The sequence below is a fragment of the Bartonella sp. A1379B genome, from assembly GCF_002022485.1.
In the GTDB taxonomy this organism is placed as follows: domain Bacteria; phylum Pseudomonadota; class Alphaproteobacteria; order Rhizobiales; family Rhizobiaceae; genus Bartonella; species Bartonella rochalimae.
This window is the reverse complement of record NZ_CP019780.1, coordinates 1,347,400-1,405,070: the sequence shown is the minus strand read 5'-3', so window position 1 is coordinate 1,405,070 and position 57,671 is coordinate 1,347,400. Positions and strand designations below refer to the sequence as shown.

Below are 57,671 nucleotides of genomic sequence, written 5' to 3'. Positions count from 1 at the left end.
AATAGTCAAAAATAATAGCAATATGGGTTGGAACAACACCAATAGCGGTATTACGGGCGTCACAGAGTAATTTCCATAGCATGTTACAAAAACCAGCTACGGCTCCTACAGGAAGTCCATCCTTTTTGCGTTTTAAAGGTGGTAGAGCGTGATAAGCACGAAAAATATAGCCTGATCCATCAACCAAAAAAAGATGATCATTTTCTTTCATAACGATTTTATTTCTCCCTTTTCATAAAAAGAAAATACACTTTTATATTTTTATTGATCCTATTTTAAAATCTGTTGGTTTTGCCTCTAAAAAGCCATTTTTTATTGTCATAGGTTTGGAATATCGTTGCATTTTGTGTTCAGTACCTAAAGCTTTTCTTTGCTGTTACGGGATATAATAGCTTTATTTTGTTCCTCCTATGATAGCTGGGGTGCAATGTAGCGATAAGGTCGTTGTGGTGTTCCCCTCCCCACAACGACCGTATTTTTTTAAGAGTTGATAAAAACCCAGAACAATTTTTATTTTAAATAATCTTGAAGTGATTCCATAAAGCTTTGTCACCTATCTTTTTGATTAAATCGGCATGCATATCTTTTTCCTGTTTACTTAATCTTTGAGGCAAAGCTTGGGAGCGTGTTTTTATCGTATAGAAAGCATTTTTGTTATCTTGAACATTCATAACATCACAACTTTCATAATTATCAAAACTAAATATTCCCTGTTTTCCACCAATTAACTCAATATACACATCAGCGAGAATCTCTGCATCAAGTAGAGCCCCGTGAAGAACACGATGACTGTTATCAATTCCAAAGCGTTTACATAAAACATCAAGAGAGTTAGGCCCCATAGGAAATCTGCGCCGTGCTATAGATAATGTATCGATGACATTATCACTATTAATAAGAGGCTTATTAACTCGCTCTAATTCCGCATTAAGAAAACCGATATCAAAATTTGCATTATGAGCAACAATTGTTGCGTCATCAATAAAATCTAAAAGCGCATCGACAATATCATCAAATTTTTTTTCATCTTTTAAGCGTTCATTCGTCAATCCATGAATAGCAACAACTTCATCAGGAATAATAACATCTTGTGGATTTAAATAAACATGAAATCGACGTCCTGTAAGATAACGGTTGATCATTTCTATACAACCGATCTCAATTATGCGGTCACTTTCTTTATTTAATCCCGTTGTTTCAGTATCAAAAATAATTTCACGCATTGTCCTAACTCTTTTAAGAACCATCTTTTAATAGATTTTTTATCACCCGTAAAACTTGTTGACGTGTATTTTCCAAATCTTTTCCCGTATCAATAACAAAATCAGCGTATTTTCGTTTTTGTTTATCGGATAATTGTTTAGCATTAATGATTGAAAATTTTTCTTCGCTCATATTCGGCCGACTCATTGCACGTGCCTTTTGTATTTCTGGTGGAGAAGACACAACAACTATATTATTAACACGACTCTCACTTTTTGTTTCAAAAAGAAGAGGAATATCAAGAACAACTAATTTTTTTTTCTGCTGACGTGCTATGTTAATAAATTCCCTTTCTTTTTCTCGTACCAAAGGATGAATTATTTTTTCTAAAATCTTTAATTTTTTACTGTTATTGACTAAAATTTCAGAAAGTTTTAGACGATTGACTTGACCATTTTTAGTAACACCAGGAAAAGCACGTTCTATAAGAGACACTGTTGGTTCACTGCTATAAAGTTGGTGTACAACCTCATCTGCACTAAAAACAGGAATACCAGCTTGTTTAAAAAAATAAGCAGTTGTTGATTTTCCCATTGCTATTGATCCAGTCAATCCTATAATCTTCATAATTTATCTTCACCTGTGCCTTCTAAGATTGCTTTTCGCAATTGTTTTGTTACCAATGATTTCACTGCAAATCATTGTTCAAAACTAGGAACAACTTAGTATAAAGACATCCTGTCCATCGATTATTTTTATTTGCTTGCTGTAATAGAAATGTCATTAATAGAATATAAAGAGTATTTTTCACAAATGTTATTCGCTTAATTTTATAAAAATCGCAAAAAATTTTTGTTTTAATTTTCATAAATGCTAATGCTTGCCATATTTATAAAATTTCCGAAGTACTCAGCTAAATTTTCTGCATGTTGTTTTATACTATTAAGTAAAAAATTCATTCAAATTTATGTTTTTGAAAGCATACAAAAGAATATTTGCAATCACTATCTGTAAAAATGAACACTGTTTCCGCAAGTCGTCTATGATAAAAGCCGTCAAATTAGCATAAAAACTATAATTACCATGATTTATAACGTAATCTTTTTCTTAAATCATAGTATATTAACAATACCAACAATTGTAATCATCTGATCTTTATAGATTACTAAATGGAAAATATTTTTCTTATATAATAAAGCATTACTTTCACAAAAATTTCTCATTTTTGCAAATAGCAAATATAAGCAAATTTTTTAATTTTCCAAATGTTACTTTTTTTGCAAGAAAATTATAGTAAGCTTATTGTTTGAGCTAAAAATCGTGGATTTTTGGCGATTTTGAATGATAAATCGAATAACTAACAATAAAAATGCACAAACATATTTTCTTTTTACCGTTTTTTATCAAATTAGCTATCAATAATTCCTAAATGACGTAATTTGATTAATAAAGGTAATAAAGGTAAACCAATAATAGTAAAGAAATCCCCTTCGATTTTTTCAAAAAGATGGATTCCTTCTCCTTCAATCTGATAGATTCCTGCGCTTCTTAAAACATCTTTTTTTACACACTTTAAATAATTTTCGATAAATTTTAGTGAGAGAGGACGCACTGTCATATGAGCGCTAAAAACCTCAGACCAAATTTTTTTACCATTTTGAACTAAAGCAATGGCACTATGAAGAGAATGTTTTTTTCCTGATAACATATGTAAACGTTGACGTGCTTCCTCATCATTTTTTACCTTATGAAAAATTTGACCTTCAAAATCGAAAACTTGATCACAACCAATAACGAATGCATCGGGAAAACGACCAGAAACATTTTTTGCCTTCATATTAGCAAGAAAACAACAGAGTTCTTGAGGAGTTTTTATTTTTGCTGTTTTTTCTATTTCTCTCTCATCAAAAGAAGCTCCTTCAACAGAAAAACTTAAACCAGCTCTCTTTAACAACTGAGCGCGATAAGGACTAAGAGATGCTAATATTAATATTTTTTTCATCATATTTTCTTCTCCTTTCCTTCACGAAATTGCGATAAAAGCTCAAAAACTGCTGCAGCTGTTTCTTCAATAGAACGTCTTGTAACATCAATAATAGGCCAACCAAAACGTTCACAAATACGTTTTGTGTAAATAAGTTCTTCAGCTATGCTAATGCGATCAGTGTAGCTTTCAAAAGAAAAACCATCTCCCAAATCTCTATTTTCACGAATATGTGAAATTCTTTCAGCTGAAGCAATAAAACCAACAATTAAGGCGTTCTTTGCTTCAAAAATAGTTTGAGGTAAATTAATTCCCTGAACAAGAGGAACATTAGCAGTTTTAATTCCACGATTTGCTAAGTAAATACTGGTTGGTGTTTTAGAGGTCCTTGAAATACCTATAAGAATTACATCCGCATCTAATAAACTATCTGGAGATTGCCCATCATCATGTTCTATTGTAAAATCTAAAGCTTTAATACGACGAAAATAATCTGCATTAAGTTCATGTTGTGCACTTACACGTAAATTTTTAGGTTTTCCAATATAAGATTGAAAGACATTTAAAATAGGGTCTAATATATCAACACAAGGGACAGATATTTTTGCGCAGGCTTCATCAATCAATTGTTTAATTTCTTTATCAATAATCGTGTAAAGAACAATTCCTGGTTCTTTTTCTATCTCATTAATGACTCGCTGCAACTGCATTTTACTGCGAATCATTGGATAAACATGTTCTATAACTTTTCTTATTTTATACTGCGATGCTACAGCTCTTCCAGCAGAAATTAATGTTTCTCCCGTCGCATCAGAAATCATATACAAATGAAATTTTTTTTCACCCACAGAAAATTTAATCCTTTGTTAATCAGTGTGTATAAAATTTTATAAATTTTAAAAAGCTAAAATTTAGAAATTTATTATTATTATTATGCACAAATTTAAAAACAATAATAAATAAATTTATCTTATTGAAAAAAACAAGGATAATATCTTTAAACAGTTATTTATTATTGTTTTTTTTTCTTTTTCCTTGTTGATAAAATTGAGGATAAATGAAGGATAAATAATAATCCACATTAAACACAGGTTTTAATAAGAATAATCCCTTCAAAATTTTAACTTTATTAAATTATATCTCAAAAAAAATTTAATATATTCCAAGTGATATCTAAGTGATTAGATATATCAGCTCTTAAACCCTAACGAACTTAAATAAAATTCCATATTCATTTTATAAAAAAATAAAACAATATAATTTTCCTAAAATAGCTTATGAAAAAATACCTTCTTACAGAACAAATTTGTTTTTTCTTTAATATTCGTGATTGAGTAATGCTTGCAGTTTAAAAGAGTTGAGTATATAACGTCCTTATCTAGAGGAATATTCTTTATCCTTTTAAAAACTCTAGAAACAGTTCCCCCATTAATCAAAGAGCATATTTTATGCAGGAAATGAAATTACAAGAGCTAAAAAGTAAAAATCCAGTTGAACTTGTTTCTTTTGCTGAAACATTGGAAGTTGAAAATGCTTCTTTAATGCGCAAACAGGAATTAATGTTTGCTATTTTAAAAAAACTTACTTTACAAAATGTAGAAATTATAGGCGAAGGTGTTGTTGAAGTTTTACAAGACGGATTTGGATTTCTTCGATCTGCTGATGCTAATTATCTTCCAGGACCAGATGATATTTACCTTTCACCAACACAGATACAAAATTTTTCATTAAAAACAGGAGATACCGTCGAGGGACCAATACGAGGACCAAAGGAAGGAGAAAGATATTTTGCCCTCCTTAAAGTTAATAAAATTAATTTTGAAGATCCTGAAAAAATTCGTTACAAAATTCATTTTGATAATCTTACTCCTCTTTATTCAAATGAGCGTTTTCAAATGGAAGTGCAAAATCCTACGGATAAAGATATGTCATCACGAGTAATTGATTTGATATCTCCTCTAGGAAAAGGGCAAAGGGGATTGATTGTTGCACCACCACGAACAGGAAAAACAGTTTTATTACAGAATATTGCTCATTCTATTACAACAAATCATCCTGAATGTTATCTTATTGTTTTATTAATAGATGAACGTCCAGAAGAAGTTACTGATATGCAACGTTCTGTAAAAGGGGAAGTTGTTTCTTCTACTTTTGATGAACCAGCAATACGTCACGTACAAGTCGCTGAAATGGTTATTGAGAAAGCTAAAAGATTAGTTGAATATGGACGTGATGTTGTTATTCTTCTTGATTCAATTACACGTCTTGGACGCGCATATAATACTGTTGTTCCTTCATCAGGAAAGGTTTTAACAGGTGGTGTGGATGCAAATGCCTTACAACGTCCTAAGCGTTTTTTTGGTGCAGCTCGTAATATTGAAGAAGGAGGATCTTTAACTATTATAGCAACAGCTTTAATAGATACGGGAAGTCGCATGGATGAAGTTATTTTTGAAGAGTTTAAGGGGACTGGTAACTCAGAAATTGTTCTTGACCGTAAAGTTGCTGATAAGCGTACTTTTCCAGCTATGGATATTATTAAATCAGGAACACGTAAAGAAGATCTTTTAGTAGCTCGTCAAGATTTACATAAGATTTTTGTTCTTCGTCGTATATTAGCACCTATGAGTGTAACAGATGCTCTTGAATTTTTAATTGATAAATTAAAACAAACAAAAAATAATAGCGAATTTTTTGATTCAATGAACACGTAATTTTTTTTGGATTAGGATTAATCCTGTGGATACAATCTTTGCTATTTCAAGTGGATTGTTGCCTTCAGGGGTTGCAATTGTTCGCCTTTCTGGCCCTCGTGTGAAATATATTGTAAAAACACTTTGTGGTTGTTTACCTAAAGCGCGCTTAATGCATTATGGTAACCTTACTGCTCGTGACGGAAGTTTTTTAGATTCTGCCTTAACTGTTTTTTTTCCTGCTCCTCATAGTTTTACAGGAGAGGATTGTGCCGAGTTTCATTTACATGGAAGTAAAGCAGTTGTTAATCGCTTTCTTGATGAATTAACTACATTTGAAGAATGTCGTCTTGCAGAGGCAGGAGAATTTTCGCGTCGAGCATTTATTGAGGGTAAATTAGATTTAATTCAAGCAGAAAGCCTTGCTGATTTAATTCAAGCAGAAACAGAAAGTCAGCGACGTTTAGCTGTTATGGGTACGAGTGGTACTTTAACAAAACTTTATCGTGATTGGCGCCACATACTTATAACAGCACGTGCTTTAATAGAAGCAGAACTCGACTTTTCTGATGAGAATGATATTCCTAATTCAGTATCTGATAAAGTTTGGAAAGATATAAAAAAACTTTATCATTCGTTGTGTGAACATATTTCTGCAGGAGAACGTGCAAGTATTTTGCGTGATGGAATTAAAATTGTTATAGTAGGTGCTCCAAATTCTGGAAAATCGAGTATTCTTAATCGTCTTTCTGGGAGATCTGTTGCTATTGTATCAGAAGAAGAAGGAACAACACGTGATGCTTTAGAAGTTAGATTGGTATTGAGTGGTTTACTTGTTCTTTTTACAGATACGGCTGGTTTAAGGAAAACAGAAAATACGATTGAACTTTTGGGAATTGAAAAAGCAAAACAGCATATTGTGGAAGCTGACTTAGTTATTTTTGTTTATGATATGAATAATCCTCAAGAGATTAATTTACCAAAAACATCAGCTGAAATTTGGCATGTAGGTAATAAACTTGATCTTTGTGAAGGAAATAAAGCACGTTGGCCAATACAATTTTCGACATTAAGTGGTTTAAATTTTGATTATTTTATAAAAGAGATAGAATTATTTTGTTTACGTCGTGCTACTGAAATTGGAGATGCTATTCCAGCAAGAAAAAGGCAGCTTCAATTATTGAAGGAAGCTGCTGAAGAAATTAATGCATCTATGAATTCTACTTCTCTTGATTTAAGTTTATGTGCAGAACATCTTCGTCGTGCAAGTCATATACTTGGGCGAATTGTAGGTGATATTGATGTTGAAGATTTACTTGACGTTATTTTTTCAGAATTTTGTGTTGGTAAATGATGATTCACGTGAAACATTCCAGTTCTTCTGTAATTATTTTATAGACAGATTAACAAGATTATGTATTTTATAAGTTTTGTTTATATAAAATTTAAAATCAATTCTGTATGGAATGAATTAAATGCAATCATATGATGTCATTGTTATAGGAGGTGGACACGCTGGTTGTGAAGCAGCTTCGGCTTCAGCGCGTGTTGGAGCTCAAACAGCACTTATTACATATCAAATATCAACAATTGGAACAATGTCATGCAATCCCGCTATTGGCGGACTTGGAAAAGGGCATTTGGTTCGTGAAATAGATGCTTTAGACGGTTTAATGGGGCAAGCAGCAGATGCTGCTGGAATTCAATTTAGACTTCTTAATAGAAAAAAAGGACCAGCAGTAAGAGGTCCACGGACACAAGCAGATAGACAATTATATAAAAATAAAATTCAACAACTTTTGCAGGAACAAGATAATTTAATTCTTATTGAAGATGAAGTTATTGATCTAATTGTTAAAGATAATCGCGTATCAGGTGTTGTTTTAAAAAAACAAGGAAGTATTTTTTCGAATGCCGTTGTTTTAACAACAGGTACATTTTTGCGTGGATTAGTCCATATTGGCAATAAAACATGGCCTGCTGGTCGTATGGGCGAAAAATCAAGTATACAACTCGCCGAACGCTTAAAGAATTATAGTATAAATCTTGGACGATTAAAAACAGGAACACCTGCTCGGCTTAATAAAAAAACAATTTTTTGGAATAAACTTTCTAAACAACAGGCTGATGAAGACCCTGTTCCATTTTCTTTTTTGACAGAAAAAATTGAACAACCTCAAATTGAATGCGCCATAACACGAACAAATGAAAAAACACATCAAATTATTCGTGAAAATATTCATAAATCAGCTTTATATTCTGGAGCCATTGAAGGATTAGGACCGCGATATTGTCCTTCAATTGAAGATAAAATTATCAAATTTGGTGATCGTGATGGACATCAAATTTTTCTAGAGCCAGAAGGATTAGAGAATAATACGATTTATCCAAATGGTCTTTCCACATCTCTTCCTGAAGAGATACAACTCTCTTTTTTGAGAACAATTGAAGGTTTGGAAAATGTTGAGATTTTACAACCTGGTTACGCAATCGAATATGATTTTGTTGATCCTAGACAACTGTTCAAAACTTTAGAATTACGATCTTTGCCAGGTTTATTCTTAGCAGGACAGATAAATGGTACAACAGGCTATGAAGAAGCTGCAGCTCAAGGTCTTTTAGCTGGATTAAATGCCGCTCGTAAGGTTGGTGGTTTGGAAGAAATTATTTTAAGTCGTTCTACAGCTTATATTGGTGTTATGGTAGATGATTTAATTTTACGTGGGGTTTGTGAACCTTATCGAATGTTTACATCGCGAGCTGAATTTCGCTTATCACTTCGAGCTGATAATGCAGATACCCGCTTAACACCTTTAGCACAAGAATGGGGTATTGTGAGTCAGACTCGTTGGAGTTGCTATCAACAAAAACAACACCATCTTGATCAAGCACGTTTAATGTGTCAAAAACTTTTTTTAACGCCTAATGAAGCATTTGTTCATGGCTTGCAAATAAATCGTGATGGAGTTAGACGTTCTGCTTATGATCTTTTAGCTTACCCTCATATGAATGTAGCACGTCTTGCACATTTTTGGCCACAATTGCATTCAATCGATGCCAAAATAGTTGAAGCTTTGGAAATTGAAGCTCAGTATGCGGTCTATTTAAAAAGACAAACACAAGATATTATAGCTCTTCAACGCGATGAGCATTTAGAAATACCTTCTTCTCTTAATTTTCAAGAAATTTCTGGTCTTTCGAATGAGTTAAAAACAAAAATTCAACAAATATCGCCGCGTTCAATTGCTGATGCACAAAAAATTGATGGTATGACACCAGCAGCATTATCTCTAATCCTTACATATATTCAACGTCAACGACGTGAAAAAGCGAAATTAGCTTAATGGTTATTTCTACAGAACAAAAATATCAAGATATTTTAGAAATAATACCCTCTGTTTCACGTGAAACGATGAAGCATTTAATAGAATTTGAATCTCTCGTAATTCAATGGAATATACATATTAATTTGATTTCTGCCACAACAATACCAGTTTTATGGAAACGTCATATTTTAGATTCTGCACAAATTTATCCTTTGAAAAGTCAATTTCTACACTGGTGTGATCTTGGATCAGGAGGAGGTTTTCCCGCCATTGTTCTTGCTATTTTTCTCAAAGAGAAAAAAGGTGGGCATATTGATTTAGTAGAAAGCAATGGGAAAAAAGCAGCTTTTTTACAAAATGTTATAGCAAAACTTAATCTTCCAGCAACAGTTCATCATTGTAGAATCGAAGATGTCTATAAAAAAATAAAAACACCAGATATTTTAACAGCAAGAGGTTTAGCTTCATTAGACACTCTTTTACATTTTATGTCACCTTGGTTAACACAAAAAACAGTTGCTCTTTTGCAAAAAGGTAGGGATTACGTTAAAGAAATAAAAAATGCTACTGCCAATTGGCGCTTTGATCTGCTAAAACATGAAAGTAAAATTGATAAAAATTCTGTTATCTTAGAAATTTCTCATGTTCGATCATGTAAAAAGGGTAAAGCAAAATGAGCGAAACACGAATTATCGCTATTGCAAACCAAAAAGGTGGGGTAGGTAAAACAACAACGACAATTAATCTTGCAACAGCTTTGGCTGCTATTGGTAAAAACATTCTTATTATGGATATTGATCCACAAGGAAATGCAAGTACAGGATTGGGAATTGATCGGAATAGTCGTCCTTTATCATCTTATGATGTTTTGGTTTCTGGAATCTCAGTTGCAGATGCTGCTTTAGAAACAGCGGTGCCTAATCTCCACATTGTTCCATCTACACTTGATTTATTAGGCATTGAAATGGAAATTGCTTCTTCACAAGATCGTATTCAAAGATTGCGTAAGGCTCTTTGTCATGATTCCAAAATAGCCAAAAAATTTAATTATATTTTAATTGATTGTCCTCCTTCTCTCAATCTTTTGACATTAAATGCTATGGGGGCTGCAAACTCTGTTCTCGTTCCAATGCAGTGTGAATTTTTAGCTCTTGAAGGCTTAAGCCAATTACTTGAAACTGTGAAACAAGTAAGGTCTATTTTAAACACATCTTTAGAAATTCAGGGTATTGTTTTAACAATGTATGATGGGCGAAATAATCTTTCAAATCAAGTTGTCGAGGATGTTCGCTCTTTTATGGGAGAAAAAGTTTATCGTACTGTTATTCCTCGTAATGTACGTGTTTCTGAAGCTCCTTCTTTTGGAAAACCAGTACTGCTTTATGACCTCAAATGTGCTGGTAGCCAAGCCTATCTGCGGTTGGCGTCGGAAGTTATTCAACGTGAAAAACAAGCGCAAGCTGCAGCTTAGAAAGTGTAAAGAAATAATTGTAAAAAATTTAAAGAGAAAAATTATGAGTGATGATCAATCAAAAAAAAGACTGGGACGCGGGCTAGCAGCATTGATTGGGGAGATCAACTTAAACGGTAATCCTGCGTATTCGGCGAGTTTTGATAAGTTCACGTCGAAACCGAGTGTTGCTCCTATAGCTTCTGAAAAGTTTGTTCCTATTGAATTTATTTCCCGTAATCCAAATAATCCAAGACGTCAGTTTACTGATTCGGAACTTGATGACTTAGTACAATCAATTCGTCAACATGGTATTGTTCAACCTATTATTGTTAGACCTTCACGTACTCATCCTAATCAATTTCAATTAATTGCTGGTGAACGGAGATGGCGAGCTGCACAACGAGCCAATTTAAATCAAGTACCAGTTATTATTCGCGATGTAGATGATAAGACTGCTTTGGAATTAGCAATTATCGAAAATGTTCAACGAACTGACCTTAATCCTATTGAAGAAGGGATAGGATATGAGCTTTTATTAAATGAACACGGATATACTCAAGCAGATTTAGCAGAAATCATTGGAAAAAGTCGTAGCCATGTCACAAACACTCTTCGCTTGTTGAAACTCCCACAAAAAGTGCAACAATTTTTGATAGATGGTCATATTTCAGCGGGTCATGCACGTTGCCTTATTACAGTTGAAAATCCACAAGAGTTAGCAGAAAAGATTATCCATGAAGGACTCTCTGTACGCCAAACAGAAATACTTGCACAAGAATATGGAAATTCTAAGATTAAAAAACAGACTTTAGTAAGAAAAGATATGGAAACACAATCTTTAGAAAAATTGCTTACTGATGTGATTGGAATGAAAGTCATCATTAGACATGGTAAAAAAGGTGGTAATTTGAAGATTCATTACTCATCATTAGAACAATTAGATGATATTTGTCGGCGTTTACAAAACTAATTTAAAGATATAAATCCAATTGATATATTTAAAATTGAATCTCGAATTTTTCTATTTTAAAAAAGGACATTATCGTAAATAAAGTTAAAAATGATCTTTTCTTTTACGGATTTCAGCAAAAACTTCTTCATCTGTTGCTTTTTCCATTGCGAGGTTTTTTCGTAAAATAGGATCATCCCAACGAAGAAAAGGATTTGTTTCTTTTTCTTTTCCTAAAGTTGTTGGCAAGGTCATAGCATTTTGGGCACGTAACGAAAAAACTTCTTCTGCTCTTTGATGAAGTTTTCTATTTTGTGGATCAATCGTCAATGCAAAAAGAGCATTTTTTTCGGTATATTCATGTCCACAATAAAGGATTGTTTCATCAGGAAGTTGACGGAGTTTTTTTAAAGATGTTAACATTTTTAAAGGAGTTCCTTCAAAAAGACGTCCACAACCGAGTGAAAAAAGTGTATCTCCAGCAAAGAGTAATTTAGCTTGAGGAAAATAATAGGATAATGCTCCTAATGTATGGCCAGGTGTTGAGAGGGCCATAAAAGTTTGTGTACCAAAACAAAATGTTTCATCAGGTTGTAGTGTATGATCAAGAGGAGTAATTTTTTTGCTTTCTGCTGCTGGTCCAATAATCATAGCATTATAAGCTTGTTTTAATTCTGCCAGTGCTTCTACATGATCATAATGATGATGAGTGACAAAAATAAATTGAAGTGTCCAGTTACGCTTCTTCAACATATTATAAATTGCTTTGCCTTCAGGCGCATCGATTGCAGCAGTACACCCACTTTTTTCATCGTGAATGAGAATGCCAAAATTATCTTCTCGACAGATAAATTGTTCAATTAACATCTATCTTCTCTACGGTATAATGTTAAATTTATGAAGCAATTCATAGTGATAAATTCTCGATGCGCGATGTAAGAATAGGATTATTAATCTTCTTTTGTTAAATTTTTTGAATGTTTTATGATAAGAGGCATTTGTGTCAGCATAAAGAGAAATGTTAGAGGCATAACGCCAAAGACTTTAAAATTGGTCCAAAAATTATCGCTAAAATTTCGCCAGATGATTTCATTTAGAACAGCAAGAAAAATAAAAAAATATGCCCAATTATAGGTGAGTTTGTTCCATCCAGACTCGTCAATTTTCAGACCAGAATCAAAAACATAACGCAAAAGGGGTTTTTTAAAGAATAAACCACCAAATAAAATAAAAGAAAATAGGCCATTAATGATTGTAGGTTTCATCTTAATAAAAGTGTCATCGTGAAGCCAAAGAGTTAGAAAACCAAAAACAAGGATGAATATTCCTGAAATAAGTGGGATTACAGGAATTACACGTGTAAGAAACCACGATAAGCTTAAGGCAAGAGTAATTGCTATCATAAAAAGAGCTGTTGCGGGAAAGATAGGTTTATCAAAGTCTTTAAAAAGCGCGATATTCTTTATCAACCACTCACCTTTATAATTAGCAAGGAAAAAAACAACTAACGGACCCATTTCTAAAAGAAATTTAAGAATTGGCAAAGACGGTTTTTTTTGCATATTATTGTTTTTTTTCAAATTAGAGTCATTATCTGCATTTGGTTTGAAAAGAGAAAATTTCATGTGTATTTTCCTATAATAGCTTCAGCAAAATCAGAGGCAGAAAAAGGTTCAAGATCTTCAACATTTTCGCCTACACCAATAAAATGAACGGGAATTTTATGTTTAGATGCAATGGCAACAAGAATTCCTCCGCGCGCAGTACCATCAAGTTTTGTCATAACTAAACCATTTACACCAGCTATATCACGAAAAACATTCACTTGGTTGAGAGCATTTTGCCCAGTGCTCGCGTCAAGTGTTTGAAGAACAGTATGAGGTGCTTGAGGATTATGTTTACCCAAAACACGAATAATTTTTGCTAATTCATCCATTAATTCAATTTTATTTTGTAAACGTCCCGCTGTGTCAATAAGCAAAACATCATAGTTTTCTTTTTTAGCTTTTTCATAAGCATCAAAAGCTAAGCTTGCAGCATCAGCACCAAGTTTTGTTGAAAAAACAGGAGCTTTAGCACGTTCCCCCCAAATATGTAATTGTTCAACAGCTGCAGCGCGAAACGTGTCTCCAGCAACAAGCATAACTTTTAGACCTCCCATAGTTAGTTTAGCCGCTAATTTTCCAATGGTTGTGGTTTTTCCGGTTCCATTTACACCGACGAGTAAGATAACATGGGGTTTGTGATTAAGATCAATTTCTAATGGAAATGCAATTGGCTCAAGTACCTTTTTAATTTCGTTAGTTACAATAGTATAAATATCTTTTGGTGACAAATTTTTTTCATAATAACGCGTTGATAAGATATCAATAATGCGTGTGGTTGTTTCTATACCGAGATCTGCTTGAATGAGAATATCTTCTAATTCTTGTAATGTGTTTTCATCGAGTTTTTTCTTGACAAAAAGCGTACCAATTGAATCACTTAATTGTTGTGAAGAACGAGATAATCCTTTTTTTAGGCGCTCAAACCATGCTGCTTTTTTTTGTTCAACGGTTAAGGCGGATAAAGGCTTTTCATTTTTTTCTATAATTGTATCAGTAACAATCACTTTACGAGAAGATTTTTCAGGAAGAGCAATTTTTTCACTAGATTCGATAAGTGTTGTCTTTTGTATTTTCTTTTGCTCGCATTCTTCTTTTTGTGCATCTATGGAAGAATATTTGCTGTTTATCTTTTCACTTTTATATTCATTTTGCTCTTCTTCACTGATTTCATGGGAGATAAGAGGCTGCTCTTTTTTTATTATTTTTTCTTTAGATGTATTAAAAGAGAGTATTTTTTTGATAAAAGACTTTTTCATGAGGGCTTTCCTGCTTAGGCTGCATTCGATTCAGGAAGTGTGGCAATTAATTTATTTCCATCGTGATCAACAATGAGAGCTTTAACGATTGCTCCAGCTTTAACATCTTTAATTTGTGTAAGTGTATAATCTTCTGTTCGTCCAATTCCATCTCTTTCGACAAGAATTGTTTGTTGGCTATTTTTTAAATAAATAAGATGTTTTTGGTAAGCTTTTTCCCCTTCTTTACGTAATTTTTCAGCGCGAATTTTAATTATTTCACGACTAATTTGTGGCATACGCGCAGCTGGTGTTCCTTCTCTTGGGCTGAAGGGAAAAACATGGAGATGTGTCAAACCACACTCATGAATTAAAGCCAGACTATTTTGAAACATTTCTTCTGTTTCCGTAGGAAAGCCAGCAATTAGATCAGCACCATAAACTATTGTAGGGCGTTTAGCTCGTAAATCTTGGCAAAACTGAATTGCATTTTCACGCAAGTGTCGTCGTTTCATCCTTTTTAAAATCATATTATCACCTGCTTGTAAGGATAAATGCAAGTGTGGCATGATTCTTTTTTCATATGCTAAAAGATTAATCAACTCTTGATCTGCTTCGATAGAATCAATGGATGAAAGACGCAATCGTGGCAAATCAGGAACATGGTGTAAAATAGTTGAAACTAATTTTCCTAAAGTGATTTTTCCAGGTAAGTCAGGACCATAACTTGTGAGATCAACACCTGTTAAAACAATCTCTTGAATACCATTGCCTACAAGTTGTTTAATTTGTTCAATAATGATGCCCATAGGGACTGAACGTGATCGTCCGCGGCTATAAGGAATGATGCAAAATGTACAACGATGATCGCATCCATTTTGTACTTGGACAAAAGCACGTGTGCGTCCTTCTAATGCATTAATCATATGTGGTGCAATTTTATGAACTTCCATAATATCATTAACACGCAGTTTTTCATCATGATTAATGCCGAAATCAGGAAGTTGACGGTAGGAATGAGCATGGAGTTTTTCTTCATTGCCTAAAATGAGGTCGACTTCTTTCATCAGAGAAAAATTTTTTGCTTCTGTTTGTGCTGCACATCCCGTGACGATAATACACGCATGAGGATTTTTGCGCTTCGCTTTTCGAATTGCTTGTTTTGCTTGTCGTACAGCTTCAGCGGTGACGGCACAGGTATTAAAAATAATAGCACCACCTTTAAGTTCATTAAGACCAGCAGAAGTACTTTCTTTGCGTATGATTTCTGATTCATAACTATTGAGTCGACAACCAAAAGTCACAATTTCTATTGTCATTAAAAAGAATCCTTTTTGTAGTCTCCTGTTAAAGGGTTTAAAAGACCGCTAAATTCATATTCTACAGGACCGGTCATAATGACGTGATCATCTTCTTGGTAAAGAATAGAAAGATTTCCTCCCAGTAAATTAACATCAATACAACGTTCTGTTAATCCGCGGCGGTAAGCTGTTACTGCACTGGCGCAAGCTGCACTGCCACAGGCTTTTGTTAAACCTGCTCCACGTTCCCATGTTCGTAAAATTAAACTGTTTCGTGATGTTACAGAAGCAATGGAGATATTACACCGTTCCGGAAAAAGTGGGTCATTTTCAAGTTTTGGTCCATATTTTTCTAAAGGAATATGCTCAATATTATTTTCAACAAAAAAAATAGCATGAAGATTTCCAATAGAAACAAGAGAAGCATCTTTTAAAGGTCCGGCTGTTATTTCTACGTGATTGGTATCAGCGACTTCACGAGCAATAGGCATATTTTTTGCATCAAAATTTGGGCGTCCCATATTAACAGAGATTAGACCATTAGCTTGACGTTTCCCTTCAACAATACCAGCAGGTGTTTCTAATTGAAAGCTTTCACCAAGATTATGTTTCGTCAGCCATTCGATAACGCAACGCGTACCATTACCACAAGCTTGTGCTTTTGAACCATCCGAATTCCATATCTCAATGCGAAAATTAATTTCATTTTTAATTGAGGGGTGAATCGTCATAAGTTGATCAAAATATGTTTGTGGATTTTTAGCTAGAGCAAGAATTGCTTGCTGTGTAATATTATGTGTGCTTTCACGCATATCAGCAACAATAATTTTGTTTCCAAGACCGTTCATTTTGCTGAATGGTGTTTCCATAAGATTTCTCTATTTTTTGTGCAATAGTAAGTCTAGCAAAGAATATAATGACTGAAAATTTTACAAATTACCAGCATTGACAGAAATAAAATGAAAGGACGTGAATGTTTTTCTTCAAAATGAATAATTTTTGTTATGATCACATGTTTTTTATTAGGTTTTTCTTATTTATTAATTTATTTTTGTAAAATAGCGTATTTTCATAAAATACGCTCGCTTGTTTTTTAAGTAAGTTTATTATTGTCATGAGAAAGAGTGAAGATATGACATTCCCAAAAATCTCATTTTTCATTGTACTATTTATTATAGCGATCTTAAGTGGTTGTGCAAGTTCGCAGTTTGGTAACAGTGATGGAAACAACATAGCAGAAGTTTTTTATCCTGTTCAGCAACTGTTAGAGCCTGAAACATCTGATACATTAAATTCTGAAGTGTTAACTTCCTCAAATTATGAAAAGGAATATGCTCAAGATGACACACAGTTAACTCGCTTTGAAGTACCAGACAATGCAGTTGATTTGTTTCCTACAAATATTGTTGGCGTATGGAATCTCTCTATTGGTAATAAGTCTTGTCGAATTGCAACTCCACAAACAAAGTTTGGTTCAGGATATCGAGCTGGTCCTTTAAATTGTCCAAGAATATTTGCTAAAGTGAATTCGTGGGCTGTTAAAGAAAAGAAATTATATTTTTATGATCGATCTGGAAGTGTTGTCGCGGTTCTTTATTCTTTTGGGAAAGATTATTTGGAAGGACGGACGTTGGATAATCAACCCGTTGTTTTAGACCGTTAAATCATTTTAAACTCCTTATAAAAAGGCAAATATTACGTGCACGAATTTGCATTATTTAATCACAAAATGATGCAAAAAAGCATTTATGTCTATGAAATTTACATTTGTTCAGAATGATTTGAAAAAAGGATTTTGGGATGGTTTTAGTTTCAGCGCGCTATGAAGAGCTTGTTTCCAAAGGAGACATTAGTTTCGATTCAGCTCAACGGGATTTAACAAAACATTTTGATTATTTATTACAAGAAATTTCAGCACAAAAGATTTCTCGACCTTGGACGTTTTGGCGTTTTTTTAAGAAACAAACGCATTCTCATGCTTCAAACCGATGTGGTACTGATAATTTCGTTCAGGGATTGTACATTTATGGCGAGGTTGGGCGTGGCAAGACTATGCTCATGGATTTGTTTTTCTCTTGTTTGCCAGAAGGGAATAAAAAACGTGCTCATTTTAACGATTTTATGGCTGATGTACATGAGCATATTGATGCACATCGGCAAGCGTTTAAACATGCAAAATCCAAACAAAATGATCCTATTTTAGCAGTTGCAGAAGATTTGGCACGAGAAGCACATGTGCTTTGTTTTGATGAATTTACGGTGACAGATATTGCGGATGCAATGGTTCTTGGTCGTCTTATTACTGCATTATTTAATCAAGGCGTTATTTTTGTTGCTACGTCAAATGTCGCTCCTGATAATCTTTATTACAATGGTTTGAATCGAGAGCTTTTTATGCCTTTTATTCAAATTTTAAAAAAACATGTATGTGTTATTAATCTCGATGCAAAGACGGATTATCGTCTTGAAAAATCAAATCCACAACATGTGTATATCACCCCATTGGGACAAGCAGCAGATGAAAATATGGATCAAGCATGGACATTCGTTTTACGAGGTCAAAAGGAAACATCAGATGATTTATCTGTAAAGGGACGTTCTATTCATATTCCACGTTTTAGAGATGGATGTGCACGCTTTGATTATCGAGATCTTTGCATAAAGCCTTTAGCTGCAGCAGATTATTTGGCGTTAGCAGAGCATTTTCATACGATTTTTATTGATCATGTTCCTGTTATGGATGATGCACATCGCAATGAAGCTAAACGATTTATTTTGCTTATTGATGTTCTTTATGAACGTAACATAAGACTCTTTATGTCGGCAGAAGCAGAGCTTGGGCAATTATATAAAGGACGGGCGCAGACAATAGAAACATTTGAGTTTCAAAGAACACAGTCGCGCCTTTTTGAAATGCAAAGCCAAGATTATCTCAATATTTGGGCAGAACAATTGTTAAAGAAATAAGCGAATCTTTACTTTACCTTTACGTAAACTGCTTCAATAATAACTTATTGAATTGACAAATGTTGTAATAATTCTGTTGTATTTTTTTTAAATTCATTTTATCGATACAATTGTAATTGATTGCTTTAATATTTTAGGAAGCAGTTTTTAGTCGTAAAAAGAAAGTTTGATGAATTTTGATCATCTTATGTCTAAGTGGTCTTGTTAAAAAGAGGATTAGATTAAGGGAAAATATTTAATCTGTTAGCGCGGGGGATTTTGCGCTTAGTAAAAGGAAATAAAAATGGCACGAAAGAAGATAGCTTTAATCGGTTCAGGTATGATTGGTGGTACTTTAGCGCATTTAATAGGACTTAAGGAACTTGGAAATGTTGTTTTGTTTGATATTGCAGAGGGAATACCGCAGGGTAAGGCTTTGGATATTGCAGAATCATCACCAGTTGAAAACTTTGATGTCAATTTAGCAGGAACGAATACTTATGAAGCTATTGCAGATGCTGATGTTGTTATCGTAACGGCAGGTATTGCACGTAAACCTGGTATGAGTCGTGATGATCTTTTAGCTACTAATTTAAAAGTTATGGAACAAGTTGGCACGGGAATTAAGAAATATGCGCCTTCAGCATTTGTAATTTGTGTTACCAATCCTCTCGATGTAATGGTGTGGGCATTGCAAAAGTTTTCTGGTCTTCCGACGCAAAAAGTCATTGGTATGGCTGGTGTTCTTGATTCAGCACGTTTTCGTTATTTCTTATCTGAGGAATTTAAAGTTTCTGTTAAAGATGTAACAGCATTTGTTTTGGGAGGTCATGGTGATTCGATGGTCCCCCTGATCCGTTATTCCACTGTTGCTGGTATTTCTTTGCCTGATCTTGTGAAGATGGGCTGGACAACGCAAGAGAAACTTGATCAAATTATCCAACGTACAAGGAATGGAGGGGCAGAAGTTGTGAATTTGTTAAAAACAGGCTCTGCTTTTTATGCGCCGGCCTCTTCTGCTGTTGCAATGGCCGAGACTTATTTAAAAGATACTAAGCGCGTTCTTCCTGTTGCTGCTTATCTTTCAGGTGAATATGGAGTTAGGGATACGTATGTTGGTGTTCCTGTTGTTATTGGTGCTGGTGGTGTTGAACGAGTCATTGAAATTGATTTGAATGACACTGAAAAATCTGCTTTTGAAAAATCAGTAAATGCAGTGCACGAGCTTTGTAAAACATGTGCTGCTATCGCACCTAATCTCGGATGATTCAAAATAGTTTTGTTAGGTAAAGTAAGGTACCTTAAGTGTTTTAAGAATCAATTTAGTGTTTCATAGAAGAAAAGGACAAATATATGAATATCCATGAATATCAGGCCAAACGTCTGCTTCATGAATATGGTGCGCCAATAGCGAATGGTGTTGCTATTTATTCTGTAGAACAAGCTGAAAAATGGGTGAAAAAATTACCAGGACCGCTTTATGTGGTTAAAAGTCAAATTCATGCTGGAGGACGTGGAAAAGGGAAGTTTAAAGAACTTAGCTCTGATTCAAAAGGTGGTGTTCGACTTGCAAAATCAGTTGAAGAAGTTATTACGAATGTAAAAGAAATGCTTGGTAAAACTTTGATAACTAAGCAAACGGGTCCGGAAGGTAAACAGGTTAATCGTCTTTATATTGAAGATGGAGCTGATATTGAGCGGGAGCTGTATCTTTCACTTTTAGTTGATCGTACAATTGGTCAAGTTTCTTTCGTTGTGTCGACGGAAGGAGGAATGGACATTGAAATGGTTGCTGAAGAGACACCAGAAAAAATATTTACTCTTCCTATTGATCCTACAAAGGGCGTTACTCCTTCTGATTGCATGAAACTTTGTGACTCGTTAAAATTATGCGATAGTGCACGTGAAGATGGTGAAAGGTTGTTTCCAATACTCTATAAGGCTTTTTGTGAAAAAGATATGAGCCTTCTTGAAATCAATCCGCTGATTGTAATGGATAATGGCCGTTTACGTGTTCTTGATGCAAAAGTTTCTTTCGATAATAATGCGTTATATCGTCATCCAGATATTTTGGAATTACGCGATCTTTCAGAAGAAGATTCAAAAGAAATTGAAGCATCAAAGCATGATCTTGCTTATGTTGCTCTTGATGGGACGATTGGTTGTATGGTGAATGGCGCTGGTCTTGCTATGGCAACAATGGATATCATCAAACTCTATGGGGCTGAACCAGCAAATTTTCTTGATGTTGGTGGTGGTGCTTCAAAAGAAAAAGTAACTGCTGCTTTTAAAATTATTACAGCTGATCCGAATGTCAAAGGCATTTTAGTCAATATTTTTGGTGGGATTATGCGTTGCGATGTTATCGCTGAAGGTGTGATTGCTGCTGTTAAGGAAGTTGGTTTAAAAGTTCCTTTAGTTGTTCGTCTTGAAGGTACTAATGTTGAACAGGGTAAGGCAATTATCAGTGAAAGTGGTTTAAATGTTATTTCTGCTGATGACTTAGATGATGCTGCTCAAAAAATTGTTGCAGCAGTGAAGGGAGCTTAAACCATGTCAATTCTTATTAATAAGGATACAAAAGTTCTTGTTCAAGGGCTTACGGGGAAAACGGGGACATTTCATACAGAACAAGCACTTGCTTACCATGGTACGCAAATGGTTGGCGGTATTAATCCCAAAAAAGGCGGAGAAACATGGAAGGGATCAAAGGGTGAAACTCTTCCTATTTTTGCCAGTGTTGTGGAAGGTAAAGAAAAGACTGGAGCTGATGCTTCTGTTATTTATGTTCCTCCTGCGGGGGCTGCTGATGCTATTATAGAAGCTATTGAAGCTGAAATCGGTTTAATTGTCTGTATTACAGAAGGTATACCGGTTATGGATATGGTCAAGGTTAAGGCTAAATTAGAGCAATCAAAGTCGCGTTTAATTGGTCCTAATTGTCCGGGTATTCTCACTCCTGATGAATGTAAAATTGGTATTATGCCAGGTTCTATTTTCAGAAAAGGTTCTGTTGGAGTTGTGTCAAGATCGGGAACTCTAACGTATGAAGCAGTTTTTCAAACGAGTCATGAAGGACTTGGGCAGACAACAGCTATTGGTATTGGGGGAGATCCCGTTAAGGGGACTGAATTTATTGATGTGTTGGAAATGTTTTTAGCTGATAATGAAACCGAATCTATTGTTATGATTGGTGAAATTGGTGGTTCTGCTGAAGAAGAAGCAGCACAATTTCTAAAGGATGAAGCAAAAAAAGGTCGTAAAAAACCAATGGTTGGTTTTATTGCTGGTCGTACAGCTCCTCCGGGACGGACAATGGGACATGCTGGTGCAGTGATTTCTGGTGGTAAAGGTGGGGCAGAAGATAAAATTGCGGCAATGGAAGCAGCTGGAATTCGAGTTTCTCCTTCACCATCACAAATAGGCAAGACTTTAGTTGAAGTGTTGAAGGGTTAAAAGAAGAATTTATCTGAGTGGATGTCATCCATTCAGATAAAATATGGATATAAAAATAAAAACTTTTTTACAATTTTCCGATTCTTATTTTAAAAAGAAAAGCGGGTACATTAAGGAGACGGAACGAGTGTTCCGGAAAAGTATATGGCAAGGCAGGATGAGAAGAATGATCTTTTTACACAAACATCATTTTTATATGGTGGAAATGCCGATTATATAAATCAACTTTATGCCGAATATAAAAAGAATCCTACCAATGTTGATCGACAATGGTGTGATTTTTTTGAAACTTTTCAAGAGAGTAAAGAAGATGTGCTCAAGAATGCTGAAGGAGCGACATGGCAACGGGATCATTGGCCATTAAAAGAAAGTGGAGAGCTAGTTTCTGCTTTAGATAGTGATTGGTCTGCACTTGAGAAGCATTTTGGAGATAAATTAAAAGAGAAAGCAGCTGTTAATCCTGTACAAAATGGAAAAATGTCTCGTGAAGAATATATTATTCAAGCAACACGTGATTCTGTTCATGCGCTTATGATGATTCGTGCTTTCCGAGCTCGGGGGCATCTTCATGCACAACTTGATCCACTTAAACTGGCTGGAAATCGGGAAGACTATAAAGAGTTATCACCAGAAGCTTATGGTTTTAGTCCTGCTGATTACGAACGTCCGATTTTTATTGATAATGTTTTGGGATTAGAGTACGCAACCATCCCGCAGATGCTTGAAATTCTTAATCGTACGTATTGTTCGACGATTGGTGTAGAATATATGCATATTTCAGATCCTGCTCAAAAAGCTTGGATTCAGGAACGTATTGAGGGGCCAGATAAACAAATTGCCTTCACACAAAAGGGTAAAAAAGCTATTCTTAATAAGCTTATAGAAGCTGAAGGTTTTGAGCAGTTTTTGGATGTAAAATATAAGGGCACAAAACGTTTTGGTCTTGATGGGAGTGAAGCGCTTATTCCAGCTCTTGAGCAGATTATTAAGCGCAGTGGTGCTTTGGGGGTACAAGAAATAGTTTTTGGGATGGCTCACCGGGGTCGTTTAAATGTTCTTTCTCAAGTTCTTGAAAAACCGCATCGAGCTATTTTTCATGAGTTTAAAGGTGGTTCTTATAAACCTGATGATGTTGAGGGATCAGGTGATGTAAAATATCATTTGGGGACTTCTGCTGATCGTGAATTTGATGGTAAAAAAGTTCATTTATCACTTTTGCCTAATCCATCTCATCTTGAGATTGTTGATCCAGTTGTGATTGGAAAGGCACGTGCTAAGCAAGATCAACTTATTGGTTATAATCGCACGGAGGTTGTACCGTTAAGTGAACGCTCAAAAGTTTTGCCGCTTCTTATTCACGGTGATGCAGCTTTTTCAGGGCAAGGTGTTATTCAGGAAACGTTTGGTCTTTCAGATTTGAGGGGTTACCGTGTTGCTGGTTCGATTCATGTGATTATCAATAATCAAATTGGATTCACAACTAATCCACGCTTTTCACGTTCGTCACCTTATCCATCAGATGTTGCGAAAATGATCGATGCACCAATTTTTCATGTAAATGGAGACGATCCAGAAGCTGTTGTTTTTGTAGCAAAAGTAGCAACGGAATTCCGTCAAATCTTCCATAAACCGGTGGTCATCGATATGTTTTGTTATCGCCGTTACGGACACAATGAAGGTGATGAACCTTCCTTTACACAGCCCCTTATGTATAAAGCGATTCGTAATCATAAAACGACAGTTCAACTTTATAGTAATCAACTAATAGCTGAAGGAGTCATTGATCCTCAAGAAGTTGAACAAAAGAAACAAATGTGGCGCGATAAGCTTGAAAGTGAATTTGAAGCGAGTGCTTCTTATAAACCTGATAAGGCTGATTGGCTTGATGGGAGTTGGACAGGTATTAAAGCTGCTAGTAGTAGTGATGAACAGCGCTATGGAATGACAGGTGTTGAATTAAAAACCTTAAAGGAGATTGGACGAAAACTTGTCGAAGTTCCATCAGATTTTCATATACATAAAACGATTCAGCGTTTTTTAAATAATCGTGTTCAAATGTTTGAATCTGGTGAGGGTATTGATTGGGCAACAGCTGAAGCTTTAGCTTTTGGTTCTTTGTGTTTAGAAGGATCACCGGTTCGCCTTTCTGGTGAAGATGTTGAACGTGGAACTTTTTCGCAACGTCATGCAGTTCTTTATGATCAAGAAAATGAAGCCCGTTATATTCCTTTAAATAATTTACAACAGGGACAAGCTATTTATGAGGTTGTAAATTCTATGCTTTCTGAAGAAGCTGTTCTTGGTTTTGAATATGGATATTCACTTGCTGAGCCACGTGGTTTAACACTTTGGGAAGCACAATTTGGTGACTTTTCTAATGGTGCTCAGGTTATTTTCGATCAGTTTATTTCATCCGCTGAGCGTAAATGGCTTCGTATGTCTGGTCTTGTGTGTTTATTACCTCATGGTTTTGAAGGACAAGGGCCAGAGCATTCTTCAGCCCGTTTAGAGCGTTTTCTGCAATTGTGTGCAGAGGATAATATGCAGGTTGCAAATTGTACAACTCCTGCAAATTATTTTCATATTTTGCGTCGCCAAATTAGACGTGATTTTCGTAAACCATTGATTTTGATGACACCAAAATCACTTCTGCGTCATAAACGAGCGGTTTCTTTTTTAAGTGAAATGGGGCCTGGAACAAATTTTCATCGCTTGTTACTTGATGATGCAGAATGCCTTAAAAGTTCTGTGATTAAATTACAAAAAGACAGCAAGATTCGCCGTGTTGTTCTTTGTACAGGTAAAGCTTATTATGACCTTTATGAAGAACGTGAAAAGAGGGGAATTGATAATGTTTATTTGTTACGTGTTGAACAGCTTTATCCTTTCCCGGCAAAGGCTCTGGTGGACGTATTGTCGCGCTTTCTAAAGGCAGAAATTGTTTGGTGTCAAGAAGAACCCAAAAATATGGGAGCTTGGTCATTTATTGAGCCTTATTTAGAATGGGTTCTGACTCATATTCGTGCACGTTATTCGCGTGCACGTTATGCTGGGCGTTCTGCAAGTGCATCGCCTGCGACTGGCTTAATGTCGAAACATCTTGAACAGCTTGCCGCGTTTCTTGAAGACGCGTTAGGTTCTTAATTTATTACTACTCTGACGTATGGAAAAATATTATGGCTACTGAAATCCGTGTTCCTACTTTGGGCGAATCAGTTACTGAGGCAACAATTGGCAAATGGTTTAAAAAAATTGGTGAAGCCGTAGCTATGGATGAGCCTTTGGTCGAGTTAGAAACTGATAAGGTAACTGTTGAAGTTCCTTCTCCTGTTGCTGGAAAGTTATCTGAAATCATTGCAAAAGAAGGTGATACAGTTGAAGTGAATGCTCTTTTAGGAATGGTTGAAGCAGGAGCTGATGGTGTTTCTGTATCATCCGCACCACCTGCATCACCTTCTGTGATATCTACGCCGACATCTTCTCCTATGGCAGCGTCTGTATCGACTTCCTCTTTAGGAGGAACGATGCCTCCTGCTCCTTCAGCAGCAAAATTAATGGCTGAAAATAACATAGAGAAAAGTGATCTTTCAGGTTCTGGAAAGCGTGGACAGATTCTCAAGGGAGATGTTCTTAATGTTTTAGCGCAGGGGACAAAAACATCAGCTTCTGTTTCTTCTGCTATATTTGTGGATACAGTGCACGAAGAGCGTGTTCGTATGACAAAGTTGCGTCAGACAATTGCACGCCGTCTTAAAGATGCGCAAAATACAGCAGCAATGTTAACCACATTTAATGAAGTTGATATGTCTACTGTTATGGATTTGCGTAAACGTTACAAAGATCTTTTTGAAAAAAAGCATGGTGTTAAGCTTGGCTTTATGGGCTTTTTTACCAAAGCTGTTTGTCATGCATTAAAAGAACTTCCTGCTGTTAATGCGGAAATTGATGGAACAGATATTGTTTATAAAAACTATGTTAATGCTGGGATTGCTGTTGGAACGGATAAAGGACTTGTGGTTCCGGTTGTTCGCAATGCAGATCAAATGTCAATTGCAGAAATTGAAAAAGAAATTGGTCGTTTAGGGCGCCTTGCTCGCGATGGAAAATTGGCGGTCGCGGATATGTTGGGTGGAACATTCACTATTACTAATGGCGGCGTTTATGGGTCATTAATGTCAACACCGATTTTGAATGCACCACAATCTGGTATTTTGGGAATGCATGCAATTAAAGAACGTGCAATGGTGGTCGGAGGACAAATTGTCATTCGTCCAATGATGTACTTAGCGCTTTCTTATGATCACCGTATTGTAGATGGGCAAGAAGCTGTTACTTTCCTTGTGCGTGTTAAAGAAAGTTTGGAAGATCCGGAACGTCTTGTTCTTGATTTATAAAAACACAGTTTTTGAGGATGAAAGGGGAGACAGATGTCTTATGATGTTGTTGTAATTGGAGCTGGTCCAGGTGGTTATGTGGCATCAATAAAAGCTACTCAATTGGGTCTCAAAACTGCGATTATCGAAAAACGTGCAACATTAGGTGGTACGTGTCTTAATATTGGCTGTATACCTTCTAAAGCATTGTTACATGCTTCGGAATTATTTGCTGAAGCGCAACATGGTTTTGAAACGCTAGGTATTTCTATTTCTCAGGCTAAGCTTGATCTTGATAAGATGATGGCGCATAAAAAGGCTGTTGTAACAGCTAATACAAGTGGCATTTCTTTTTTGATGAAAAAAAATAAAATTGATACTTTTCATGGCACTGCAAAAATTTTAAGTGCAGGTCAGATTGAAGTTCTTACCAAAGATGGCAATCAACACAAGATTGAAACAAAGAATATTATTATTGCTACAGGTTCAGATGTATCAGGTATTCCAGGTGTGAATGTGGAAATCGATGAAAAAGTGATTGTGTCTTCGACAGGAGCACTTGCACTTGAAAAAGTTCCTGCACGCATGGTAGTTATTGGTGCGGGTGTTATTGGCTCAGAGCTTGGTTCCGTGTGGAGTCGTTTGGGTGCTAAAGTTACTATTGTAGAGTTTCTTGATAAAGTTTTAGGATCGATGGACGGTGAAGTTTCACGACAATTTCAGAAGTTAATGGAAAAACAAGGGATTGAATATAAGCTTGGTGCGAAGGTAACAGCTGTGACTCAATCTAATTCAGTTGCTAAGGTAACTTTTGAAGCTGTTCGAGGTGGTGTTGAAGAGACTTTAGAAGCTGATGTTGTTTTGATTGCTACAGGACGCTCTCCTTATACAGAGGGGCTGGGTTTGGCTGAAGCAGGTGTTCAGATGGATGAACGCGGTTTTATTAAGATAGATGCACAGTGGCAAACTAATGTTCCAGGAATTTATGCGATTGGTGATGTTGTTAAAGGTCCAATGTTGGCCCATAAAGCTGAAGAAGAAGGTGTTGCCGTGGCTGAAATTTTAGCTGGTCAAAAAGGCCATGTTAATTTTGATGTTATTCCCAGTGTTGTTTACACACAACCAGAAATCGCTAGTGTAGGTAAAACAGAAGAAGAGCTTAAAGCGGCAGGTATTAGTTATAACATTGGAAAATTTCCTTTTATGGCAAATGGGCGTGCACGTGCAATGCAAAAGAATGATGGATTTGTTAAAATTCTTGCTGATAAAAAGACAGATCAAGTTTTGGGTGGGCATATTCTTGGATTTGGTGCAGGTGAAATGATCCATGAAATTGCAGTTCTGATGGAATTTGGTGGTTCATCAGAGGATTTAGGGCGTTGTTGTCATGCACATCCTACTTTATCGGAAGCTGTGCGAGAAGCAGCTTTAGCGACATTTTCTAAACCTCTTCATACCTAAAGTTACTTTCTAACAAGATTCCATAGTTCTTTTTGAAAGCAGAATGGGAGAGTTTTTTCCCTTAATATCTTTATGTTTTGATAAAACCGCTTTTTTAAAGGCGGTTTTATTGTATTTTCATTCCGTAAATAAATTAAAATTGTAATTTCTTATCGTCTTGTTGTTCTCTTACATAAGTTGGCAGTCCCATATGATCAAGATATTTTAGAAAAGGATGTGGCGGTAGTTCTTCTATATTCACCATAGTTTTAACATCCCATTCACCGGTAGCGATAAGCATAGCTGTTGCTGCTGCAGGAACTCCAGCTGTATAAGAAATTCCTTGTGCACCAGTTTCATTAAAAGCTTGTTTGTGATCAGCTATATTATAGATGAATACTTCTCTTGGATTTCCATTTTTTGTGCCTTTAACAAGGTCTCCAATACAAGTTTTTCCTGTATAATTTGGTGCTAAAGAGGCAGGATCAGGTAAAACAGCTTTCACAACTTTTAAAGGAACAACCTCTTGACCTTCTGCTGTTTTGATAGGTTGTTCGGATAAGAGTCCAAGATTTTTAAGAACGGTAAAGACAGTAATATAACGTTCGCTGAAACCCATCCAAAAACGAATATTGGGAACATCAAGATTTTTAGATAATGAATGGATTTCGTCGTGTCCTGTCATATAAGCCGTTTGTTTTCCAACAACGGGTAAATCCCATTCATGACGGATTTCAAACATTTGATTAGAAGTCCATTTTTTATTTTGCCATGACCATACTTGTCCTGTAAATTCCCGAAAGTTAATTTCTGGGTCAAAATTTGTAGCAAACCAACGTCCATGGTTTCCGGCATTGATATCAATAATATCAATATCGGTAATTGTATCGAAATAGCTATCGCGTGCTAATGCTGCATAAGCATTTACAACACCAGGATCAAAACCTGCGCCTAAAATAGCAGTGATACCTGCTTTTTCGCATTCTTGACGTCTGGGCCATTCATAATTGCCATACCAAGGGGGTGTTTCACAAATTTTTAAAGGATCTTCATGAATCGCTGTATCGATATAAGCGCATTTTGTTTCAATACAAGCTGAAAGAACAGACATATTAAGAAAAGAGGAGCCAACATTGATAACGATTTCGCATTTTGTCTTTTGAATAAGTTTGACAGTTTCTTCAACATCCATTGCGTTGAGTGTATGACTTTTGATAATGTCTTCTACTTTTGTGGCTTTTTTTTCTTGAATGGAAGCAATGATTGCGTCACATTTTTTTTGTGTTCGTGAAGCGATATGAATTTCACCGAGAAGATCATTGTTTTGGGCACATTTATGAGCAACAACTTGTGCAACACCGCCAGCACCAATAATAAGAACGTTTTTTTTCATTGTGGGTTCATCTCCTTTTAATACTGCTGCATGATGATTTTTATTTGTTGTGTTTGTTATGAAAGGCTATTTTTATAATCATTATAGCTAAATTGACGTTGAAGTGTTAAGGTCCCATTACATTCTTTAATGACAATAGCCGGCATTGCAACGCCATTAAACCAATTTTTTTTAACCATTGTGTATCCTGCAGCGTCTTGAAAGGATAATTTGTCACCTATCTTCAGGGGTTCAGGAAATTGAAATGTTCCAAAAATATCTCCAGCAAGACAAGATTTGCCGCAAACCATAATCTCATAAGGACCATGATTTGGTTCTAATTTGGCATTTTCACGGTAGATTAAAAGATCAAGCATATGCGCTTCAATTGAACTGTCAACAATGGCAAGATTTTTTTTATTATATAATGTGTCAAGAACGCTAACTTCTAAGGTAGTACTTTTGGTAATGGCGGCTTCTCCTGGTTCCAGAAAAACAGTTACACCATAGGTTTGAGAAAAATGTTTTAAGCGTTTTGCTAAATCTTCTAAAGGATAATTTTCAGCGGTAAAGTGAATTCCTCCACCGAGACTGATCCAATCAATTGCAACAAAGAGTTCTTTAAATTTTTCTTCAATGTGGTTAAGCATTCGATTAAAAAGATTAAAATCACTATTTTCGCAATTGTTATGGATCATTAAACCGTTAATGAGAGGTAAGACTTCTTTAATAGCATCCTGATTCGTTTCTCCTAAACGGCTAAAAGGACGGGAGGGATTTGCAAGATCAAAATTTGATGCACTGATGCCTGGGTTTAATCTTAAGCCTCGTTGAATTGTTTTTGTTGTGTTAGCAAAGCGTTTCAATTGTTGAATTGAGTTAAAAATGATTTTATCTGCATAACCACAGGCTTCGTCAATTTCATTATCGGCCCATGCAACTGAATAAGCATGGGTTTCTTTTCCAAATTTTTCTTTTCCTAAGCGGAGTTCATAAAGGGATGATGATGTGGTGCCATCCATATACTGGGACATAACATCAAAGAGACTCCATGTCGCAAAACATTTTAAAGCAAGTAAAACTTTTACTCTTGATATTGCTCGTAAGTGAGCAATAGTCTTCATATTTTTTATGAGTTTAGATTTATCGATAAGATAATAAGGAGTCCCAATCATTGGCTATTCGTTCTCGTTTGAAGGATCTTATTGTTCATATTAGCGTTTAGTACATATAGCAACAGAATGTCTCAAGGAAAAAATAGCAGTGAGAAAATCTATTTTCATTTGGTGGCAGTAAGAAGACTTTCTGTAATTTGGTTTTTATTCAATTGTTTTGAGATGTATGTTATGTTCATTATTAAAAACTTATATTCCATTTTGTCTATTGTAACGATTGCCAGTATTTTTATTATAACAACCAATATTTCTAATATGGTGCATAAGAGTGGTGTTAAGGCAAAAGCAGTTGATCAGCTTTCTGTTCAAAATGATTCAGCTTTTTTGAAAGTTACTGGGCGTAAGGAACTGAATGGTTTTAAAGGTTATCGTCATTATCGGCATGGTTATCGTAAATATAATGACGGTTGGTGGTATCCTGAAAAAGCATTTGTTGCGTATACATCTTCAGATGTGAAAAATATGCCTCGAAAGATTATACCAGCCCAAAACGACAAATCGACGACTTCTTTTGTTCTAGAGGAAAAGAAGCTATGGAATATGAAGCAACATATTGCGTATTGTAAAGCTCATTATCGTTCTTATACTCAAAGTGATAATAGTTATCAACCTTTCCATGGACCTCGTAAGCAATGTTTTTCCAGTTTTTTCAAAGGGTAAAGGATATAAGAGGTAAAAAACTTTGAAATATTTTATGTAGATTTTGTGTATGAAGTGATCATTTTGTGAGAATTCTTTACATTTTTAAGTTTTATTTAAATCTATTGTTATAAGTGTGAAAGGAAGAATGATTTTACATTTTTTATTTTGCCAATGATAGAATATTAAAAATAAAATGGAGTTCAGCTAATGACAACACGGGAAGCAATGTTAATATTGCTTGTTTTGCTTCCTTTTAGTGGTAGTTTTATCATTGGTTTTTTTCGTTCAACTGCTAGAAATAATGAAGCTTGGTTTGCTGGAGCTATTGCACTTTTTAGCCTTCTTTTGACAATTATGCTGTATCCAGCGGTTTGTAGAAACGGTGTCGTACGTTTAGATCTTTCTTGGCTTCCAGAATGGGGGGTTAATCTAACCCTCCGCATAGATGGTTTATCATGGCTTTTTTGCCTTTTAATTACAGGGATAGGGTTTCTTGTTGTTGTTTATGCACGTTATTATATGAATCCAGCAGATCCAGTTCCACGATTTTTTTCCTTTTTTCTAGCCTTTATGGGGTCAATGACGGGAATAATTTTATCAGGAAATCTCGTATTTTTGGTGATTTTTTGGGAACTTACTAGTATTTTTTCTTTTTTATTGATTGGTTATTGGCACCATAATACCAGTGCGCGTGATGGTGCGCGTATAGCTTTAACAGTTACTGGTTTAGGCGGTTTTGCACTGCTGATCGGAGTTTTATTGATTGGCCATATTGTTGGTAGTTTTGATCTGGATAAGGTCCTAGAATCTGGAAATCTCATTCGGTCCAGTTCTCTTTATATTCCGATTCTTATTTGTATTTTATTAGGAGCATTAACAAAAAGTGCACAGTTTCCATTTCATTTTTGGTTACCCAACGCAATGGCTGCTCCAACACCTGCATCGTCTTATTTACATTCGGCAACAATGGTAAAAGCAGGTTTATTTTTGCTTGTTCGACTGTGGCCTGTTTTATCTGGAACAGACGTTTGGTTTTGGCTTATTGGTATTTCAGGATTAATAACATTACTTCTTGGTGCTTATTTTTCAATGTTTCAGCAAGATTTGAAAGGTCTGCTTGCTTACTCGACGCTTAGCCATCTTGGTTTGATTACTACGCTTTTGAGTCTTGACAGTTCCCTTGCCTGTGTTGCCGCGATCTTTCATATGGCTAATCATGCTACTTTTAAAGCGTCATTATTTATGGCAGCTGGTATCATTGATCATGAGACAGGTACGCGTGATATGCGTAAATTGACAGGCCTTTTTCGTTATATGCCTATTACAGGAACTCTTGCCTTAGTTGCGAGTGCTGCAATGGCTGGTGTGCCTTTGCTTAATGGTTTTTTATCAAAAGAAATGTTTTTTGCTGAAACAGTTGAAATCCATATGGAATCTTGGTTGAATCGGATTACACCTTATATAGCAACATTAGCCAGTTTGTTTAGCGTAACCTATTCTATACGCTTTATTTACAGTGTTTTTTTCGGACCTGAACCTGTTCATTTACTCAAAAAACCACATGAGCCACCACGTTTTATGCGTTTTCCAATAGAATTATTGGTTTTTATCTGTTTGGCAGTGGGTATTTTTCCTAATTTAACAATCGGATCTATTTTAGATAATGCCATAGTAGCTGTTTTAGGACCGACAACATTTTCTTATAATTTAGCTGTTTGGCATGGTTTTAATACTCCCTTAATTATGAGTTTTGTTGCTTTATCAGGGGGTGTATTGCTTTATATTTTAGGGCATCATTATTTTTTATCATGTAATGAGGGAGTGCCTCTTTTTCGTTCTTTAAAAAGATTACGTATTTTTGAGCGTATTTTTATGATTATTTTTTGGAAATGGCCATGTGTAGCAGAATCTTTTTTATCAACACGTCGTTTACAATTTCAGTTATGTTGGGTCCTTTTCGTGTGTTTTGCATTTGTTGGTCTTTTACTGTGGTGTGATGGGTTAATTTCAGCAGGTCCATTGCCACTTTTTCCTCTTGATTTTTCTTTTATTGTTATTTGGTTGATTGGCGGATTTTGTGCATTTTTAGTTGCTTGGCAGGCCAAGTTTCATCGTTTTGTATCATTAATGCTGTTGGGAGGCGCTGGTTTAATGACTTGTGCGACCTTTTTGTGGCTTTCTGCTCCTGATTTAGCGGTAACACAATTGGTTGTTGAAGTGGTGACGACAGTATTGTTACTTCTTGGTTTACGTTGGTTACCTAAGCGTTTGCATTCTTCTTCCTCTGTATCTGTTGGATCTTTAGTGTATTTACGTCGTGTTCGTGATTTTATCATAGCATTTGTCAGTGGTGCAGGTGTAGCGTGGCTATCATTTGCGGTAATGACGCGTCCACAAAGAATGACAATTTCTGACTTTTTTCTTACACGGGCTTATTTTGATACTGGTGGGCGCAATGTTGTGAATGTTTTGTTAGTTGATTTCCGTGGTTTTGATACAATGGGAGAAATAGTGGTTTTAGGTGTTGTTGCACTGACTGTTTTTGCTCTTTTACGGCGTTTTCGTCCTGCACCTGAAAGCATAGCTCCTTTTCAACATCATATGCAGACGGTTTTTGATAAAGAACGGATTAATTATCAAGAGAGGGATACTTTATTAGATTATTTATTTATTCCTTCTGTTATTATGCATTGGCTTTTTCCTCTTATTATTACTTTTGCAATTTATCTATTTATACGTGGCCATAATCTTCCAGGAGGTGGATTTGCTGGAGGTATTACTTTGGCAATAGGATTTATTTTACAATATCTTGCTACTAATATTCGTTGGGTGGAAAGTCATTTAAGGGTTTTGCCTTTGCGTTGGATGGGTTTCGGTTTGTTATTATCGGTAGCAACAGGGGGGGTAGGTTCTTGGTTTTTTAAATATCCTTTTTTAACATCTTTTTTTCAATATATGAATCTTCCTTGGGTTGGAAAAATTCCTATTGCATCTGCTTTTTTATTTGATTTAGGGGTGTTTTCTCTCGTGATGGGCGCAACTATCCTTATTTTAATTGCAATTGCACATCAATCCATTCGCGTTTATCGAATTAGTAAAAAACCTAATTTGAAAAAAGGAGAAAGTTAGTGGAAGTTGTTCTTTCTTTAGGTATTGGTGTTCTCGTTGGATCCGGTATTTGGCTGCTTTTACGTCCACGAACTTTTCAGGTTATTCTTGGTTTGTCGTTAATTTCTTATGGCATAAATCTTTTTATTTTTTCAATGAGCAGGCCTCGTAGCAATGCAGCCCCTATTGTTGATCCATCTCGTGCGATCAATCCAGAAAACTATGCTGACCCTCTTCCGCAATCTTTGGTTTTGACAGCGATTGTAATTGGTTTTGCAACGACAGCTTTATTTCTGGTTATTCTCTTGGTGTCACGTGGTTTAACAGGTTCGGATCATGTTGATGGACATGAGGCAAAGTGATGGAAATTTGGTTACAGCATCTACTTATTTTGCCTATTCTTTTGCCATTAAGTACTGGAGCACTTCTTCTTTTCTATGATGAACGTAATTCACAGCTTAAGTCACTTATTAGTCTCTCTTCTGCGGGTTTATTGATTGTTATTTCTATTTTATTGTGTCTACGTACTCTTGAAATAGCGCCGGCTTCAGATGTTTATCAACTTGGTAATTGGCCCTCTCCTTTCGCTATCATTTTGGTTCTTGATCGCTTAAGTGCTTTGATGCTTTTACTTTCAAGTGTATTGACTGCTGCTACGTTTATTTTCTCACAAGCTTATTGGTATAAGGTAGGTCCCCATTTTCAGTCATTGATGCAATTTTTGATAGTAGGCATTAATGGTGCTTTTTTGACAGGTGACTTATTCAATTTATTTGTATTTTTTGAAGTTATGTTAACTGCTTCTTATGGGCTTGCTTTACATGGATCAGGTCAATCACGCGTTCGTGCTGGTATGCATTATATAGTGATTAATCTTTTTGCTTCATTTTTGTTTTTAACTGGTACGGCTCTAATTTATGGAATAGTGGGCACGCTTAATATGGCTGATTTGGCGGTTAAAATAAGATATATCGCTTCTACGGATATTGTTTTATTTGAAATAGGTGTAGCCCTTTTAAGTGTTGCTTTATTGCTTAAAGTTGGTCTGTGGCCACTTAATTTTTGGTTGGTACCAACTTATTGTGCAGCAGCGGCTCCCGTGAGTGCTTCTTTTGCGATTTTGAGCAAGGTGGGTATTTATGTTATTTTACGTTTAACATTGTTATGGTTTGGTCCTGAAAGTGGATATTTTACCCATTTTGGTTCTACGATTTTATTTTATGGTGGGCTTGCGACTTTAACTTTTGGTTTTATTGGAGTGTTGGCTAGTCAAGTTTTGGGTCGTTTAGCGGCTTATAGTGTTCTTGTATCTTCTGGAACAGTGTTAACAGCAATTGGGACTGGAAATATACTGTTAACAGCGGGTGCGCTTTTTTATATTGTTTCTTCAACTTTAGCCTTGGGAGCTTTTTTCTTTTGGTAGAATTAGTTGAGCGTGATCAGGACGTCACCACTGATGTTTTAGATGTTACAACGGAAGTGTATAATGATGAAGAAGAGGAAGAAGATGATGAAGTAGGTACTTATTTACCGGTAACTTTGGCAATTCTTGGTGCTTGTTTTGCTATTTGTGCTATTTTAATTATTGGATTACCTCCTTTATCTGGTTTTATTGCAAAATTTATGATGATTATGGCAATTTTAAATCCCAAAGAAGGGAATTCTGCCGCATATATGCCAGTTTTACAGGATTGGCTTTTTGTAATTTTTATTATTATTTCCGGTTTTGCAACTTTAATTTCAATGACAAGAGCCGGTATTCGAATTTTTTGGGTTTCTCTTGAAGGTAAAATTCCACGTGCGCAAGTAATCGAATTTACACCTATTGCTGCTCTTTTAGTTTTGTGTTTTGTTGCAACAATGATGGCTGGACCTGTTAGCCATTATATGTATGAAACTGCTAAAGTTTTACACTCTCCTAAAAATTATATCAGTAGTATTTTAACTGATTTTTCTCTAAAAAAGATGGAGAAAAATTGATGAATCGCTTCTTTGCATATCCTTTTTTTAGTTGTGCGATTGTTTTAATGTGGGTGATTTTAAACGGTTTTAATTTAGGCCAATTTCTTTTAGGCATTGTTATTGCTTTGTTCAGTAGTTTAATGATGCAGCTTATTGAGATGAAAACAGCCACCATTAAGAGTTGGAAAGCGGTTTTTCTATTATTATTCCGGGTATTTATAGATTCTATCTCTTCAAATATTTCAGTAGCTTGGTTTATTTTAACAAAAAGGCGTAAAAAACAAAAATCTGGTTTTGTTGTTATTTTTCTAGCGCTTGAAAGTCAAGTTGCCTTAGCTATTTTAGCATGTATCTTGGCAGTTACTCCAGGTACTGTTTGGGTTGCTTATAATAGCAAAAATAATCAACTTTTAATTCATGTCTTAAATTTAATAGATGGAAATGATTATGAACAGTTGATCAAGCAGCGATATGAACAATTGCTTTTGGAGATTTTTTCATGAGTATGGTTATTCTTTATTGGGGACTTTATCTTTCACAGTTTTTTTTAAGTTTGGCGATGATTCTAGCATTGTTTCGACTGGTTCGTGGTCCAAGAGCACAAGATCGCATTGTTGGTTTGGATGCTCTTTATATGACTGCTATCCTTTTATTTCTGACGTTTGATATTCGTTCAGGAACAACTATTTATTTTGAAGCTGTTCTCATTATTAGTCTTTTAGGTCCTATATCGAGTATTGCTTTGACAAAATTTTTAATGCGTGGAGAAATTATTGAATGAAAGATGATATTTCACTTTGGAGTGCTCTTATAATTAGCTTTTTTTTAATACTGGGATCTAGTCTTACTCTCATTGGAACAATAGGGCTTGTACGTTTTTCTAATTTTTATGAACGTTTGCATACATCTTCATTGAGTACAAGTTGGGGAGGAAGCAGTATTATTATTGCTTCCTTTTTTTATTCAATACATGTGGATCATGTATTTGTTATTCATGAGATATTGTTGATGATTTTTTTGTTTATGACAACACCAATAACCTCTATGTTGTTGTCACAAACAGCAGTTCATCGAGATCAATCAAAGGATTTTTTAAAAGAACCACTTTCTCTTTTATTTCATAATCATAAAAAGAAGAAATCGTGAAATTTAAACGAATGTAAACCTAATGGATAAAAACTTATTATTGCTTATCTTCTATTTTACAAAAAATAGGTTTCTTTTCTTCTGGATCATTAATAAGGTCAAAAAGTGTAACTTCGTTTTTAGATTCCCACCAAATATACTGGGCTCCTGCGTATTTTGATCCTGACGCAGCGATGACATTTGCACCGACAATGCGTTCACCTTTCCATTTAAAATCGATTAACGAAATATTATCAGCATTGAGATAAGTTGCTTCGACTTTTTCTTTATTTGTTCCAGTATCACATTGATAAACAACCTGTTTTATCATAGGCTCCGGGACATCTGGTACATTGATTACCAAAGATCCAGCGAAGGCAGTAATCGGATTGAAGGATAATAAACTTAAGTAGAGTTTTTTCATAACGTTTCCTTAATGATTCAAAGTAACAATCGTAACTTATATAGTGGTGTCTACGGTAGGATTCGAACCTACGACCCCAGGATTCATACCACTTCGATTTTCACCGCCAGCTTTATCAGCAAAACTGTTTGTGGTCTGGACTGTCTCTTCACCTTAAAACTTATGCTTTTTAGGTGCTGCCCGTTCAGTCTCTACACCTTTCTCTTTAATTTAAAAAGAGACTTGGCTCGGGATTGACATACAAATTCCTGTGAAGTTTTCCCCGAATTTGAGCAGATTCACTTTTAGAATTTCTTCTGAAAGTGCCCAATTTCTTAGGAATCCTGTGCTCTATCCTACTGAGCTACGCAGACCCAATCATATTTAATTTTATAGCGAAAACGTTGAGTTTAATCAATCATTATAAATATTTATGAGCCCGTTTTCATTAATTTTTATTTTAGAAAATTTAAAATGATATTCAATGCGATCAAGATGTTTTGCAATGAATGATTAACTGAGCTTACATGTTAGGGCGAGAGTGAGACTATTTTCTTAATCTTATACTGTTAAAGTCATTAACATTTCAAGTTTTGGAATATCCTGTAATTTTGTAGGTAAACCAACAGCTTTAAAATGTATTTGAATAGGTTGTGTTAGTGTGGGACTTATTAAATTCAGTTGAGTAGAAAATTGGTGAGCTAAATTATTTCAATCGCTACACTTTCACCATGGATTAAGCAGTTTGAATTGTAGGTAATTGTTCTTTCAAGCATGTGTCCAAATGTGTGGCCAAGATTAAGGAATGTGTGTGCTTTAGTTTCATATATTTTGTTGTGCAATTAGCATTGTGTGGATCGTGTAATATTTTATGCTTCTTAATGTTTGCTATGATTACTAATCGTTAAGTTTGCTTTTGCATAGCTAGAGTAGCATTATTCTATGAGTTTTGGTGATTTTTAAGTCTTTTTTAAAGCAATAGCCAGGATACTTTAAAACACGTTCAATGAGAATATTAAGATCTATTTTGTGCTATATTTAATTTGAGGTATGGTTTTTCAGTATATAAGCTGCTTTGCTTGTTGCTAAAATGAGGGAGATTTTTTAAGGATATTTAAATGATATTTTGTTCAAAAGTGTGAAACTTTATTTTTCATAAGTTTAAAAGAATTCAGAAATTGTTGTTTGTGCTGCTTTTTCGATTTCTTGATCAGTATCATAAATAAAGTAAATTATACATAATAACGACATGTTTTTTAATCATTGATTTTTCTGCACTCATGAGACCGGCCAGTATGAGTGTTTAACAATTAAGATACAGTAACAGTTGATTTTTTATTTATGTTGTGGGGATATTTTAAAATAATTATTATTCATGATTTTATTTCGATATTTATTTATCTTAAAGTTAAGACCTGTTAATCTTTATCAGATACGATAGAAAATTAAGATTTTTTTGGAATAGTTTATTTTCATGCCAACATTAACTCGATTTTTAATAATATTTTTCATTTTAATTATTATTTTTTTTAGCATTATGGTTGCACTTGTGGTTTATGTTGAACCAGTGACCGTGGATATAAATGTTGATGTGCCTTTAGATTTATTAAAGGAATCTTCGAAAGAAAATACATGAAAAATGATGCTGTCATAGATCGTTTTCTTGAAATGATGAGTGCGGAGCGAGGGGCTTCTGTTTGTACACTTTTAGCTTATCAACATGATTTACAATGGGCACAAAATAAATTATCTTCGCACTCTATTTCGTTTTTTTCGGCGCAAAGAGAAGATTTAATCAATCTTTTATCTCTCATGCAGAAAGCTGGTTGCGCAGCAACTTCACAAGCGCGTCGGTTATCAACTTTACGTCAATTTTTTCAATTTCTTTATGCTGAAGGATTAAGAGAAGATGACCCTTCTAGTGATATTGATTCACCACGTCAAGGACGTCCTTTGCCGAAAATTATCAGTGAAGATGCGATGGCAAAATTATTAGATTTTGCGCAATTGGAGACAGAGCAAGCAGAGTCTGGAACCCAGAATTATTACCGTGCTTTGCGTTTTCAGGTGTTGCTTGAAATGCTTTATGCGACGGGATTACGTATCAGTGAGTTAGTTAGTCTTCCAGTTCAAGCTGTGCGAGGAAAAGAGCAATTTATTTTGGTTCGCGGGAAGGGTGAAAAAGAGCGAGTGGTACTTTTATCAGAGAAAGCACGTCAAATTCTGTTGCAGTGGTTGAGTGTGCGTGATCAGAGAAAAGATGCAACAAGCATTTACCTTTTTCCTGCTCGTTCATCTACTGGATATATTGCACGCCAATTTGTTGCTCGCGGATTAAAAGATCTCGCTAAAAGAGCAGGGATACAAAGTGAAAACTTTTCTCCTCATGTATTGCGCCATGCTTTTGCAAGCCACCTGTTGCAAAATGGTGCTGATTTGCGTGCGGTTCAACATTTGTTAGGTCACCGTGATATTTCTACAACTCAAATTTATACACATGTATTGGAAGCTAGGTTGCATCGTTTGGTTAATGAGCATCATCCGCTTGTTGATTAGTGTAAGGTCAGGTAAAGAAAAGATGATCTTTTGAAAAATACTTTATAAAATAAATTATAAGTGTATAAATTATACAAAACAAGTTGGATGCAATGTATAATTATCTTGATTTTGAAAAACCAGTTGCTGATCTTGATCTGCAAATTCTTGAATTAAAAAAAATCGCTCAGGAAAAGGATAGCCTTAATATGAGTGATGAGATTGCACGTCTTGAAACGCGTTCTCAAACAGCTTTGAGAGATCTCTATAAAAAATTATCACCATGGCAAAAAACACAAGTAGCTCGTCATCCTGATAGACCTCATTTTATGGATTATTCAGCGCAATTGTTGACTGATGTTACACCTTTGGCAGGTGATCGTAAATTCGCTGAAGATGCAGCTATTCAAGCTGGTTTTGCACGCTTTAGAGGTGAAGCAATTGCTTATATAGGTCAAGAAAAAGGGCATGATACCCAAACCCGCTTGCACCATAATTTTGGTTCTGCACGTCCAGAAGGATATCGCAAAGCTGTTCGTATTATGGAATTGGCTGATCGTTTTCAATTACCATTACTGACTTTTGTTGATACGGCGGGCGCTTATCCTGGTGTGAGTGCTGAAGAACGTGGGCAGGCAGAGGCAATTGCACAATCAACAGCTGCAACTTTACGCTTAAAGGTCCCTGTTGTTTCCGTTATTATTGGAGAAGGAGGTTCTGGGGGAGCGATAGCAATTGCGGCAGCTAATAAAGTTTATATGTTGGAGCACTCGATTTATTCGGTTATTTCACCAGAAGGTGCAGCTTCTATTTTATGGCGCGATTCAACTCGTGCAAAGGATGCTGCGACGAATATGCGCATTACTGCTCAAGATCTTTATAAGTTACAGATTATTGATGGTATTATTCCTGAGCCTTTGGGAGGAGCACATAGAGGAAAAGAAATTGTAATTGAAGCAACAGGTAATATTATTTCAGACGCTTTAAAGTCTATGGCTGGTAAAGATGGTGAAATTATTAAACAAGAGCGTTGGGAAAAATATCTTCAGATTGGTCGTTCTTTGAATTAATATATTTACTGTCAAGGACCTTTTTTAAATGAAATTAAAGAGATTGTTTTCAGCAGTGCTTTTTATTCTAACTGGAATGTTAATGGCATGTCAGGAGAGGTTACCTACTTCTTTCAAAGCTAAAATTGAACAATCATTGCCTCGAGAAATCCTCAATAAAATGGCTATGAACGATATTGATCAGTATGCACCAATTATGATGCGATTTTTTAAGGAAGATAATATTGCTGAAATTTGGAAACAAAATCGTTCAGGAGTATTTGTTCTTGTTGTAAGTTATGACATTTGCAAATGGTCAGGTCAGCTTGGGCCTAAATATCGAGAAGGCGATTTTCAAGCTCCAGAAGGTTTTTATACCGTTCAGGAAAACCAAATGAACCCTTATTCGAAATATTATCTTTCTTTTAATATAGGTTTTCCTAATCTTTATGATCAGATTCATGGCCGTACAGGGAGCTATCTTATGGTTCATGGAGCTTGTTCTTCTGTAGGCTGCTATTCAATGAATGACAGGAATATGGCACAAATCTATGCCTTTGCACGGGATGCTTTTAAAGGCGGGCAAAAAGAGTTTCAGTTACATGCTTTTCCTTTTCGTATGACTGATGCTAATATGCAACGTCATTATACAAGCCCTCATTATGAATTTTGGATGATGCTCAAAGAAGGCTATGATTTTTTTGAAACAAATCGTAAACCTCCCAAAATTACTGTTTATGATAAACGTTATGTTTTTGAACATTTTATTGATGAAGATTCAGTTGCTATGGCTTTCTAAGGATGAGCTATATTAAGAATATACAATTTTTCAGTTATAAGAATAATATAACGTGAATTGTATGTAAGCAGTTGATTTGTTACTGTGCAAAGGAGATTAAAATTTTACTCCTGGAATGAGTAAAGGATTATCTAAAATAGCAGTTTTGTCTGGAGTATCTAGTGCTGGTTTATTTAAACAAGCATCAAAGAGTTTTTGTATTGCCTTTTTTTCAACACTATGAGTAATGATGACAAAGCGAGTTTTTGTAATGCCTTTTGGCCACTTTGGAAGCCTTATTGGTGGATGAAAAAATGTTTGTACACCATGAAGAATAAGTGGACTATGTGGATTATCGTGCAATGCGATAATGGCTTTTATACGGAGTAATTTTTCACCATAAAGATCTTTTAAGAGGTTGAGAAAAACTTTTAACGTAGCAAAGTGAATCGGTTCATTACAATCTAATGAAAAAGCGCGAAAATTTTGATAATGAGAATGATCATGTGGAACAGTGGGAAGCCATTTTTTTAGCTCTATGTTACCTTCTTTTTTATTCCGAATTATTTTATTTATTAATTCATGTGAGTTGCATTGATCAGAATGGGAAATGATGATTTGTGCCGTGGGATTAAGAGCTTTGAGTTTGTTGGTGAGAAAATCTAGGGGAATTATATGATCAATAAGATCAGTTTTTGTAAGGATAATTTTGTCAGCAAAAGCGAGTTGTTTTTGTATTTCAGGATGAGATTCAAGAATAGGAGGAGAGTTTAATACATCAAATGTTGTAATAACAGCATCAATCTCTAATGCTTGAGTTAAAATAGGATGGTTTAAAAGAACTTGTAAAATAGAAGCAGGATCAGCTAAACCCGTTGTTTCAATTATAATGCGATTGAATTTTTTGAGATATTTTTTTTGAGTATGATCAATTAAATCAACTAATGTATCGACTAAATCACTGCGCAAATTACAGCATAAACAGCCGTTTGTTAATTCAATAATTCCTTCTGTTGCTTTTTCAACAAAAAGATGGTCAATGTTTATTTCACCGAATTCGTTAACGATAACAGCACTGTTAGCTAAGAGAGGATCTCGAAGCAAATAATTAAGCAAAGTTGTTTTACCAGAACCTAAAAAACCGGTGATGAGAGTGACAGGAATACGTGTTGTTTGCATTTGAAATATTAAATGTGGTTGACTGCTTTTATCATAGGAGGTGAATAGGGAGGTCGTTTATATGGGATGGGAATTTCTCGTACTATTTTTCCATTGATTTTCAATATCTTCGGTGCGCTGATGAGCTTTACTTGCAAAGGAAGAATGGAGGAAGGTAAAGCGGTAATGAAAGGCGAGGTGAGAATAATATTTCCTTCTTCATCATAAGAATTTAGACGCATTTTTATAGCTTCAGGTGTACATATTTGTTGTCTCATATCGGTTATTTGTGATATTTTCGTACCATAAGGTTCTAATGTTGCTAATGTTGATTGAGGAGATCCTTTGTCCGAAAATCCTGCATTGAGCAATTGTGCTGCTTTTTCTTCTCTTTTATTGATGCTCTCCGATCCTAAAATAACAACGATAATTGTTCGCTTATTTCTGGTTGCTGAAGCGACAAGATTGAAACCGGAAGCACAAATAAATCCCGTTTTCATGCCATCTATGCCATCAAAACGACCAATAAGATTATTTGAATTAGATTGAATTTTTTTTCCATTGCCAAAATCAATGGCTGGAATAGAGAAATAATGAGTATATTGCGGAAATTCTCGGCGGATTTGAACCGCTAAAAGAGCCATATCCCGTGCTGTGGAGTAATTATTTGGATTTGGTAATCCACTTGTATTTGTAAAATTGGTTCCAAACATACCTAGACGTCGAGCTTCTGCATTCATTTGTTTTACAAAAGCTTCTTGTGAACCCGAAATAGCTTCACTTATAGCAATAGCTAAATCATTTGTGGATTTAACCAAAGTAATTTTTAAGGCCGTATCAAGTGTAAGAACAGAACCAGCTTTATAACCTGAATTAATAGCAGGCGCTTGCGCTGCATTTTTGCTGATGGTGATATGCTTGTGGGGTGAAATTTTTCCTGTGCTCATGGCTCGGAAAATAATATAAGTCATCATTAGTTTTGTTAAAGAAGCAGGATACCAACGTTCAAAAGCTTGATTATGCTTTAATATGCGTCCAGTTGTGGCATCAACAGAGATGAAAGGATGGGCTAAACTTAGAGAGCTCATTATACTCAGAATAAAAAAGAAAAAAAGTGTGTAGAAGAGTTGATGCATAAAATAAATTCCCCCATTATTTTGACATTATAAGTGGTTTGGCATTGTTGGAGTTTTATTGTAAAGATTTTTGTTTATTCATAAAGAGGATGAATCTTTAATTACGTACAGGTCCTTTCCAATGATGGCCAAGCATTTGAAGTCTTTGAACAGCAGAGGGTGGCATAGGAGGAGGATTAGGGTCTTGAGCAGCTAATAGGAGTAATTCATCACAAGCTTTTTCTGTTTTTTGAATGAGTTGATCTAGAAAATCACGTTTATTTAAACCAGCTTTGATAGGAGGAAGAATACGAACACGGATTGTTCCTGGATAGCGACGAAAATTATTACGTGGCCAATATAAGCCAGCATTGTGGGCAATAGGAACAACTTGAAGTTTAAGCTCATTGTAAAGAGCAGTAATTCCTGGTTTATAATCTGGATCTTGACCAGGTTGTTTACGCGTTCCTTCAGGAAAAATGAGAATTTCGCGCCCCTGCTTCGCTTTTTGTTTTGCATTGTGTAAAATGATTTTGAGGGCTTTAATAGGACTTGTCCGGTTAATCGGAATAACTTGTGTTTTTGCCATGTACCAACCGAAAAGAGGGATCCACATTAATTCACGTTTGATAATAAGGGCGGGATCATCAAAATAGGGAACAAGGCTAAAAGTTTCCCATGCGGATTGATGTTTTGGAGCAATGATGTAAGACCCACTGGGAAGATTTTCTATACCTTCAATTTCATAGTCTGTTCCAGCAATATGTTTTTGTAAAAACAATGTAATACGTGCCCACATTTTAGGCACAATCCATGCTTGTTTACGCGGCATTAAGAAATAGAAAGGCGCGTAAAAAATCATCTGTACAAAAGTTGTTATGTAAAAAACAAATGTAAAAAGAAGAGAGCGAAAGATAAGCACTACATTTCCCATTTCATGTCCATCAAGAAATTCTATTTATAATGCAATTTATATGAGAAAACATCTTTAATTAAAACTTTTTCAAATACTCCTTTTAAAATATTTAAAATTATAAGGAAAGAACCATATGACATTACAGAGTAATAAAAGTAAGTTTATTCCACGGATTTTATCCATTGCGGGTACTGATCCTTCTGGTGGTGCTGGAATGCAAGCCGATTTAAAGGTTTTTTCGGCAATGAAAGCTTATGGTATGAGCGTAGTTACAGCTGTTGTTGCACAGAATACACAGGGTGTGCGTGCTTTTCAGGCATTGGATGCTTCTTTTGTTGCTGATCAAATTGATTCGGTTTTTGAAGATATTCATGTAGACGCCGTCAAAATTGGAATGGTGGCGAATGCTCAGATTGCACAGATTATTGCAGAACGTTTGGCTCATTATAAAGCTCGTTTCATTGTTTTTGATCCGGTTATGGTGGCAAAGAGTGGAGATGTTCTGTTGAAGCCTGATGCGATTGAAGTTATTCGTAGTGTTCTTATTCCCATGTCAACGTTGATTACACCAAATTTACCTGAGGCAGCAATATTGTTGAATCATGAAGTGCAATGGTCATTAGATGCTATGTATCAGCAAAGTCCACAACTTTTGGCATTGGGGTGTGGTGCTGTTTTATTGAAAGGAGGGCATTTAGATGTTCTTGCTTGCAAGACTACAAATTATTACGATCTTTCTAGTCCTGATATTTATTGTGATTCCAAGGGTGTTGTAATGCTGGAGGCTTTCCGTTTCGGTACAACCAATAATCACGGCACAGGTTGTACTCTTTCGGCTGCGATTGCAGCACTCTTACCTAAGGAACCTTTATTTGATGCAATCAAAAGAGCTAAAAATTATTTAAATAGCGCTTTATTTGCTTCAAGTACTTTAAACGTAGGAAAAGGACGTGGTCCACTTCATCATTTTTGTGAACTTTGGGATCATAGATAAGAAAGACTCTTCAAAAAGTTTATAGTTTAAAAATAAGTTTACATTCACTAATGGAGCGGGCGATGGGATTCGAACCCACGACCCCAACCTTGGCAAGGTTGTGCTCTACCCCTGAGCTACACCCGCTTAAAAATTTGAACCACTTTTTACCTAAACAGTCTCTGTATGGCGTAGGCTTTTCCGAATTGCAACAAAAAAATAACGTTTCAGTAGATTTATTTTTTTGTTTTTTAAAAATAAGAGTAAAAATTGATTTTGAAAATGCTTAAGCTCATTAAGCTCTACAATTATTTTATACGCAACAGTAATATGATCGTATTGAGAATGGTGAGATAGTCTGATGTTGTCATTATTATTTTGGATATCAGTGCTTTTTCTTTTGCATAATTTGTTGATTTCAATTTATTTTTTAAGATGTGAAATAAGATCTTAAATGTGCTTCTACATCGTCTCATGAATGAATAGTTCTTTTTTCATTTTTATAAACTCTTTAATCTTTATGACTTGATTTATTAAATATGTTATCAAATCATAGAAGTGTTTATCATATTTATTATATTTTAAGATTTGTTTTGCTCAATTGATACTGACCATATTGAAATCTTTCTGATCCAAATACATTGGAAACCAACTGATACAAGAAATACTTTTCCTTCTTTTCTACATTTCGTAAGTCGTCGGTTTGATTAGCATCTGTATGAACAGAATTCATAATAACTTGCTCTCCTATACCACCTCTTCCATAGATATGTGCTCTATCTGTCTGTGTTTGGCAATCAACAATCCAGTCGTTGGTTAAATTTCTACTTTAGATTGTGATAGTACGCATTTTTATGGTCAGCATGACTGATTTTCCCAATAACAATCGTATTCATTAAACGCTTTTTTAAATCTGTGATTTTTTTATCACGACGTTTGAGCATGATTGTTTCCTAATGGGGTGATATTTGTTTTTATTTCTTGTTCCTGTTTCAGTGATTAAAATCGACAAAAGCTCATTTTCTGCCGTAAAAATATTCATCAAATAGGTACCTTTTTGTCTATTTGAACTAAACGAGCAAAGACTTTTAAAATTAGCTCTATTTGAGATGCAATATTTATTTGTGGCAAAGGGGGAAAATTCATTAAAGAGAGTTTTGGTAATTTATTTAAAAAGTTTTGTAATGAAGCCAGTATTAAAAAATCAGCTCGTGGTTTGAAAAAATTAGTGGTAGCAAGAGCTGCAAACTTAGATAAGACAGTTTTTATTACACTTCAAAGTATTTTTTTGCTGGATAGGTGGTAATATAATTGCTCTTTATATAAAAAGCACTGATTGCAAAAGGCTTGTTATCAAAACGGTAGAAAAGTATCTAAAAGGTGAAAAGTAGGATAAAAAACATAATAAAATCAATAATTATAAAATCCTTTCCCTTTAAATAAGATATTGATTTTGCCTTTTGGCATGGAAATTTGATAAAAGTAAAAAATCAAATGAGCGTTGTTCTCTGATAAAGGATTGTAAATCACTAGAAACAGTCATTTTGCGCTATAAAAGTATTGAATGGAATCTAATATATCTTCAGAATCACTACACAATGCCTTTAAGAGGCACTATCAAGAAAATTGTAGATTTCTCCTTTTTAGATAAGGTTTTATTATTTTATGTGATTTCTTGAGTATTCGTTCAGAAATAGCTGATTTTGTGATATTTTTAACTAACTAAATAAATATTAAGAGGAAATTGTTATTAGAGTGGTGAATTCCGTACATTAGATTTTTGATTATAGAAATCAGATTTTGCTTTTGCTTAGCGTAAGGTCATTTTGGACAGTTAGTGAAGAAAGAGTGTAAAAAATGTAAGATAGAGGTAGTGAAATTGGACTATTTCAGAAGATTTGTGATAAAGTTTTTGATGATGTATTTTTAATGGATTAATATTTTGGCTCAGAAAAAAGCACATGAAGTTGATCAGTTTTTAAAACATTTTTCGCGTTCTTTTCCTATCGTTTTAATTTATGGACCGGATCGTGGTCTTGTTTGTGAGCGTGCACAACGTTTTGCCAAGCTCTCTCAGGTGGCAATAGAAAATCCTTTTTCCACTGTTCGCTTAGATGCAGCTGAAATCGATAAAGATCCTGCGCGATTAGGCGATGAAGCACGCACTTTATCGCTCTTTGGTGGTGATCGTTTGATATGGATATCTAATGGTGCTAACCAAAAAGGCTTTCTTAAGGCGCTTAAACTTTTAATAACAGAACCACCAGAAGCCAGTTTTATTTTAATTGAAGCGGGTGATTTAAAAAAAGGAGTAGGATTACGCAATATTATTGAAACAGCATCAACAGCAATTGCTTTGCCTTGTTATGCAGATAATGCCCATTCTCTTGATATCTTGATTGATGAGATTTTAGATGAATTCAATGCAACTCTTTCTTTGGAAGCGCGTCAATATTTGCACCAAAATATCGGAGAAGATCGTCTTGCATCACGGAGTGAATTGGAAAAGTTGTGTCTTTATACCTTAAAGAAGGCTCATATTGCTTTTGAAGATGTAAAAGCTATTGTTAGCGATGTGAGTGCTCTTTCTCAAGATGAAGTAATTGATGCTGTTTTACTAGGAGATTTAGCGAGTTTTGAAATTTATTTTAGCCGTTGTTGTGCTGTAAACAATACATCTTTTTTTGTTTTAAATACGGCTCAAAGGCATTTTCAACAATTACAGCTTTTACGTTATCAAGTAGAAATTGAAGGTAAAACTCCTTTTATAGTCATTTCTCAGGCGCAACCACCGATTTTTTTTCAAAGGAAAAAAATAGTTGAACAAGCCTTAAAATATTGGAACTTAGAGAAAATTTTGTATGCAATGAAAAAAATACAATCAGCTATTTTAGAAAGTCGTAAAAATCCACTTTTAAGTGAAGTAATCATTCATCAAGCCTTACTGAAACTGACGATTATTGCAAAGCATCAGAATAATTTTTAGGATATCTGACTGTATTTACATCAGATTTTGGTGGTATTTATATGAGCATGTATAGTAGAAATTTTATAGGGGAAGTTTTGCTTTCTCAATTATTATATATAATACGGCGCCGTTAGTTTGTTATATTCCATCATACAACAAACCACTTTGCTAATTTTTAGAAGGCTATGAATACTGTTCAATCATATGATATTTAGGAAGTTAATGACAGATATTATGTGCTACTTAATGACGTTCATTAGCTGATGCTGCCTTTAGATTGATAATTATTGCTTGTTTATTAGTATGATATAAAAAATATTAGCTACCGTTTGCTTGTCTATATTAAGAACTAATGATAAATTACTTAACTCCCCTAATATCCGAAAAATAATTGCATAAATTATTTTATACATCATACGAACGCTTTGTTGGTAATATCGTTAAGAATATTTATGTAATTGCCTTCTCATATCAGATTTTCAAAAATAGAGATTTTTTGTTATCAAATCTTCTAGGTCCATATTTTTATCAGAGTTTTTAGGAGAAGAATTTCTCTCATAAACAAGCTATAATTTGTTGTGATATATCTAAAATTTAAAAACATATCAGCTAAAACTTCACTCAGTTCAAATACTACGCTTGTATGAGCTATCACTGATTTGAAGAGCTCCTTCTGATTTAATTTTGTACAAAATAACACTGTAGCTTAAAACCACTTGTTTGAGACTCTTTGTATTTATTATTGTTATAATAATATACCCCCTATCAAAAACAGTATTATTTATTGTCTAATTTATTAACTGCTTTTAAGCAGTAATTGGATAAAAACTAAAATACTGTAAAAATATAACCTATCGGACGTAAAGATAGAGTATTTTCTGATACTTATTTTTTATACTTTTTCATAGTTCCGTAACTAGACTTAACAATTTTTTCTTTTTTAATTTAGCTTTTATAGTTTCTAGTATATATTTTATTTCTTAATATAAAAAGCTTTATATAACATTCACTTTCATATTTGCATACTGATATATTTACACAGTAAGATTTTGTGTATTTTTAATAAAAACATTAGAAGTTTTGGCAAAGCCGTTCTTTATTATGATATTCTCAGCCTTTTGGACCTCAGCCTTTTGGACCTCAGCCTTTTGGACCTCAGCCTTTTGGACCTCAGCCTTTTGGACCTCAGCCTTTTGGACCTCAGCCTTTTGGACCTCAGCCTTTTGGACCTCAGCCTTTTGGACCTCAACCTTTTGAACCTCAGCCTTTTGAACTATATTAATTTCATTAATCATATAAGCTTTTTGAGCACTAAGATTTATAATCTCTCTCTCATTAAGAACGTTAGTTATGTTCTCATTAAAAGCTTGTATTTTGCTTGCATCAAAAACTTTTTCTTCTTTTTCATGGAGAATTTTCATCTGGTTCTCATCATGAAGAAATTGACTGCCGTCAATTGCTTCATTATTAAAAAAACGTTTATCAACAATCTCAGCCTGACCAAAAACTTTCATTTGGCCTGCAATTAAGGTTTCTCCTAAAATTTTTACTTCACCGAAAATTCTAGCATGTCCATAAATTTTAGCACAACCATAAACTTCAGCATTTTCGGTAATTGCAGCAAAGTCATAAATTTTTGCTTCATCAAATATTTTACTATTACCGAAAATCTGAGATTTTCCGAAAACGCAAGCATTGCCAAAAATATTGGCAGACTCCCAAACTTCTGCAAATTCGTAAACTCTGGCTTGACCAGAAATTTTGACTTGACCAGAAATTTTGACTTGACCAAAAATTTTAGCATTTTCGAAACATTCGACCGCTTCACTAATCACAGCATTTCCATAAATCTGTGCATTACCATACACCTTAGCTTTTCCCGCAATTATGGATTTCTCAAAAACTTGAGCATTTTCATAAATCATAGCTTCGTTATAAACTTCAGCATTACCACAAACCTTGGCAGTATCTGAGATTATACTACTACCATAAACTTTGGCATTTCCCCGAACTTCGGCATTGCTCTTAATCTGAGCATTGTGAAAAATCTTTACATTTTCATTAACTACAGCACTTCCATAAATCTGTGCATTACCATAAATGTTAGCATGGCCATTAACTGTGGCATTTTCATAAATTTTGGTATTTCCATAAATCTTAGCGTGACCAGAAACTTGTGCATTATTCGCAATTATTGCATTGTCGTAAATCTTTCCACCACTAACCAAAGCATTGTGGTAAATAGCAGCATTTCCATAAATCTTGCTATGTCTAAAAATCCTGGAATTACCAGAAATTATGGTATTACCATAAACTTTACTGTTGCCAAAAACTTCGCTTTGCTCCTTAATCTGAGCATTACCATAAACTTCAGCTTTGCCGTGAACTCTACTTTTGTCAGTAACAAGAGCATTCTCATAAATCTCGGCATGGTCAAAAATCTTTACATAGTCATTAATCTTAGCTCTACCGTGAATTTTTGCATTATCATAAACGTCGGTATATCCACAAACTTGAGCGTGTCCATAAACGCTTGCCTGACCATGAATTTTAGCATCGCCAATAATGTTAGACTTGCCATAAATTCGAGCATTACCGTAAATTTTGGCAGATTGAGAAATACGAGCTTTATTATGAATTTGGGCATTTCCATAAACTTTGGCATTATCATACACTTTAGCATCTTCGTAAACTCTAGCGTTTCCAAAAACCTTAGCGTTGCCGTAAATCCAACAATCACCCTGTTGTGATAAATTTGATTCATTTTCAATAAAACCGCCAAGATCGCCCTCTGTTACATTTCCAAAAGATCTAACGGCTATAATACGATAAGGTGCAGGATTCTCTCCTGTTAATATACAGCGATATTTTGTTTTTTCGATTTCTATTGCAAGCTCTTTTTTTAATTTTGATGAAAGCTCTTTGGTTGAAGGAATGCTGTCTTTTAATTTTGATGAAAGCTCTTTGGGTGAAGGAATGCTATCTTTTAACTTTGATGAAAGCTCTTTGAGTAAAGGAATGCTGTCTTTTGATTTTTGTAACAGTTTTTCTGCTGAAGCAATTTTCTTTTGTGAGGGCATATTAAATCCTTTAACATACTTAATCCCCACCCAATTAATTAAATATAACAATATAATAAATTTTCAGTAGAAATTATTATATTATTTAAGATAAGAAGTTACCTTAAAGATAATTTACAATCAAGTTGAAAATATGTTTTATCAATTATTTATTTTTGGTTGTTGCTAAATTACAAATAATTCATTGAAGTGGTTTTAATGGGTAAGTTATATTGCTAACTGCTTCAACAGGATAATAAGTAGCATTATTAGTGATCTTTTTTGTTTTGTGAAGTTTTAAAATTGTCGCTGCATTACTCATTTGAAGAGAGACCGATTATTTGCAATATTCTTATAGGATTAAAGAAAAATATTTTTTATTATAAGTGTTAACAGACTGCTCTCTGTATTTCTAAATTATAATGAGTTTCCTTTCTGTAATGCAGTAAAATGCTTGCAGATTAGAAATATTTGTAAATTTAGGATCTTCTTTTGCAAAGATTACTCGATCGTTTATATTTGCATAATTCTTTTGTAAATTGCTTATTTTCGTTTAACTGTAATAAATGTTAAAAAATCTTCAATACCTTATTTAATATAGGAGATACGATATAATTCTTTAAGAAAAGTTGTTGGTATGATCGTCATAATAAGGACATATAATTTTCTAAATGCAAAAGCTTATAGATCTGTTTAGAATGATTTTTTGACTTATTATCTCAGGAAAAGCAATTAAAATCTCAGGAAAAGCAATTAAAATGTGCTCATTTGTCATTGGTAATTATCACGCTGTCGTGAGCCATTTCTTTGTAGAATTTATAAGAAGATGACGGTGTTTCTTATGTGTATTAACTCAGACATTAGCGTTCTCATATTCATATAAATAAAGTGAGAAGTATTGATTATTCTATTATGTAAGAGCTCTTCATAAATCTGTACTCTCAAAAAGTATGTAATATACGGCGTAATTGATGCAATTATTCTTTTCCTATGAGGATGACGATGATTTATGATTATTTTTAAGTATGAAGAAGCAATTGTAACCAAATAATTAGTAATCTGAGGGCAGAATTTTTTGAAATTGGTTCAATTTAGGAAACATATAACATTTATAGCCCATCCTACAAATATTATTAAGTCAGTATAATGTGTATATTTTACTTTTCCAGAAAATCAAATAAATGATTTACTTGATGGTGAAATAAATCAAATTAAAGCGTCACATTTTATGCGACTGAATCATTGTCATAAAGTATTTTATAAGAGTATAGAGATTGTACAAAACTTTATAAATATATGCAAAAAGCATTAGGTCTAATCATTTTTTTGATGAGTGCAAAAATTGCTCCCATAGTTCTTATAAGGTATAGAGTGAAATCTATTTATTTTCAGATCGATTAATTTAAAGGTGAAATTCTTTGCATCTTTATTTATTCATGATACGTGTATGCTTTAAGATATTTCATAATATGAGATTTGGCCTAAAATGCGTTTGTTGGGAATAGAAACAAGTTGTGATGAAACAGCAGTCGCTGTTATTGAGCACAACAATAAGGGAAAAAGCCGTATTCTTTCCAATATTGTTTGGAGCCAAATTGACCACCACGCGCCTTATGGTGGTGTTGTTCCTGAAATTGCTGCACGCGCTCACATTGAAATTCTTGATGGTTTAATTCTTCAAGCGCTTACAGACGCTGATCTGAAACTCAAAGATATTGATGCCATTGCAGCAACAAGTGGTCCTGGTTTGATAGGAGGACTTTTAGTTGGGCTCATGAGTGCAAAAGCACTAGCTTTTGCTACCAGAAAGCCTTTTATTGGCGTCAATCATCTAGAAGGACACGCTTTGACAGCTGTTTTAACGCATAATGTTAATTTTCCTTATTTATTGCTCTTAGTTTCAGGGGGGCATACTCAAACAATCCTTGTTCATGAGGTGGGGAATTACCAGCGTTTAGGAACCACTATTGATGATGCATTAGGAGAAGCTTTTGACAAAACCGCAAAACTCTTAGGTCTTTCCTATCCTGGTGGTCCAGCACTTGAAAAAGCTGCTTTATTGGGGGATAAAAATCGTATTTCTCTTCCACGACCTTTGAAGGGTGATAAGCGGTTAGATTTCTCCTTCTCTGGTCTTAAAACGGCTGTTCGGCAAGTTGCAACAGCTATGGCACCTTTAACAGAAAGTGATGTTTCCGATATTGCTGCAAGTTTTCAAGCAGCTGTTATCGATATATTGCAGGATCGCGTTGGTCTATCGTTACAACAATTTATCAACCATTATCCGTTTTCTCGTCATGAGGCATCTCCTCTCCCTGCTTTAGTTGTTGCTGGAGGAGTCGCAGCTAATCAAGCTATTCGTTCTAGTTTGCAAAAGCTTGCTCATCAACACGGTTTTGAATTTATTGCTCCACCTCTTTCTTTATGTACGGATAATGCTGCAATGATTGCTTTTGCTGGTGCTGAACGTTTAGCACGGGGACAAGTAAGTTCTCTTGATATCGGACCTCGATCACGCTGGCCATTAGATGAAAAATCTCTTCCTTTAGTCGGGACAGGGCGTCGTGGAGTAAAAGTATAAATCTGGAAACTTATTAAAGTTTATAAAGGAAATTTTATGGCTTATTGGCTTTTCAAATCTGAACCTTCTAAGTGGTCGTGGGACATGCAAAAACAAAAAGGATTTGATGGTGAACAATGGGATGGTGTGCGCAATTATCAAGCACGCAATAATATGCGCGCTATGAAATATGGCGATAAGGGTTTTTTTTATCACTCAAGTCAAGGACTAGAAATAGTTGGTATTGTGGAAGTATGCGCTGAAGCACATCCTGATTCTACTAGTTCAGATCCACGCTGGGAGTGTGTAGATATTCGTGCTATTTGTGATATACCAAATCCCGTTTCATTAAAACAAATTAAAGCTAATCCAAAATTAAAAAATATGATGCTGGTTAAAGCTATGCGCTTATCGGTACAATCAGTTACAGAAGATGAATGGAAAGAAATCTGTTCTATGGGAGGATTAAAAGTAGCATAGCTTTAACCTAAAATAATAATTTTTGTTTGCCGATTAATATAAGGTAAAATACGTTGCATATCACGATATGAAAGTGCGATACATCCTTCTGTTGGCGTATAATTATTTTGTGCTAAATGTATGAAAATAGCACTTCCTTTTGCCATCTTTCGTTCTGTAATATTCCAATCTAGAATAAGGCCCATATCATAGAGGCCATCTTCACGTTGCATCTTTTCAGCACTTTTTGGATAAGGAAGACGTACCAAACGATTATAATTGGCATCTCCACTTGCATCACACCAACCGTCGTGTGCTTGAATATGCCGGATTGCTAAAATTGAACGTGGGAAATAACGGTAAAAATTATTGCGAAATCCCCCTAAACAACGCATATTGGCTAAAGGAGTAGCACCATCACCTTCACGTTTAAAAGCAGAGATACCAGCTCGCCCTAAAGCACAAAAAAAGCGATGCTGACCAATACACAGAATACCCCGTGTCTGCATACCTGTTTGTCGACGGATAACAATAGAAGAAACAAAAGCTTGTTTTTTATATATTTTCTTTTTTAATGTCACTTGCAAGCAATCCTATTTTCATGAAATTATTCTTTCTTCAATCTTAGTGAAAATACATCTTATAGGAAAAAAAATGAAGGACTATACCCTTTTAATCGTTGTGGATGATAACGATCTTCGTTCTATTCTTGTAGAACAATTGCAAATTCATAAAGAGTTTGAAGTGCTTCAAGCAAAAACTACTGAAATAGGGATTATAGTGGCTCAAAAAGACAATGTTGATCTCGCTATTTTTGATGTAGAACTTCCCGATCTCGATGGTCGTGAAGCTGTAAAAAAATTACGCTCCCAAGGATTTCGTGCTCCCATTATTATGATGACTCATTGTGATACAGATTGCGATACTATTTTAGGTTTTAAAATGGGTGTTAATGATTATGTGACAAAACCTTTTCGTTTTTCAGTGCTTTTAGCTCGTATTCGCGCCCAATTGCGCCAATATGAACACAATGAAGATTCTTTTGATCTTGGTCCTTATATTTTTAAACCTAGAGAAAAATTCCTTATTGATCAGCAGAACAATATAATTAACCTTACAGAAAAAGAAACAGCAATTCTTAAATATCTTTATGAGACTAGAGATAAAATTGTAAGTCGTGAAACATTATTGGAACACGTTTGGGGCTACAACGCAAATATTATCACGCATACATTGGAAACCCATATTTATCGTTTGCGTAAAAAAATCGAAAAAGATCCTTCTAAAGCAAAAATTCTTGTTACCGATCATAATGGATATCGTTTGAATCTTTAATTGTGCTGGAGGCGCGCTGTTTGAAATACAATTCAGATAACATTGTTCTAAGATAAAAATTTAGATTAAAGTGGTCTGTCTCTTTGTACATGTTTGTGGTGTTAGTGTAGGAATAAAAATGCGTCGCGACTGATGACGTTGCACAAAAGAACCTTGATAGACATGTTTTTCTGCTGAACACATTAAAAGTCCACCAAAATAAGGAAAAATATGACTTGCTAATGATTCATAAAAAAATGAACATAACCGCGATATACAGTTTAAAGAGGGCATATAATGGACAATTTCTTGTACTGATTCAGTAATAAAATTGGTTTCTTTCAATAAACGAACTATTTGTTGTCGGCTATAAGATTTGCCATAACCAAAAGGTGTACGATCATTACGTGCCCATAATCCATAACGATTAGGAACAATAACAATAAGGCGACCATTAGGAATCAAAACACGCCATATTTCGTTTAGTGTTTCGTATGAATTTTCTGTATATTCAAGTGCATGTATTAATAAAATGCAATCAATCGAAGCATCCGGAAGAGGCAAATCTTCTTCAAAAACAAGTGCTGTAGCAACTTTATCGGGATAAGGCCAAGGTGATGCTCCTTGACTAGCAGGCATAAAAGCACAACACTGCTTTGCACGTTTACGCAATGCAGAAAGATAAGGAAGTGTATAGCCAAGGCCCATAACTCGTTTATCTATAAGATCAGGCCAACAGACATTTAACTGATCATAAACTGTCATTTGCATACGCATACCAAGCGTAGAAGTATAAAAATCTTTTAATGTAATTATATCCAATTTAAAATACCGTTTAGAAGCAAATTTCAAGTATCGCAAGTTTTCACACACTTAAATTTATATGGAATTCTGCTTTTTTGTCTCAAGAAGAAAAATCTTAATCTTTAATTTCCTTCATCCGAATGATTTTAAAAGCATGGGGAAAAAGTTATTTTATCGTCTCCTTTATTATAAGTAATTAACTTTATTATTATCTGTAGTGCTTTTTTATT

The 57,671-nt window shown here is 34.8% G+C and carries 48 protein-coding genes, 1 tRNA gene and 2 pseudogenes (1 of these 51 running past the window's edge); 29 read left to right on the top strand and 22 right to left on the bottom strand.

All coding sequences use genetic code 11. The features are described 5' to 3' along the window. The 5 genes from polA to BA1379B_RS06115 form a co-directional block, all read right to left on the bottom strand. A protein-coding gene (gene polA / locus BA1379B_RS06135) for a DNA polymerase I (protein ID WP_078692512.1) crosses the window boundary here: on the bottom strand, nt 1–211 show its start. The gene continues 2,696 nt to the left of window position 1, outside the view; only the first 211 of its 2,907 coding nucleotides appear in the window; its start codon is at nt 209–211; the stop codon falls past the left edge of the window. Nucleotides 212–515: 304 nt separating this feature from the next. After that, complete coding sequence (dnaQ, locus tag BA1379B_RS06130; RefSeq protein WP_035006406.1) at nt 516–1,223, bottom strand: DNA polymerase III subunit epsilon; 708 nt, start codon at nt 1,221–1,223, stop codon at nt 516–518. 13 nt (nt 1,224–1,236) lie between these two features. Further along, nucleotides 1,237–1,830 carry a dephospho-CoA kinase gene (gene coaE, locus BA1379B_RS06125; protein WP_078692511.1) on the bottom strand — a complete coding sequence of 198 codons (594 nt, stop codon included), beginning with the start codon at nt 1,828–1,830 and terminating at the stop codon, nt 1,237–1,239. Nucleotides 1,831–2,611: 781 nt separating this feature from the next. Beyond that, nucleotides 2,612–3,208, bottom strand: a complete 597-nt coding sequence (locus tag BA1379B_RS06120; RefSeq protein WP_035006409.1) for a Maf family nucleotide pyrophosphatase — start codon at nt 3,206–3,208, stop codon at nt 2,612–2,614. Then, nucleotides 3,205–4,035, bottom strand: a complete 831-nt coding sequence (locus BA1379B_RS06115) for a pyruvate, water dikinase regulatory protein (RefSeq protein WP_257787860.1) — start codon at nt 4,033–4,035, stop codon at nt 3,205–3,207. Before BA1379B_RS06115 ends, BA1379B_RS06120 begins: the two co-directional genes overlap by 4 nt. 600 nt (nt 4,036–4,635) lie before the next feature. Between BA1379B_RS06115 and rho the strand changes: the two genes are divergently transcribed. The 6 genes from rho to BA1379B_RS06085 all read left to right on the top strand — a co-directional run bounded on the left by rho (nt 4,636) and on the right by BA1379B_RS06085 (nt 11,629). Further along, the gene (gene rho / locus BA1379B_RS06110; protein WP_078674073.1) at nt 4,636–5,901 is read left to right on the top strand and encodes a transcription termination factor Rho; all 1,266 of its coding nucleotides are present in this window, start codon (nt 4,636–4,638) and stop codon (nt 5,899–5,901) included. Nucleotides 5,902–5,926: 25 nt separating this feature from the next. Next, entirely contained in the window at nt 5,927–7,234 is a 1,308-nt protein-coding gene (mnmE, locus tag BA1379B_RS06105) for a tRNA uridine-5-carboxymethylaminomethyl(34) synthesis GTPase MnmE (RefSeq protein WP_035006412.1), read from the top strand. A 121-nt stretch (nt 7,235–7,355) separates the two neighbouring features. Continuing rightward, complete coding sequence (gene mnmG / locus BA1379B_RS06100) at nt 7,356–9,224, top strand: tRNA uridine-5-carboxymethylaminomethyl(34) synthesis enzyme MnmG (RefSeq protein ID WP_078674072.1); 1,869 nt, start codon at nt 7,356–7,358, stop codon at nt 9,222–9,224. Then, entirely contained in the window at nt 9,224–9,883 is a 660-nt protein-coding gene (gene rsmG / locus BA1379B_RS06095; RefSeq protein ID WP_078674071.1) for a 16S rRNA (guanine(527)-N(7))-methyltransferase RsmG, read from the top strand. Before mnmG ends, rsmG begins: the two co-directional genes overlap by 1 nt. Further along, complete coding sequence (locus BA1379B_RS06090; RefSeq protein ID WP_035006416.1) at nt 9,880–10,677, top strand: ParA family protein; 798 nt, start codon at nt 9,880–9,882, stop codon at nt 10,675–10,677. The genes rsmG and BA1379B_RS06090 overlap by 4 nt, the downstream gene beginning before the upstream one ends. A 43-nt stretch (nt 10,678–10,720) precedes the next feature. Next, complete coding sequence (locus BA1379B_RS06085) at nt 10,721–11,629, top strand: ParB/RepB/Spo0J family partition protein (protein ID WP_078674128.1); 909 nt, start codon at nt 10,721–10,723, stop codon at nt 11,627–11,629. Nucleotides 11,630–11,713: 84 nt separating this feature from the next. Here BA1379B_RS06085 and gloB read toward each other — a convergent pair whose 3' ends face one another. The 5 genes from gloB to dapF form a co-directional block, all read right to left on the bottom strand. After that, the gene (gloB, locus tag BA1379B_RS06080; RefSeq protein WP_078692510.1) at nt 11,714–12,475 is read right to left on the bottom strand and encodes a hydroxyacylglutathione hydrolase; all 762 of its coding nucleotides are present in this window, start codon (nt 12,473–12,475) and stop codon (nt 11,714–11,716) included. A gap of 83 nt (nt 12,476–12,558) precedes the next feature. Continuing rightward, the gene (locus BA1379B_RS06075) at nt 12,559–13,233 is read right to left on the bottom strand and encodes a septation protein A (RefSeq protein ID WP_035006422.1); all 675 of its coding nucleotides are present in this window, start codon (nt 13,231–13,233) and stop codon (nt 12,559–12,561) included. Then, a complete protein-coding gene (gene ftsY / locus BA1379B_RS06070; protein WP_051668852.1) occupies nt 13,230–14,471 on the bottom strand; it encodes a signal recognition particle-docking protein FtsY in 1,242 nt (413 codons plus the stop codon). Before ftsY ends, BA1379B_RS06075 begins: the two co-directional genes overlap by 4 nt. 14 nt (nt 14,472–14,485) lie before the next feature. Continuing rightward, nucleotides 14,486–15,769, bottom strand: a complete 1,284-nt coding sequence (gene mtaB / locus BA1379B_RS06065) for a tRNA (N(6)-L-threonylcarbamoyladenosine(37)-C(2))-methylthiotransferase MtaB (RefSeq protein ID WP_078674068.1) — start codon at nt 15,767–15,769, stop codon at nt 14,486–14,488. Continuing rightward, complete coding sequence (gene dapF / locus BA1379B_RS06060) at nt 15,769–16,620, bottom strand: diaminopimelate epimerase (protein WP_078674067.1); 852 nt, start codon at nt 16,618–16,620, stop codon at nt 15,769–15,771. Before dapF ends, mtaB begins: the two co-directional genes overlap by 1 nt. Before the next feature lie 263 nt (nt 16,621–16,883). On the opposite strand from dapF, the gene BA1379B_RS06055 reads away from it, so the two are divergent. From BA1379B_RS06055 to lpdA, 8 genes are all read left to right on the top strand, one after another. Continuing rightward, nucleotides 16,884–17,414 carry an AprI/Inh family metalloprotease inhibitor gene (locus tag BA1379B_RS06055; protein ID WP_078674066.1) on the top strand — a complete coding sequence of 177 codons (531 nt, stop codon included), beginning with the start codon at nt 16,884–16,886 and terminating at the stop codon, nt 17,412–17,414. A gap of 137 nt (nt 17,415–17,551) precedes the next feature. Further along, nucleotides 17,552–18,718 (top strand): cell division protein ZapE, encoded by a 1,167-nt coding sequence (gene zapE / locus BA1379B_RS06050; RefSeq protein ID WP_078674065.1) that lies wholly within the window; start codon nt 17,552–17,554, stop codon nt 18,716–18,718. 283 nt (nt 18,719–19,001) lie between these two features. Continuing rightward, nucleotides 19,002–19,964, top strand: coding sequence for a malate dehydrogenase (mdh, locus tag BA1379B_RS06045; protein WP_078674064.1), 963 nt, complete (start codon nt 19,002–19,004; stop codon nt 19,962–19,964). 86 nt (nt 19,965–20,050) lie between these two features. Next, the gene (gene sucC / locus BA1379B_RS06040; RefSeq protein ID WP_078674063.1) at nt 20,051–21,247 is read left to right on the top strand and encodes an ADP-forming succinate--CoA ligase subunit beta; all 1,197 of its coding nucleotides are present in this window, start codon (nt 20,051–20,053) and stop codon (nt 21,245–21,247) included. Nucleotides 21,248–21,250: 3 nt separating this feature from the next. Continuing rightward, nucleotides 21,251–22,153 (top strand): succinate--CoA ligase subunit alpha, encoded by a 903-nt coding sequence (gene sucD / locus BA1379B_RS06035; RefSeq protein ID WP_078692509.1) that lies wholly within the window; start codon nt 21,251–21,253, stop codon nt 22,151–22,153. Between the two features lie 144 nt (nt 22,154–22,297). Then, nucleotides 22,298–25,297, top strand: a complete 3,000-nt coding sequence (locus BA1379B_RS06030) for a 2-oxoglutarate dehydrogenase E1 component (protein WP_078674061.1) — start codon at nt 22,298–22,300, stop codon at nt 25,295–25,297. A 32-nt stretch (nt 25,298–25,329) separates the two neighbouring features. Next, nucleotides 25,330–26,547, top strand: coding sequence for a 2-oxoglutarate dehydrogenase complex dihydrolipoyllysine-residue succinyltransferase (gene odhB, locus BA1379B_RS06025; protein ID WP_035006435.1), 1,218 nt, complete (start codon nt 25,330–25,332; stop codon nt 26,545–26,547). A gap of 33 nt (nt 26,548–26,580) precedes the next feature. Then, entirely contained in the window at nt 26,581–27,987 is a 1,407-nt protein-coding gene (gene lpdA / locus BA1379B_RS06020; RefSeq protein WP_078674060.1) for a dihydrolipoyl dehydrogenase, read from the top strand. Between the two features lie 133 nt (nt 27,988–28,120). On the opposite strand, the gene BA1379B_RS06015 is transcribed toward lpdA, so the two are convergent. Both BA1379B_RS06015 and BA1379B_RS06010 read right to left on the bottom strand, forming a co-directional pair. Continuing rightward, nucleotides 28,121–29,359, bottom strand: coding sequence for a saccharopine dehydrogenase family protein (locus BA1379B_RS06015; RefSeq protein WP_078674059.1), 1,239 nt, complete (start codon nt 29,357–29,359; stop codon nt 28,121–28,123). A 56-nt stretch (nt 29,360–29,415) separates the two neighbouring features. After that, entirely contained in the window at nt 29,416–30,513 is a 1,098-nt protein-coding gene (locus BA1379B_RS06010) for a carboxynorspermidine decarboxylase (protein ID WP_078692508.1), read from the bottom strand. 171 nt (nt 30,514–30,684) lie between these two features. On the opposite strand from BA1379B_RS06010, the gene BA1379B_RS06005 reads away from it, so the two are divergent. From BA1379B_RS06005 to mnhG, 7 genes and pseudogenes are all read left to right on the top strand, one after another. Then, nucleotides 30,685–31,173, top strand: a complete 489-nt coding sequence (locus BA1379B_RS06005) for a BA14K family protein (protein ID WP_078674121.1) — start codon at nt 30,685–30,687, stop codon at nt 31,171–31,173. Between the two features lie 189 nt (nt 31,174–31,362). Then, nucleotides 31,363–34,284, top strand: a complete 2,922-nt coding sequence (locus BA1379B_RS06000) for a monovalent cation/H+ antiporter subunit A (RefSeq protein ID WP_078692507.1) — start codon at nt 31,363–31,365, stop codon at nt 34,282–34,284. Next, a complete protein-coding gene (locus BA1379B_RS05995; RefSeq protein WP_035006440.1) occupies nt 34,284–34,625 on the top strand; it encodes a Na+/H+ antiporter subunit C in 342 nt (113 codons plus the stop codon). Before BA1379B_RS06000 ends, BA1379B_RS05995 begins: the two co-directional genes overlap by 1 nt. Continuing rightward, nucleotides 34,625–36,243, top strand: a pseudogene (locus BA1379B_RS05990) (monovalent cation/H+ antiporter subunit D). Before BA1379B_RS05995 ends, BA1379B_RS05990 begins: the two are co-directional and overlap by 1 nt. Further along, nucleotides 36,243–36,728, top strand: a complete 486-nt coding sequence (locus BA1379B_RS05985; protein WP_035006442.1) for a Na+/H+ antiporter subunit E — start codon at nt 36,243–36,245, stop codon at nt 36,726–36,728. Before BA1379B_RS05990 ends, BA1379B_RS05985 begins: the two are co-directional and overlap by 1 nt. Next, nucleotides 36,725–37,006, top strand: coding sequence for a K+/H+ antiporter subunit F (locus BA1379B_RS05980; protein WP_035006443.1), 282 nt, complete (start codon nt 36,725–36,727; stop codon nt 37,004–37,006). Before BA1379B_RS05985 ends, BA1379B_RS05980 begins: the two co-directional genes overlap by 4 nt. Then, nucleotides 37,003–37,371, top strand: coding sequence for a monovalent cation/H(+) antiporter subunit G (mnhG, locus tag BA1379B_RS05975; RefSeq protein WP_035006444.1), 369 nt, complete (start codon nt 37,003–37,005; stop codon nt 37,369–37,371). The genes BA1379B_RS05980 and mnhG overlap by 4 nt, the downstream gene beginning before the upstream one ends. Nucleotides 37,372–37,408: 37 nt before the next feature. On the opposite strand, the gene BA1379B_RS05970 is transcribed toward mnhG, so the two are convergent. Together BA1379B_RS05970 and BA1379B_RS05965 are read right to left on the bottom strand one after the other, a co-directional pair. After that, nucleotides 37,409–37,774 (bottom strand): MliC family protein, encoded by a 366-nt coding sequence (locus BA1379B_RS05970; protein ID WP_035006445.1) that lies wholly within the window; start codon nt 37,772–37,774, stop codon nt 37,409–37,411. Between the two features lie 552 nt (nt 37,775–38,326). Next, nucleotides 38,327–38,580 (bottom strand): annotated as a pseudogene (locus tag BA1379B_RS05965) (3-dehydroquinate synthase family protein); the annotation flags it as partial. An 805-nt stretch (nt 38,581–39,385) separates the two neighbouring features. On the opposite strand from BA1379B_RS05965, the gene BA1379B_RS05960 reads away from it, so the two are divergent. The 3 genes from BA1379B_RS05960 to BA1379B_RS05950 all read left to right on the top strand — a co-directional run bounded on the left by BA1379B_RS05960 (nt 39,386) and on the right by BA1379B_RS05950 (nt 42,136). After that, complete coding sequence (locus BA1379B_RS05960) at nt 39,386–40,309, top strand: site-specific tyrosine recombinase XerD (protein WP_035006446.1); 924 nt, start codon at nt 39,386–39,388, stop codon at nt 40,307–40,309. A gap of 92 nt (nt 40,310–40,401) precedes the next feature. Then, complete coding sequence (locus tag BA1379B_RS05955; protein ID WP_035006447.1) at nt 40,402–41,358, top strand: acetyl-CoA carboxylase carboxyltransferase subunit alpha; 957 nt, start codon at nt 40,402–40,404, stop codon at nt 41,356–41,358. Between the two features lie 28 nt (nt 41,359–41,386). Then, nucleotides 41,387–42,136 carry a L,D-transpeptidase family protein gene (locus tag BA1379B_RS05950; protein WP_078674052.1) on the top strand — a complete coding sequence of 250 codons (750 nt, stop codon included), beginning with the start codon at nt 41,387–41,389 and terminating at the stop codon, nt 42,134–42,136. 96 nt (nt 42,137–42,232) lie between these two features. Here the strand turns inward: BA1379B_RS05950 and BA1379B_RS05945 are convergent, their stop codons facing one another. The 3 genes from BA1379B_RS05945 to BA1379B_RS05935 form a co-directional block, all read right to left on the bottom strand. Further along, nucleotides 42,233–43,294 (bottom strand): CobW family GTP-binding protein, encoded by a 1,062-nt coding sequence (locus BA1379B_RS05945; protein WP_078674051.1) that lies wholly within the window; start codon nt 43,292–43,294, stop codon nt 42,233–42,235. Nucleotides 43,295–43,302: 8 nt separating this feature from the next. Beyond that, nucleotides 43,303–44,409 (bottom strand): D-alanyl-D-alanine carboxypeptidase family protein, encoded by a 1,107-nt coding sequence (locus BA1379B_RS05940; protein WP_035006448.1) that lies wholly within the window; start codon nt 44,407–44,409, stop codon nt 43,303–43,305. A 97-nt stretch (nt 44,410–44,506) separates the two neighbouring features. After that, nucleotides 44,507–45,322 carry a lysophospholipid acyltransferase family protein gene (locus BA1379B_RS05935; RefSeq protein WP_078692506.1) on the bottom strand — a complete coding sequence of 272 codons (816 nt, stop codon included), beginning with the start codon at nt 45,320–45,322 and terminating at the stop codon, nt 44,507–44,509. A gap of 115 nt (nt 45,323–45,437) precedes the next feature. Between BA1379B_RS05935 and thiD the strand changes: the two genes are divergently transcribed. Continuing rightward, a complete protein-coding gene (gene thiD / locus BA1379B_RS05930; RefSeq protein WP_078674049.1) occupies nt 45,438–46,298 on the top strand; it encodes a bifunctional hydroxymethylpyrimidine kinase/phosphomethylpyrimidine kinase in 861 nt (286 codons plus the stop codon). 51 nt (nt 46,299–46,349) lie between these two features. On the opposite strand, the gene BA1379B_RS05925 is transcribed toward thiD, so the two are convergent. Next, a tRNA-Gly gene (locus BA1379B_RS05925) sits at nt 46,350–46,424 on the bottom strand. 427 nt (nt 46,425–46,851) lie between these two features. Next, nucleotides 46,852–47,010: a hypothetical protein gene (locus BA1379B_RS06755; RefSeq protein ID WP_153300834.1), complete on the bottom strand. Its 159-nt coding sequence runs from the start codon at nt 47,008–47,010 to the stop codon at nt 46,852–46,854. Between the two features lie 1,209 nt (nt 47,011–48,219). Here BA1379B_RS06755 and holA point away from each other — a divergent pair. Then, entirely contained in the window at nt 48,220–49,263 is a 1,044-nt protein-coding gene (gene holA, locus BA1379B_RS05920; RefSeq protein ID WP_035006452.1) for a DNA polymerase III subunit delta, read from the top strand. 1,016 nt (nt 49,264–50,279) lie between these two features. Here the strand turns inward: holA and BA1379B_RS05915 are convergent. After that, nucleotides 50,280–52,325 (bottom strand): hypothetical protein, encoded by a 2,046-nt coding sequence (locus BA1379B_RS05915; protein WP_078692505.1) that lies wholly within the window; start codon nt 52,323–52,325, stop codon nt 50,280–50,282. 1,465 nt (nt 52,326–53,790) lie between these two features. Here BA1379B_RS05915 and tsaD point away from each other — a divergent pair. Beyond that, the gene (tsaD, locus tag BA1379B_RS05910; RefSeq protein ID WP_035006453.1) at nt 53,791–54,885 is read left to right on the top strand and encodes a tRNA (adenosine(37)-N6)-threonylcarbamoyltransferase complex transferase subunit TsaD; all 1,095 of its coding nucleotides are present in this window, start codon (nt 53,791–53,793) and stop codon (nt 54,883–54,885) included. Between the two features lie 36 nt (nt 54,886–54,921). Further along, nucleotides 54,922–55,344, top strand: a complete 423-nt coding sequence (locus BA1379B_RS05905) for an EVE domain-containing protein (protein WP_078692504.1) — start codon at nt 54,922–54,924, stop codon at nt 55,342–55,344. A 2-nt stretch (nt 55,345–55,346) separates the two neighbouring features. Here BA1379B_RS05905 and BA1379B_RS05900 read toward each other — a convergent pair whose 3' ends face one another. Continuing rightward, entirely contained in the window at nt 55,347–55,910 is a 564-nt protein-coding gene (locus BA1379B_RS05900) for a L,D-transpeptidase family protein (protein ID WP_035006456.1), read from the bottom strand. A 67-nt stretch (nt 55,911–55,977) separates the two neighbouring features. On the opposite strand from BA1379B_RS05900, the gene BA1379B_RS05895 reads away from it, so the two are divergent. Continuing rightward, nucleotides 55,978–56,658, top strand: a complete 681-nt coding sequence (locus BA1379B_RS05895; protein WP_035006457.1) for a response regulator transcription factor — start codon at nt 55,978–55,980, stop codon at nt 56,656–56,658. 60 nt (nt 56,659–56,718) lie between these two features. Here BA1379B_RS05895 and BA1379B_RS05890 read toward each other — a convergent pair whose 3' ends face one another. Next, nucleotides 56,719–57,489 (bottom strand): class I SAM-dependent methyltransferase, encoded by a 771-nt coding sequence (locus BA1379B_RS05890; protein WP_235692220.1) that lies wholly within the window; start codon nt 57,487–57,489, stop codon nt 56,719–56,721. Nucleotides 57,490–57,671: the final 182 nt, after the last annotated feature.

Excerpts from the sequence above, each read along its gene's own strand:
- BA1379B_RS05970 (WP_035006445.1), bottom strand. The coding sequence starts at position 37,774 with ATGAAAAAACTCTACTTAAGTTTATTATCCTTCAATCCGATTACTGCC.
- mnmG (WP_078674072.1), top strand. The coding sequence starts at position 7,356 with ATGCAATCATATGATGTCATTGTTATAGGAGGTGGACACGCTGGTTGT.
- sucD (WP_078692509.1), top strand. The coding sequence starts at position 21,251 with ATGTCAATTCTTATTAATAAGGATACAAAAGTTCTTGTTCAAGGGCTT.
- tsaD (WP_035006453.1), top strand. The coding sequence starts at position 53,791 with ATGCGTTTGTTGGGAATAGAAACAAGTTGTGATGAAACAGCAGTCGCT.
- BA1379B_RS05960 (WP_035006446.1), top strand. The coding sequence starts at position 39,386 with ATGAAAAATGATGCTGTCATAGATCGTTTTCTTGAAATGATGAGTGCG.
- coaE (WP_078692511.1), bottom strand. The coding sequence starts at position 1,830 with ATGAAGATTATAGGATTGACTGGATCAATAGCAATGGGAAAATCAACA.
- BA1379B_RS05905 (WP_078692504.1), top strand. The coding sequence starts at position 54,922 with ATGGCTTATTGGCTTTTCAAATCTGAACCTTCTAAGTGGTCGTGGGAC.
- BA1379B_RS06005 (WP_078674121.1), top strand. The coding sequence starts at position 30,685 with ATGTTCATTATTAAAAACTTATATTCCATTTTGTCTATTGTAACGATT.
- BA1379B_RS06090 (WP_035006416.1), top strand. The coding sequence starts at position 9,880 with ATGAGCGAAACACGAATTATCGCTATTGCAAACCAAAAAGGTGGGGTA.
- BA1379B_RS06010 (WP_078692508.1), bottom strand. The coding sequence starts at position 30,513 with ATGATTGGGACTCCTTATTATCTTATCGATAAATCTAAACTCATAAAA.
- BA1379B_RS05950 (WP_078674052.1), top strand. The coding sequence starts at position 41,387 with ATGAAATTAAAGAGATTGTTTTCAGCAGTGCTTTTTATTCTAACTGGA.
- thiD (WP_078674049.1), top strand. The coding sequence starts at position 45,438 with ATGACATTACAGAGTAATAAAAGTAAGTTTATTCCACGGATTTTATCC.
- BA1379B_RS06030 (WP_078674061.1), top strand. The coding sequence starts at position 22,298 with ATGGCAAGGCAGGATGAGAAGAATGATCTTTTTACACAAACATCATTT.
- zapE (WP_078674065.1), top strand. The coding sequence starts at position 17,552 with ATGGTTTTAGTTTCAGCGCGCTATGAAGAGCTTGTTTCCAAAGGAGAC.
- mnhG (WP_035006444.1), top strand. The coding sequence starts at position 37,003 with ATGAAAGATGATATTTCACTTTGGAGTGCTCTTATAATTAGCTTTTTT.
- BA1379B_RS06120 (WP_035006409.1), bottom strand. The coding sequence starts at position 3,208 with ATGATGAAAAAAATATTAATATTAGCATCTCTTAGTCCTTATCGCGCT.
- mdh (WP_078674064.1), top strand. The coding sequence starts at position 19,002 with ATGGCACGAAAGAAGATAGCTTTAATCGGTTCAGGTATGATTGGTGGT.
- BA1379B_RS06055 (WP_078674066.1), top strand. The coding sequence starts at position 16,884 with ATGACATTCCCAAAAATCTCATTTTTCATTGTACTATTTATTATAGCG.
- BA1379B_RS05940 (WP_035006448.1), bottom strand. The coding sequence starts at position 44,409 with ATGCATCAACTCTTCTACACACTTTTTTTCTTTTTTATTCTGAGTATA.
- sucC (WP_078674063.1), top strand. The coding sequence starts at position 20,051 with ATGAATATCCATGAATATCAGGCCAAACGTCTGCTTCATGAATATGGT.
- BA1379B_RS05955 (WP_035006447.1), top strand. The coding sequence starts at position 40,402 with ATGTATAATTATCTTGATTTTGAAAAACCAGTTGCTGATCTTGATCTG.
- BA1379B_RS05945 (WP_078674051.1), bottom strand. The coding sequence starts at position 43,294 with ATGCAAACAACACGTATTCCTGTCACTCTCATCACCGGTTTTTTAGGT.
- BA1379B_RS06755 (WP_153300834.1), bottom strand. The coding sequence starts at position 47,010 with ATGAATTCTGTTCATACAGATGCTAATCAAACCGACGACTTACGAAAT.
- lpdA (WP_078674060.1), top strand. The coding sequence starts at position 26,581 with ATGTCTTATGATGTTGTTGTAATTGGAGCTGGTCCAGGTGGTTATGTG.
- BA1379B_RS06075 (WP_035006422.1), bottom strand. The coding sequence starts at position 13,233 with ATGAAATTTTCTCTTTTCAAACCAAATGCAGATAATGACTCTAATTTG.
- BA1379B_RS05915 (WP_078692505.1), bottom strand. The coding sequence starts at position 52,325 with ATGCCCTCACAAAAGAAAATTGCTTCAGCAGAAAAACTGTTACAAAAA.
- BA1379B_RS05895 (WP_035006457.1), top strand. The coding sequence starts at position 55,978 with ATGAAGGACTATACCCTTTTAATCGTTGTGGATGATAACGATCTTCGT.
- BA1379B_RS05980 (WP_035006443.1), top strand. The coding sequence starts at position 36,725 with ATGAGTATGGTTATTCTTTATTGGGGACTTTATCTTTCACAGTTTTTT.
- gloB (WP_078692510.1), bottom strand. The coding sequence starts at position 12,475 with ATGTTAATTGAACAATTTATCTGTCGAGAAGATAATTTTGGCATTCTC.
- dapF (WP_078674067.1), bottom strand. The coding sequence starts at position 16,620 with ATGGAAACACCATTCAGCAAAATGAACGGTCTTGGAAACAAAATTATT.
- dnaQ (WP_035006406.1), bottom strand. The coding sequence starts at position 1,223 with ATGCGTGAAATTATTTTTGATACTGAAACAACGGGATTAAATAAAGAA.
- BA1379B_RS06000 (WP_078692507.1), top strand. The coding sequence starts at position 31,363 with ATGACAACACGGGAAGCAATGTTAATATTGCTTGTTTTGCTTCCTTTT.
- BA1379B_RS06015 (WP_078674059.1), bottom strand. The coding sequence starts at position 29,359 with ATGAAAAAAAACGTTCTTATTATTGGTGCTGGCGGTGTTGCACAAGTT.
- mtaB (WP_078674068.1), bottom strand. The coding sequence starts at position 15,769 with ATGACAATAGAAATTGTGACTTTTGGTTGTCGACTCAATAGTTATGAA.
- rho (WP_078674073.1), top strand. The coding sequence starts at position 4,636 with ATGCAGGAAATGAAATTACAAGAGCTAAAAAGTAAAAATCCAGTTGAA.
- BA1379B_RS06085 (WP_078674128.1), top strand. The coding sequence starts at position 10,721 with ATGAGTGATGATCAATCAAAAAAAAGACTGGGACGCGGGCTAGCAGCA.
- odhB (WP_035006435.1), top strand. The coding sequence starts at position 25,330 with ATGGCTACTGAAATCCGTGTTCCTACTTTGGGCGAATCAGTTACTGAG.
- BA1379B_RS05985 (WP_035006442.1), top strand. The coding sequence starts at position 36,243 with ATGAATCGCTTCTTTGCATATCCTTTTTTTAGTTGTGCGATTGTTTTA.
- rsmG (WP_078674071.1), top strand. The coding sequence starts at position 9,224 with ATGGTTATTTCTACAGAACAAAAATATCAAGATATTTTAGAAATAATA.
- BA1379B_RS05935 (WP_078692506.1), bottom strand. The coding sequence starts at position 45,322 with ATGGGAAATGTAGTGCTTATCTTTCGCTCTCTTCTTTTTACATTTGTT.
- ftsY (WP_051668852.1), bottom strand. The coding sequence starts at position 14,471 with ATGAAAAAGTCTTTTATCAAAAAAATACTCTCTTTTAATACATCTAAA.